The 57,671-nt window shown below is 57.2% G+C and carries 47 protein-coding genes and 1 pseudogene (1 of these 48 running past the window's edge); 15 read left to right on the top strand and 33 right to left on the bottom strand.

All coding sequences use genetic code 11. The features are described from left to right. The 4 genes from GSQ94_RS05340 to GSQ94_RS05325 form a co-directional block, all read right to left on the bottom strand. Window positions 1-145, bottom strand: partial view of a PilZ domain-containing protein gene (locus GSQ94_RS05340; protein ID WP_158942266.1) — the start only. Its footprint begins 233 nt before the window's first position; 145 of the gene's 378 nt are visible here — the first part of the coding sequence; its start codon is at window positions 143-145; its stop codon lies off the left edge, out of view. A gap of 467 nt (window positions 146-612) precedes the next feature. Further along, complete coding sequence (frr, locus tag GSQ94_RS05335) at window positions 613-1,197, bottom strand: ribosome recycling factor (protein WP_158942265.1); 585 nt, start codon at window positions 1,195-1,197, stop codon at window positions 613-615. A gap of 134 nt (window positions 1,198-1,331) precedes the next feature. Next, window positions 1,332-2,867 carry an FAD-dependent oxidoreductase gene (locus GSQ94_RS05330; protein WP_174240883.1) on the bottom strand — a complete coding sequence of 512 codons (1,536 nt, stop codon included), beginning with the start codon at window positions 2,865-2,867 and terminating at the stop codon, window positions 1,332-1,334. Window positions 2,868-2,957: 90 nt separating this feature from the next. Continuing rightward, on the bottom strand, window positions 2,958-3,578 hold the full coding sequence (locus GSQ94_RS05325) for a TetR/AcrR family transcriptional regulator (RefSeq protein ID WP_158942263.1): 621 nt from the start codon (window positions 3,576-3,578) through the stop codon (window positions 2,958-2,960). 113 nt (window positions 3,579-3,691) lie between these two features. On the opposite strand from GSQ94_RS05325, the gene GSQ94_RS05320 reads away from it, so the two are divergent. Then, window positions 3,692-4,573: an NmrA family NAD(P)-binding protein gene (locus tag GSQ94_RS05320; RefSeq protein ID WP_158942262.1), complete on the top strand. Its 882-nt coding sequence runs from the start codon at window positions 3,692-3,694 to the stop codon at window positions 4,571-4,573. A gap of 60 nt (window positions 4,574-4,633) precedes the next feature. After that, on the top strand, window positions 4,634-5,044 hold the full coding sequence (locus GSQ94_RS05315; RefSeq protein ID WP_216843016.1) for a hypothetical protein: 411 nt from the start codon (window positions 4,634-4,636) through the stop codon (window positions 5,042-5,044). 99 nt (window positions 5,045-5,143) lie between these two features. Here the strand turns inward: GSQ94_RS05315 and GSQ94_RS05310 are convergent, their stop codons facing one another. The 4 genes from GSQ94_RS05310 to GSQ94_RS05295 form a co-directional block, all read right to left on the bottom strand. Then, window positions 5,144-5,419: a hypothetical protein gene (locus GSQ94_RS05310; protein ID WP_158942261.1), complete on the bottom strand. Its 276-nt coding sequence runs from the start codon at window positions 5,417-5,419 to the stop codon at window positions 5,144-5,146. 57 nt (window positions 5,420-5,476) lie between these two features. Beyond that, complete coding sequence (locus GSQ94_RS05305) at window positions 5,477-6,655, bottom strand: pyridoxal phosphate-dependent aminotransferase (protein WP_158942260.1); 1,179 nt, start codon at window positions 6,653-6,655, stop codon at window positions 5,477-5,479. Between the two features lie 150 nt (window positions 6,656-6,805). Beyond that, window positions 6,806-9,208, bottom strand: a complete 2,403-nt coding sequence (locus GSQ94_RS05300) for a glycoside hydrolase family 31 protein (RefSeq protein ID WP_158942525.1) — start codon at window positions 9,206-9,208, stop codon at window positions 6,806-6,808. A 163-nt stretch (window positions 9,209-9,371) separates the two neighbouring features. Beyond that, window positions 9,372-9,554, bottom strand: coding sequence for a hypothetical protein (locus tag GSQ94_RS05295; RefSeq protein WP_158942259.1), 183 nt, complete (start codon window positions 9,552-9,554; stop codon window positions 9,372-9,374). Between the two features lie 455 nt (window positions 9,555-10,009). Here GSQ94_RS05295 and GSQ94_RS05290 point away from each other — a divergent pair, with 455 nt between their 5' ends. After that, entirely contained in the window at window positions 10,010-11,695 is a 1,686-nt protein-coding gene (locus GSQ94_RS05290; protein WP_158942258.1) for a hypothetical protein, read from the top strand. Beyond that, window positions 11,692-12,180, top strand: a complete 489-nt coding sequence (locus GSQ94_RS05285) for a protein-disulfide reductase DsbD domain-containing protein (protein WP_158942257.1) — start codon at window positions 11,692-11,694, stop codon at window positions 12,178-12,180. The genes GSQ94_RS05290 and GSQ94_RS05285 overlap by 4 nt, the downstream gene beginning before the upstream one ends. 60 nt (window positions 12,181-12,240) lie before the next feature. Here the strand turns inward: GSQ94_RS05285 and GSQ94_RS05280 are convergent, their stop codons facing one another. The 12 genes and pseudogenes from GSQ94_RS05280 to GSQ94_RS05230 form a co-directional block, all read right to left on the bottom strand. Further along, window positions 12,241-13,392, bottom strand: a complete 1,152-nt coding sequence (locus GSQ94_RS05280; protein ID WP_158942256.1) for a tetratricopeptide repeat protein — start codon at window positions 13,390-13,392, stop codon at window positions 12,241-12,243. Window positions 13,393-13,571: 179 nt separating this feature from the next. Then, the gene (locus GSQ94_RS21290) at window positions 13,572-14,033 is read right to left on the bottom strand and encodes a UTRA domain-containing protein (RefSeq protein WP_254063680.1); all 462 of its coding nucleotides are present in this window, start codon (window positions 14,031-14,033) and stop codon (window positions 13,572-13,574) included. A 69-nt stretch (window positions 14,034-14,102) separates the two neighbouring features. Then, window positions 14,103-14,384: pseudogene (locus tag GSQ94_RS21285) on the bottom strand (GntR family transcriptional regulator); the annotation flags it as partial. Window positions 14,385-14,431: 47 nt separating this feature from the next. Further along, complete coding sequence (locus GSQ94_RS05270; protein ID WP_254063664.1) at window positions 14,432-18,031, bottom strand: carboxypeptidase regulatory-like domain-containing protein; 3,600 nt, start codon at window positions 18,029-18,031, stop codon at window positions 14,432-14,434. Between the two features lie 150 nt (window positions 18,032-18,181). Then, window positions 18,182-20,704, bottom strand: coding sequence for a glycosyl hydrolase family 18 protein (locus GSQ94_RS05265; RefSeq protein WP_158942254.1), 2,523 nt, complete (start codon window positions 20,702-20,704; stop codon window positions 18,182-18,184). A 497-nt stretch (window positions 20,705-21,201) separates the two neighbouring features. After that, a complete protein-coding gene (locus GSQ94_RS05260; protein ID WP_158942253.1) occupies window positions 21,202-22,269 on the bottom strand; it encodes an ROK family protein in 1,068 nt (355 codons plus the stop codon). 224 nt (window positions 22,270-22,493) lie between these two features. Continuing rightward, window positions 22,494-23,468, bottom strand: coding sequence for an alpha/beta fold hydrolase (locus GSQ94_RS05255; protein ID WP_158942252.1), 975 nt, complete (start codon window positions 23,466-23,468; stop codon window positions 22,494-22,496). A gap of 14 nt (window positions 23,469-23,482) precedes the next feature. Then, window positions 23,483-24,415, bottom strand: a complete 933-nt coding sequence (locus GSQ94_RS05250; protein ID WP_158942251.1) for a carbohydrate kinase family protein — start codon at window positions 24,413-24,415, stop codon at window positions 23,483-23,485. Then, entirely contained in the window at window positions 24,412-25,773 is a 1,362-nt protein-coding gene (locus GSQ94_RS05245) for an APC family permease (protein ID WP_158942250.1), read from the bottom strand. Before GSQ94_RS05245 ends, GSQ94_RS05250 begins: the two co-directional genes overlap by 4 nt. A gap of 181 nt (window positions 25,774-25,954) precedes the next feature. Beyond that, window positions 25,955-27,217 carry a tagaturonate epimerase family protein gene (locus GSQ94_RS05240; protein ID WP_158942249.1) on the bottom strand — a complete coding sequence of 421 codons (1,263 nt, stop codon included), beginning with the start codon at window positions 27,215-27,217 and terminating at the stop codon, window positions 25,955-25,957. Between the two features lie 301 nt (window positions 27,218-27,518). Next, window positions 27,519-28,727, bottom strand: a complete 1,209-nt coding sequence (locus GSQ94_RS05235; RefSeq protein WP_158942248.1) for a hypothetical protein — start codon at window positions 28,725-28,727, stop codon at window positions 27,519-27,521. Then, window positions 28,702-30,117, bottom strand: a complete 1,416-nt coding sequence (locus tag GSQ94_RS05230) for an MBOAT family protein (RefSeq protein ID WP_158942247.1) — start codon at window positions 30,115-30,117, stop codon at window positions 28,702-28,704. The genes GSQ94_RS05235 and GSQ94_RS05230 overlap by 26 nt, the downstream gene beginning before the upstream one ends. 466 nt (window positions 30,118-30,583) lie before the next feature. On the opposite strand from GSQ94_RS05230, the gene GSQ94_RS05225 reads away from it, so the two are divergent. From GSQ94_RS05225 to GSQ94_RS05215, 3 genes are all read left to right on the top strand, one after another. Beyond that, on the top strand, window positions 30,584-33,586 hold the full coding sequence (locus GSQ94_RS05225) for a two-component regulator propeller domain-containing protein (RefSeq protein ID WP_158942246.1): 3,003 nt from the start codon (window positions 30,584-30,586) through the stop codon (window positions 33,584-33,586). After that, the gene (locus tag GSQ94_RS05220) at window positions 33,567-34,208 is read left to right on the top strand and encodes a response regulator transcription factor (RefSeq protein WP_254063663.1); all 642 of its coding nucleotides are present in this window, start codon (window positions 33,567-33,569) and stop codon (window positions 34,206-34,208) included. The genes GSQ94_RS05225 and GSQ94_RS05220 overlap by 20 nt, the downstream gene beginning before the upstream one ends. 296 nt (window positions 34,209-34,504) lie before the next feature. Beyond that, the gene (locus GSQ94_RS05215; protein ID WP_158942245.1) at window positions 34,505-36,562 is read left to right on the top strand and encodes a protease pro-enzyme activation domain-containing protein; all 2,058 of its coding nucleotides are present in this window, start codon (window positions 34,505-34,507) and stop codon (window positions 36,560-36,562) included. Window positions 36,563-36,686: 124 nt separating this feature from the next. On the opposite strand, the gene GSQ94_RS05210 is transcribed toward GSQ94_RS05215, so the two are convergent. The 3 genes from GSQ94_RS05210 to lipA all read right to left on the bottom strand — a co-directional run bounded on the left by GSQ94_RS05210 (window position 36,687) and on the right by lipA (window position 40,027). Further along, window positions 36,687-37,247: a TetR/AcrR family transcriptional regulator gene (locus GSQ94_RS05210; protein ID WP_158942244.1), complete on the bottom strand. Its 561-nt coding sequence runs from the start codon at window positions 37,245-37,247 to the stop codon at window positions 36,687-36,689. A 158-nt stretch (window positions 37,248-37,405) separates the two neighbouring features. Beyond that, window positions 37,406-38,542 (bottom strand): alkene reductase, encoded by a 1,137-nt coding sequence (locus tag GSQ94_RS05205; protein ID WP_158942243.1) that lies wholly within the window; start codon window positions 38,540-38,542, stop codon window positions 37,406-37,408. Between the two features lie 501 nt (window positions 38,543-39,043). Continuing rightward, window positions 39,044-40,027 (bottom strand): lipoyl synthase, encoded by a 984-nt coding sequence (lipA, locus tag GSQ94_RS05200; RefSeq protein ID WP_158942242.1) that lies wholly within the window; start codon window positions 40,025-40,027, stop codon window positions 39,044-39,046. A 228-nt stretch (window positions 40,028-40,255) separates the two neighbouring features. Between lipA and GSQ94_RS05195 the strand changes: the two genes are divergently transcribed. Next, the gene (locus tag GSQ94_RS05195; protein WP_158942241.1) at window positions 40,256-41,365 is read left to right on the top strand and encodes a hypothetical protein; all 1,110 of its coding nucleotides are present in this window, start codon (window positions 40,256-40,258) and stop codon (window positions 41,363-41,365) included. A 471-nt stretch (window positions 41,366-41,836) separates the two neighbouring features. Here GSQ94_RS05195 and GSQ94_RS05190 read toward each other — a convergent pair whose 3' ends face one another. From GSQ94_RS05190 to dacB, 5 genes are all read right to left on the bottom strand, one after another. Then, entirely contained in the window at window positions 41,837-42,703 is an 867-nt protein-coding gene (locus GSQ94_RS05190; protein WP_158942240.1) for a TIM barrel protein, read from the bottom strand. Between the two features lie 286 nt (window positions 42,704-42,989). Then, window positions 42,990-43,466 carry a DUF4442 domain-containing protein gene (locus tag GSQ94_RS05185; protein ID WP_158942239.1) on the bottom strand — a complete coding sequence of 159 codons (477 nt, stop codon included), beginning with the start codon at window positions 43,464-43,466 and terminating at the stop codon, window positions 42,990-42,992. After that, window positions 43,463-43,840 carry a hypothetical protein gene (locus tag GSQ94_RS05180; RefSeq protein WP_158942238.1) on the bottom strand — a complete coding sequence of 126 codons (378 nt, stop codon included), beginning with the start codon at window positions 43,838-43,840 and terminating at the stop codon, window positions 43,463-43,465. Before GSQ94_RS05180 ends, GSQ94_RS05185 begins: the two co-directional genes overlap by 4 nt. Then, window positions 43,837-44,181, bottom strand: coding sequence for a cytochrome c (locus GSQ94_RS05175; RefSeq protein WP_158942237.1), 345 nt, complete (start codon window positions 44,179-44,181; stop codon window positions 43,837-43,839). The genes GSQ94_RS05180 and GSQ94_RS05175 overlap by 4 nt, the downstream gene beginning before the upstream one ends. 28 nt (window positions 44,182-44,209) lie before the next feature. Further along, window positions 44,210-45,745: a D-alanyl-D-alanine carboxypeptidase/D-alanyl-D-alanine-endopeptidase gene (gene dacB / locus GSQ94_RS05170; protein WP_254063662.1), complete on the bottom strand. Its 1,536-nt coding sequence runs from the start codon at window positions 45,743-45,745 to the stop codon at window positions 44,210-44,212. Window positions 45,746-46,029: 284 nt separating this feature from the next. Between dacB and folP the strand changes: the two genes are divergently transcribed. Beyond that, complete coding sequence (gene folP / locus GSQ94_RS05165) at window positions 46,030-46,959, top strand: dihydropteroate synthase (protein ID WP_254063661.1); 930 nt, start codon at window positions 46,030-46,032, stop codon at window positions 46,957-46,959. A gap of 126 nt (window positions 46,960-47,085) precedes the next feature. Here folP and GSQ94_RS05160 read toward each other — a convergent pair whose 3' ends face one another. Further along, a complete protein-coding gene (locus tag GSQ94_RS05160) occupies window positions 47,086-47,769 on the bottom strand; it encodes a YukJ family protein (RefSeq protein WP_158942235.1) in 684 nt (227 codons plus the stop codon). Between the two features lie 154 nt (window positions 47,770-47,923). Between GSQ94_RS05160 and rmuC the strand changes: the two genes are divergently transcribed. The 4 genes from rmuC (at window position 47,924) to GSQ94_RS05140 (ending at window position 52,869) form a co-directional block, all read left to right on the top strand. Further along, complete coding sequence (gene rmuC / locus GSQ94_RS05155) at window positions 47,924-49,429, top strand: DNA recombination protein RmuC (protein ID WP_158942234.1); 1,506 nt, start codon at window positions 47,924-47,926, stop codon at window positions 49,427-49,429. Between the two features lie 144 nt (window positions 49,430-49,573). Then, a complete protein-coding gene (locus GSQ94_RS05150; protein ID WP_158942233.1) occupies window positions 49,574-49,816 on the top strand; it encodes an acyl carrier protein in 243 nt (80 codons plus the stop codon). A 3-nt stretch (window positions 49,817-49,819) separates the two neighbouring features. Continuing rightward, the gene (gene fabF, locus GSQ94_RS05145; protein WP_158942232.1) at window positions 49,820-51,070 is read left to right on the top strand and encodes a beta-ketoacyl-ACP synthase II; all 1,251 of its coding nucleotides are present in this window, start codon (window positions 49,820-49,822) and stop codon (window positions 51,068-51,070) included. A 269-nt stretch (window positions 51,071-51,339) separates the two neighbouring features. Then, window positions 51,340-52,869, top strand: coding sequence for a sialate O-acetylesterase (locus GSQ94_RS05140; protein ID WP_158942231.1), 1,530 nt, complete (start codon window positions 51,340-51,342; stop codon window positions 52,867-52,869). Window positions 52,870-52,983: 114 nt separating this feature from the next. Here GSQ94_RS05140 and GSQ94_RS05135 read toward each other — a convergent pair whose 3' ends face one another. Together GSQ94_RS05135 and GSQ94_RS05130 are read right to left on the bottom strand one after the other, a co-directional pair. Then, the gene (locus tag GSQ94_RS05135; RefSeq protein WP_158942230.1) at window positions 52,984-53,727 is read right to left on the bottom strand and encodes a YIP1 family protein; all 744 of its coding nucleotides are present in this window, start codon (window positions 53,725-53,727) and stop codon (window positions 52,984-52,986) included. 138 nt (window positions 53,728-53,865) lie between these two features. Next, window positions 53,866-54,243, bottom strand: a complete 378-nt coding sequence (locus GSQ94_RS05130) for a VOC family protein (RefSeq protein WP_158942229.1) — start codon at window positions 54,241-54,243, stop codon at window positions 53,866-53,868. Between the two features lie 92 nt (window positions 54,244-54,335). On the opposite strand from GSQ94_RS05130, the gene GSQ94_RS05125 reads away from it, so the two are divergent. After that, window positions 54,336-55,115 carry a helix-turn-helix domain-containing protein gene (locus GSQ94_RS05125; protein WP_158942228.1) on the top strand — a complete coding sequence of 260 codons (780 nt, stop codon included), beginning with the start codon at window positions 54,336-54,338 and terminating at the stop codon, window positions 55,113-55,115. 22 nt (window positions 55,116-55,137) lie between these two features. Here the strand turns inward: GSQ94_RS05125 and GSQ94_RS05120 are convergent, their stop codons facing one another. Next, window positions 55,138-55,776 carry a nuclear transport factor 2 family protein gene (locus GSQ94_RS05120; protein WP_158942227.1) on the bottom strand — a complete coding sequence of 213 codons (639 nt, stop codon included), beginning with the start codon at window positions 55,774-55,776 and terminating at the stop codon, window positions 55,138-55,140. Window positions 55,777-56,020: 244 nt separating this feature from the next. After that, window positions 56,021-56,854, bottom strand: a complete 834-nt coding sequence (locus GSQ94_RS05115; protein WP_158942226.1) for an ATP-binding protein — start codon at window positions 56,852-56,854, stop codon at window positions 56,021-56,023. A gap of 302 nt (window positions 56,855-57,156) precedes the next feature. Between GSQ94_RS05115 and GSQ94_RS05110 the strand changes: the two genes are divergently transcribed. Beyond that, a partial coding sequence (locus tag GSQ94_RS05110; protein WP_174240887.1) for a cupin domain-containing protein occupies window positions 57,157-57,671 on the top strand: 515 nt, incomplete at its 3' end.

Below are 57,671 nucleotides of genomic sequence, written 5' to 3'. Positions count from 1 at the left end.
GCACCCGCCCGCGAAACAGCATGGTTCCATCCTTCACCATCACCTCAGCCCACGCATCCACGGCATAGCGCCTGTGCTCCCGCCTCTCGACGACCCCCTCCAGAGCAGCACTTCGCCGGTCCTCATGATCCTCAAACTCATCCATTCTTCGCCTCCCGCAAAGAAGATGTCGCACCTCGTGCTTAGCGAAGGCGCCTGCTCCCATCATCGGCACAAGGGGAGAAAGAATAAGGACTAGTCTGTAAATCGACCTAAATATATCCTGGGCAATCCAGTCCGCTATCCACATCCGTATAATCTGCACAGTTTGAACCCGTTTCCAAGCCGAGTCCACGGGAGGCATTCATGCAGTGCACCAAATGCCATAACGGCACCAAGATGCGGCGAGCAAAGCGTTCGGCCTCCTCGAGGAGCACCTCTACTCTTTTTTCGGCTACTTTCCCTGGATCTGCTCCGGGTGCAAACAGCGAATCCTTCTCAAGAATCGCGGCGACCGCAGAAGCGTCTCTCGCGAAGACGAATCAGGCCCTGTTCCCACCAACCCAAACAGAAACGGCCTCCACCGTGTCCGGTAAAGGCCATTCCGTCTCTGGATCAATAACCAGCAAATGATCAGACCGTCATGATCTCCTTCTCTTTCGCCTTGAACAGATCCTCGACGCGCTTGATCTCCACATCCGTCAGTTGCTGAACCTCTTCGTTCGCGCGCTTTTCATCATCGGCTGAGATCAGCTTGTCCTTCGCCGCCTTCTTGATCTGCTCGTTCCCATCCCGCCGAATATTGCGGATCGCGGTTTTGTGATCCTCCAGCGTCTTGTTCAGCTGCTTCACCACATCCTTGCGCCGCTCTTCGGTCATCGGAGGCACCGGCACGCGAATCACCTTTCCATCGGTCATCGGGTTCAGTCCCGTTCCCGACGTCCTTATCGCCTTCTCGATCGCAGACACCATCCCCACGTCGTAAGGCTGCACCAGGATCAGCGTAGGTTCAGGCGTCGACACCTGCCCCATCTGCGCCACCGGCGTATCTGTGCCGTAGTAATCCACCTTGATCTGGTCGAGCATATGCACATTCGCCCGCCCCGTTCGCGCAGAAAGCAGATGTCCACGGAAGTCCTCCACCGTGCTCTCCATCTTCGCCTTCAGCTGCTGATGCGTGCCCTTCAACGCCTCAATCCCTGCCATTGCCGATGCCATACGTTCTCCTCTACTGCTGCAATCGATATTTTACAGAGACGCACCCCACCACGCGAGGCGAGCCGCCAAAAACCAGTTCCCCGCCCAAGAACATCCGAAAGGAAAGCTTGAGGGGACTACTTGCCGCGAAGCGTCTACTTCGCCGAAACTTGACCAAGGTAGTCTTGAAGATCGGCGAAATCGATCTCCGGACCTATCCAACCAACATACCCATCAGAACGCACTAAAAGACAATCTCCCGGTCCGCCCCCATAGCTCTCGGCTACATGGCCAAAGGCGTCCACAAAGATCTTGCTAGCTGACGCCGCATCTTTGATCGACGGAGAGGCAAGAACATCAACACGCTTTACATCAACAAGTTCACCCTCAATCGCTCTGGCACTCTTCCCTGGAAACAGCCGCATCAGAGTGAACTGCGGCCCCCGAAACACATCGAACAGCCTTATCGGCTTGCCTTCCAAGTCCAGACCGGGAGCGTCCGGAGCGCGGTCTCCGGCTGCAATCTTCAGATTCACGTCGCCCGACCGCTTGCTCAATGACATCTCTTTATAGGTGATTCCGAGCTGAAGCGTCACCGCATCGCGCCGTAGTTTCTCCTCTCCATTTCCTGTGATCTGCCGATGTAGTTTTGTGCTGAGCCCGAGCACACTCGCAGCGACTGGCAACCGCTCTTCTTCATAGGTATCCAGGAGAGCGTCTGGCGCTCCCCGCAGCACACTCTCCAACTTCCAGCCCAGGTTGTACGCATCCTGTATCCCGGTGTTCATGCCTTGGCCCCCGGCAGGCGAATGGACATGGGCTGCATCGCCAGCCAAAAACACGCGGCCGATGCGAAACCGCGCAGCCATCCTTACGTTTGCTCGATAGAGCGAAAGCCATGGCGCATCGATCAGTTCAATATCCATCCCGCCAGCTCGTTCGTTCACAATCCGCTGAAACAGCTCCAACGAAGGCTCATGCTCCTCGCCCTTTGGTATCTGTGCCTGAAACTGAAACATGTCCGTCGAGGGGAGCGGACAAAGCGCAAGCAATCCGTCCGGGTGATTCGGCCACGAATGCCAAGCTTCTCGGTCAAGGCCGCGTAACCGAACGTCGCCTACGTACATACGCTCGTCAGTCCATGTCTCTCCTTCAAAAGGAACCTCCAGCAACTTGCGGACAAAACTGCGCCCCCCATCTGCGGCAACCAGGTACTGACAATGTATTGTCTCCTCGCCACCCTCTCTCCGAACTTTTGCCGCGACGCCGCTCTCGTCCTGCTCCAGCCCAACAAGCTCCGTCGAAAGCTCTACCTTTCCGCCCTGCTTCTCGAGCAGAGCGCGAAGCCTCTCCTCCACACGCCACTGCCGAATAATCAGCGGACTCGCATACGGTGTGCTCGGAGTCGGGTTCCGCCCCTCATGAATATCCCTCTCCCCCAGCACCTTCGATCCGTCATATCCCCGAAAGGGAATATGAAACTTTCCCAGTCTCAGAATCTCATCGATAATGCCGAAGTCATCCAGCACCTCGAGGCTCCGCGGCTGCAGTCCCTTTCCCTTCGAACCGATGAAGTACGCTGGTGCTAGATCAATGATCTTGAACGCAACTCGGCGGCGAGCAAGGTCGCATGCCAATGCCAACCCTGTCGGTCCAGCTCCCACAATCAGAACTTCGACACTCTGGCTCATAAACATTGCAGATATCGTATCGAAATCTACTCAAATTGAAACCTGTCATCGCAAAAGGCTCGCAATCTCTATGGGTCGATCTCGACATCCCTATCGCCCAGCCCGGACTGCCTTCTTCGAGGGCTTCTTGCCCAGGCTTAACTGAACCCGAATCATTGCATGTGCATTCTTCAGAATGGTTCTTGCCGTCGCCTCGTCAGACGCGATATTAGACAGCATGACGGCACCCGCCATGGCACTCACCAATCCGCTCGCGGTAGTCTGAGCCTCGTCCCTTCCAAGATGCGTCAGATGATCGGCAACAAGCTTCACCAGTTGCTGATAGCCAGCAGTGGAAACTGCGCGCACCTTCGCCTCGCAACGACTTAGTTCAGCTCCAATCATCGCCAGGGGGCAGAGATAGTTATTGCCTTCGCGCTGCGATTGATTCAAATACACCGAGACGATCGTCTCCAGCGCTTCAGCAGAGGATTTACCGTCCGTCTGCGTCTCGAACATCGCAAGCAGCCTCTGCCACGCCTCACTATTAGCCTCAAGGATCAACTGCTCCTTAGATTCGAAGTGTCGATAGAATCCACCCGGTGTCAGACCTGCGGTCGCCATAATGTCCCGCATCCCCACCGCTTCCACGCCCTTCCTCAAAAACATTCCCGCAGCAGTCGAGACGATTCGTTCCCTTGTCTCTGCCGCTTCGCTTCGAGACCTTCGCATATCACTCCCTCTCGAAAAAAACCTGCACCTTTTAGATGACATACGTTCTCTAAAGGTTCAGAGGGAGTGAAAGAGTCTCCCTTCAGCAGCCTAACCGCTGCAAAGGAGAAGTGATGAGCGAATCGAAGATACTAGTGACCGGCGCGACCGGCGATACCGGCAAAGCATCAGTAAAATTCCTCCGTGAACAAGGCCACGCTGTTCGCGCAATGGTTCGCACCCACGACGATCGTTCTGAAGCACTCCAGAAGCAGGGCGCAGAGATCGTCCTCGGCGATCTTCGCAACTTCGAGTCCGTCCGCGCCGCTCTCGAAGGCATCCAAAGCGCTTACTTTGTCTTTCCCATCGAGCCCGGCATTCTCGAAGGGACCGCCTACTTCGCTCAAGCTGCAAAAGAAGCTGGCGTACAGGCCATCGTCAACATGTCCCAGGCGTCAGCACGCCGCGAAGCCAAAAGTCACGCAGCTCAAAATCACTGGATCGCCGAGAGGATCTTCGACTGGTCCGGCGTTCCCATAGTTCATGTGCGTCCAACCCTCTTTTCAGAATGGGTTCTCTACTGGCGCGGTTTCATCAAAGCTGCAGGCATCCTGCCGCTGCCATTCCACACGGGCCGCGTCGCACTTGTCGCCGCCGAGGATCAGGGTCGCGTCATCGCCAATATCCTCGTCGCGCCCGCAGAGCACATCGGCAAAACCTATCCGCTCGTCGGAGCGAAGGAGTTCACCTTTCCCGAGATCGCCGAAGAGATCGGTCGCGCCATCGGAAAGCCGGTTCGCTATCAACTCACCGACGTCCCCACCCTCGCGAAACTCGCAAAGGAAAACGGCATACCCCTCGGAGATTTCTTTTGGCAACACCTAAGCGAGATCGCGGTCGACTTCGAGAACAACGTCTTCGCTGGCACCAACGACCTCGTCCAGAAAATTGGCGGCCAACCATCCATCAGCTTGGCTGACTTTATTGCGAAACATCGCGACCAATTCGCCGACTGATTCAACGACTGGCACCGCACCCATCACATCACTTGATCTATTCCCCACCAGGAGAACATCATGAAATCGCTCGTCCGCCTCATCGCCCTCCTCTGCATGCTCGCCCCGTTCGCCGCCAAGTCGCAGACGCCGGCATCCTCTCCCCTGCCGCCAACCCCGACCAACAGAATCCTCGCCATCGGCAGGTTCAACGCACCACCCACCCCGGAACAGTTCAAGTTGCTCTCCTCGAGAGAGGTGCCCGACACCCTGCGTCTCTATCTCGCAGGCAAGATCGATCAGTGGTACTCCATTCAAAACGACAACGGAGTCGTCTTCATCCTCAACGCTTCTTCGGTCGAAGAGGCTCACACCATGCTCGAAGCCTTACCTCTGGGGCAAGCCAAGCTGATGACCTTCCAACTCATTCCACTAGGTCCAATCAGCCCCTTGGCTCTTCTTCTTCCCAGATCAGACAAAGCAGCTGAGTGATCTAAGCCGCCCTGCAAATCGTCCGGGCTAACGCATCGAGGTGCAGCCATCTCCTTCGCATAGGAGATGGCTGCACCTCGCCTCCACGAAAGCCCGGAGCTACTCCTCGGCCACTTCGTCGCCAGTCTCCATCGGTCCCAAACCCAACCCGCGATTAGGTTTCTTCTTCTTCGCCGGATATACCTTCGCCGCGACCGGCGGGGCAAGTGCATCCTTCACCAGCACCTCAATCCCACGCCAGTACTTCACATCCCCCGGCAACGCACTGGGTACGGCCTGCCGCATCCGGCAGTACCACAGCGACCACTCCAGCTCTTTCGAGTTCTTATTCTTGATCGCGGCTTCAATCCGCGTCACTTCAGAGAAAGACGGCATACCTCTTCATCTTATAGACAGCCTCGGGAGAATAGACAGCCCCGCGAACAAGCTGCCCTAACGCAGCTCCCGCAGCCTCCTGCAAGCCTCCGCCAGGTCTTTATCCTTCTTCGCAAAGCAAAATCTCAACAGATCCTCACCCTTCCCAGGGCGAAAGAAAGCTGACCCCGCCACCGAAGCCACTCCCGTCTTCGCCAGCAGAGCCCTTGCCTTCTCCGCTGCCGTGGCTCCCTGCAACCTCGCGGCCGAGGCCAGAACGTAATACGCGCCATCCGGTACATGCGGCGACATCCCCGCCGTCCGCAATGCATCCACAATCATCGTGCGCTTCACCTCATGCTCGAGGGCCAGCCCACTATAGAACTCCTCGCCCAGCTGCTCCACCCCATCCGCCACGCCCTGTTGCATTGGAGCAGGCGCACACACGTACGTCAGATCGTGAAAGTACCCAATCGATCCCAGCCATCGCGCATCCGCGATCAGATACCCGACCCTCCATCCCGTCACCGAAAACGTCTTTGAAAACCCCGACATCAGAATCGTTCGCTCTCGCATTCCGGGAATCGCCGCCGGGCTCATATGGGTCGCGCCGCCATAGATAAAGTGTTCATAGATCTCATCCGTAAACACGAATAGATCGAACTCCTCCGCGATCTTCGCCAACCCCTCGAGCTCCCTCCGTGTAAACACCTTCCCTGCCGGATTCGACGGCGTGTTGATCACCATTCCCCGCGTCTTCGGCGTAATCGACGCTCTCACCGCCGCAAGATCCAGCCCCCAGTCAGGGGCAGACAACGCAACCGCAACCGCCGCCACCCGCAGCGAGCTCAACGTATTCACGTGATACCCATAGAACGGTTCAAACACCAGCACCTCATCCCCTGGATTCAGCAGCGCCATCGCTGCCGCCTGAAATGCCCCGGTCACGCCGCTGGTCACCAGCACCTCGCGCTCAGGATCCACCGTAATCCCTAGCGTCCTCTCCACCTTTCCCGCAATCGCCTTCCGCAGCCGGGCAATACCATCCAGCCGGGTGTAGATATTAAATCCGTCACGAATCGCGCGAATCGCGCCCTCCGCCACTACCTCCGGCACCTCGGTATCGCACACGCCTTGTGCCAGATTCACTCCGCCCATCGCATCGCACGCCACGCTCATCGCACGAATCTCCGACTGCACCAGCCGTGGCGCAAGCTCACTCAACCCCAACCTGGAAGAAATCTCAGCCTGTCCCATACGCGATCCCCCAAAGCAAGCAATCAAAACCAACGTGCATTTATCTTAGTCCCGACCAACGAGAGGACCACAACTCACCATCCCAGCATGGCAAGTTAAAAAGGCGTGCAACCGCCCGCCCGCGCGTAGCGAGCCAGTCCGGCAGGACAACTACCGCCCCGCCCCAATCACCTCCACGAGTCCATCCTCCGACACCACATCTGCCTTCGCCCCCGACCGCGTCAGCTTCTTCGCCCCATCCGACCAGTGCAGCCGCGTCACCTCCGACTGCCCCTTCTCATAGTTGTAGGTCGTCCCATCATCGCGATACAGCTCAAACTCCCCGTCAGCACCCGGATAAACTTTCACCTTCGCAATCCTCTGCTTTTCGTTCGTACTCTCCACCGCCTCACCCAGCGGAAGAATCGATCCAGCCTTCACGAACAGTGGAATCACATCGATCGGCGCAGCCACCGTCACCATCTGTCCGCCATGCAGCCGCTCATTGGTCCAGTAGTTATACCAATCCGTTCCCGCAGGCAGATAAACCTCTCGCGAAGTCACTCCCTGCTCAGTCACTGGAGCCACCAGCAATGCAGGCCCAAACATATACTCATCGCCAAGATTCGCCACCTTGGGGTCCGCACCAAAGTCCATAAACAAACCACGCATAAAAGGCGCGCCCGTCTCATGCGACTCATGCCCCAGCGAATAGATATAGGGCATCAATTCGTACCGCAGTCGCAGGTACTTCTCAAGGATCGGCTCGGCCTGCCTCCCATAAGACCAGACCTCGTTCTGCGGCCTGCTTCCATGGCTGCGAAAGTTCGGCTGAAACGCCCCATACTCGAACCAGCGCACATACAGCTCCGGATAGTCATCGTACCCACCCACATTCGCACGCGCGTCCGTTGGATCAATTAGTACCGGCCTATCCGCCTTATGTTCAGCCGGCAGATACTGCCACCCGCCAATATCTGTACTCCAGTAAGGCATCCCCGACGCAACAAAATTGATCCCCGTCGGAACCTGCCGCTTCAACGTATCCCAGTTCGCACTGATGTCCGAAGACCAGAAGATCGTGCCGTTATGCTGCGCTCCGAGATAAGAGTCACGCGCCAGAATCAGAGCCCGAGTACTCAAGTCCTTGCGAAATCCGTCATAGAACGCCGCCGTATGAAACAACGGAAACACGTTGAAGTACTGCGTCCCCGGCCCGATATGCCAGTAGCTTCCATTCGGCGGCAGGTCCGGCTCCGTCTCATCCGCCCAGAACGAGTCAAACCCCTTCGCAATATAGTTCTGCTTCACAATCCCCCAGAACCACTTTGCAGCCTCCGGGTTCGTCGAATCGATATCCGATCCCGCGCGATCGTACGGCAGCCCATTCGTAGGCGTCCCATCCGCCAGCGCCTCGAACCACCCGTTCTTCAACACCGTCGCATAGTAGCGGTCCTCCGGCACAAACCGCGGCCACACGCTGATCATCGTGTGGAAGTTCATCGCGTGCAGTTCCTTGTTCATCGCAGCCGGGTCCGGCCACCTCGCCGGGTCCATATCCATCTGACCCATCTTCGTATAGTGGAACCAGTCGATCACCAGGTCATCGATCGGCAGATGCCGCTCGCGATAGCCCTTCGCCACCGCCATCAGCTCCTCCTGGCTTGTGTACCTCTGCTTACACTGGATATACCCATACGCCGACTTCGGCAGCATCGGCACATCTCCCGTCAGCAGCCGATACCCCTCGTAGATCTCGTCGTACGTCTTCCCCGCGATCACAAAAAAAGAAACTCTCTGCCCCACATCCGAAGTCCATCGCGTCACATCATTGAATCCAAATGCCACCGTCGTAGCCGAAGGGTTATCCCAAACAATCCCATACCCTTTATTTGTAACCACGAATGGAACACAGACGCTCTGCCCCGCCGGAGCGTTGTAGTCATGCGCGCACCGCACCGCATGCCCGCGCCGGTCCAGAAACCCCTCCTGGTTCTGCCCCAGCCCGTAGTAGTGCTCATCTTTCGGCGAACGGAACGTAGCCCCCACCTGGAAGAAGGGCGCATCCGTCGCACGCCGGTCATACAGAATATCCGCGTTACCATCTTTATGGTTCGGCACCGACATCTGCCATCCCTGCATCTCCAGCAACGAAACCCCCTCCGGCGTCTTGATGGAGATTCCCACGCCGGGCGTCGATCCATTGAAGAACTTCGCAATATCCGCCTCAGTCCGCGCCACACCTGCCACCGGCTTCGGCCCGCGCCCGCCTGGCCCGGCAACCGTCACCACCATCCGCGACGATCGCAGCACATCCCCAGCTTCACCCGACTCGGCAACCCACCCCGCGCCCGCCGTCTTGGCCGAGATCCCATAACCCGGCCCAGCCAGCGCATCCTCTCGCCGCAGACTCAAACTCACCCGAACCACATTCGCCGCATAAGGCTCCACCAACACTGTAGCCTCACCTCTGCTGACCGAGACCTGCTGTCCGCTCGCCGTCCCCACCATGGCCAGCCCAACCGCCAGTGTCCCCATCCCACGCCTTGTAAACGTTCTCCGCAGCAAATCCATCACTTCCATAAAAAGGTCCTCGTCCAGGCGCACTCTAAGTCTCCATGCCCCAGCCACGCTGATCCTACCCTGAGATCAGAGATTATAAAATCTCTTCAAAGGTATCCCCGCAAAACAGCGCGCCTTCCGACACTACGCCTGGAAATCAGCTTCAAGCGCACCGTTACCTTCCCAACAATCGAGGCAGCATATCTCCATATCCCCAGATCGCAGTGCCAACGACACCGGTGGCGTAGCCAAAGTAAGTGATCAGCTGATAAAAGCGCGGCGGGTTCAGGGTGATCTCAATCTCTTTCTGCACCGTAGCCAGGCCCTGCTCGAGGGCAGTCGCGAGTTTTCGCTGCAAGAAACCAGCCAGCCTGAAAGTGGCTAACGCGCCCACCAAACACATCACAGATCCCGACCGTGAAAACCAATCCGTTCCTGTCTTCCTCGAAAGATAGTAGGAAAAAGCTGCGAACATCCACGAGCCCACTAGGACGGTGCCGATCCACACACAGATCGATCGAGTTCTTTGTACAACGATCGAGCCGTGATCTCTTTGCTGTTCATAATGGCCCCCGGCTAAAGTTTAAGGGTCCCCCGGCACCCATTCGGAGAGCCAGCCATCCCATGCCGCCACCAAACTTTTTCCCGCCTCTCTCGTATAAATAGAGAGAGCTCAGTTAACCCATCAAAATTTAAAGGACCGAAATGCCTTTGATACTCGCAGTTGGGAACGGAATCAAAAGGGCAGCGTCTTCCGCAGCCTTGTTCGCTATCATAACCACGCTCTGCCACGCACAAGACGCCGCTCTAAAGATGCAGCTCCCAGCAGACCAGCGAGCCTTCGCCGCCGCCCGTGCCACCGTCGATCCCGAGCAGCGCCTCGTCGCCATGCAAAAATTCCTCGAGGCTTATCCCAAAAGCTCAAGCGCCAGCCGCGCACAAGGCGACATCTTTGACACGCTCCTCAAGTACTTCCCGCAGCGCACCGCCGAGATCGACACCCAGGCCCGTCTCCTTATAAAGAACGCGGGCAAAGGCCTCTCCAGGCTTAACTACGAAACCTACGTCGCCGATAGCCTTGCAGAGGCTAACGAAGTCGGCGTCGACCTTCCCCGCGCCGAAAAGCTAGCTAAAGATGCCGTGAACAAATACACCGAGGCCAGCTTCGATAAAGGCTACTTGGCCGCTGCGAAACAATATAAGCAGCCCGCGCCCACCTCAGCCGCTCTCCATTCCAGCTTTGCATCCGATCGTGCCAGCGCTCTGGCCGCTCTCGCCAAGGTTGAAATGGACGAGCACAATCCCCCATCCGCAACCGCGCTGCTCACCGAAGCCTACAGCCTCAACCCCAACGTCGACGAAGTAAACCTCCTTCGAGGTGAACTTGCCCTCGATCAGCACAAGGACGCCGAGGCTCTCGAAGACTTCGAACGCGCCCAGCTCACTGGCGAATTGAAGTCCCCATGGCGCGAAAGAATGATGGAACTTTATCGCAACGCTCACAACGGCAGCGATCAAGGCTTTCTGAGTGAGATGGACGCGCAGTACGCGCGCATCTTCCCCGAACCCTTCAGCCCGCAGCCGCACAAACCTGCAGACACAAAACGTACCGCACTGCTCGAGCTCTTCACCGGCTCCGCCTGCGAGCCCTGTGTCGCCGCCGACCTCGCTGTCGATACTCTTCTCAAAACCTATCCCCGCAGCGAGCTCATCGTGCTCGCCTACGATCAGCACATCCCCGAACCCGATCCGCTCGCCAATCCCGATTCAGTCGCCCGCGCCAAATCCTACGGCGTCCATTTCACCCCGACATCGATGCTCAACGGCAAACCTCTTTGGGAGGGCGGCGGATCTCGCAGCTCCGCAGAGAAAACTTACGACGAAGCGATCAAAAAGATCGATGCCACCGCCGCCCAGCCAAGCGGAGTGCAGATCCTCCTCACCGCACATCGCGGCGCTGGCGACATAATCCATGCCAACGCCACCGTCTCGATCGGCAATCCGGAGCAGCTGAAACAAGCCCTCGCGCCCGATCCACCGGACCAGTCCGTCAGCAACAAAACACCGGTCGCTGCTCCAGCGCAACCGGGACCAACAGCGCAGCCCGTCCCCACCGAGCCGCATCTTGTAACCAACTTCGCTCTTGTCGAAGACGAAGTTCGCTACAGCGGCGAAAATGGAATCCGCTTCCACCGCATGGTAGTCCGCGCTCTCTCTCAACCTGCACCCGAACCCATCGGATCCAGCAAGACTCTCGACGCCACCTTCGATCCCGCCACCATCAGCACCGAGCTCAAGAGCTATCTCGACAGTTTCGAGCAGAAGAACGACCGCTTCGGCAAAATACAGTTCCTCTCCAAAGACACCACACTCGAGCCCAGCCATCTCGCCGTCGCCGCCTGGGTCGAAGACACCACTACCCACCGCGTCCTGCAGTCAGCCTTCGTTCCTCTCTCCACGCAATCGCAGACGGAAACAACTACGGGATCCTCAAAATGAGATTGCTCACAGCAACCTGCATCCTGGGAGCAACTCTAACAGCCCTGAGTCCATCTTTTGCACGCGCGGCAAAACCTCCCGTCCGGTGGCAGATCAAAAATCCACCCGCGAAAGCTCTGAAGCCCGGAGCGAAATTCAACCTTGCACTCAACGGCCAGATCGACGCAGGCTGGCATCTCTACGCCTTGGAAGAGCCCACAGGTGGCCCCGTCGCGACCGTCATCGGACTTACCGAAGGCGACTCCGCTGACCTACTCCGAGTCGACGAAGCCAAGCCGAAGCTGCTTCTCGATCCACTCTTCAACCTCCAAACCGGCTTTTTCGAGACCACCGCTGACTTCGTCCTCCACCTGCAGCTCGCGAACGATGCCCCCAGCGGAGCGACCACCCTCCACGTCCTGGTCCGCTATCAATCCTGCAACGACCGCGTCTGCCTGCCACCCCATACCGACACCGTCGAGCTCCCCATGACCATTACAAAATAGCCGCACCTCCAGCCGCTTTCTCTGCCAGTTGCATCTAGCATCTTCAAGTTCAGCATCAAGTCATTTCGGCTTTTCCTGACTACCCGACATGACCGTAATAAGTGCGTCGTGGGATTCTCTGTTTTGGGTCTTGGCTTTGTCGAACTCCGCTTTTGCCTCACTCACCTTCCCCTCCGATCGGTACAGACGGCCTAGCAACATATGTGCGTTGATATCGTTCGGCGAGAGGACGGCGGCCTCTTTGAACTCGAGCAATGCATCTTCTTTGCGATCAGCTCCGAGATAAACAATGCCTAGATCGAGACGCGCCATGGAGTTTTTAGGATCGATCTCGACTACCCTCTCCAGTAAGGGTCTGGCGTCTTCGTTTTTGTTCAACTTAATATCCGAATCGGCGAGGTAGAGCATTGCCTGAGAATAGTCAGGCGTATTCGCTAACTCGGCTTGAAACTCCTGCGAGGCTTCCTGAAACTGGAGCTGCGTCCATAACAGGTAGCCCAGACCGAAATGTACATTCGGTTCCTTCGGATTGGCTTGAACTGCAGCGCGAAACTCTCGCGTCGCTCCGTTCGTATCTTTCATCTCGTCTAACGCTTCACCCACGAGCATGTCGGCCTCAGCCGATTCGGCGTTCTGTGCAATCATCCGGTGATAGACATCGAGAACACAGGGATACTGCTTCGACAACAAACAGCTATGCGCAAGACTCAGCAGCAATGGAAGATTCTGTGGGTCGTGATCTGCCGCCTGCTTTAGATAAGGAACCGCAGCTTGGTATTCCGCGAGACCGTAGTGAGACATTCCAACAAGAACATTCAGGCGCTGGCTCTCAGGCGAGGATGGCGACTGCGACTTGAGCATCGGAGTGAAGACCTGAATAGCTTCTTTGTATTGACCGTCCTTGAAGAGCGCCAATCCAAAATTTAGGCGGAGGCCGGGCATATCAGGTTGGAGCGCCATGGCCTTGCGATAGAAGATGATCGCCTGCGGGAGATCCCCCTGGCGCGCTTCGAGGAGACCCAATCGGGCCAGAGGCATCGGATCTGTCGGATGAGCCTTGGACGAAGCGATCAGAGTAGCTTCGGTTTCGGATCCGCTGTCGTGCTGGGCAGGCTGTGACGACGTGACTGACTTAGGAACTTCCTGCGAACACAAAGGGAGACTCACGCTGGCGACTGCCAGTGTCAGGCAGATTGACAGTCTATAGCTCAAAATACCTCCCCTCACACCGGTTCGATTCTCTCCTGCCGAAACAGAACGCGCAACAGCCTCGTTCTTGCAGAGAGATCGACTAAAGAGGGTACTTTCACGGTGCAGTTTCTCCCCCAGTCTCAGGCTTGCCTGCGTAGTTGCCTGGGAGGCAGGCTAACCTTCTTTATAGATCGTCGCACCTAGCCGATAGCCATTGCCGGGATATACACAAGCGCTCGATATCGGTCCGCTCGATATCGAGAGACAGCGGCCTCTACAGGCACACGATCTTCAGTAATGGCCTTTCGAGCAACGGAGACGACACCCGTCTTCGTAGGAATCTCCAGCAACCTGGACTCTTCGCTCGTCGCCGGCAGAACTTCGATTGCCTCAGCCGCCCATGCCACATGAACTCCAAACTGTTTTCTGAGAGTTTGGTAAAGCGACTCCTCAGAAAAGTTGACCTGTTCGATACCAGGAAAACGGCATAGCGAGAGGTAGGTTTTTTCAATAGCCATAGGAATGCCATCGGCCAACCGCAGCCGGCGAAGCCTCATCACTGGGGTACCTGCCTGGACTTCAAGACTCTCAGCTAGCTCGACATCAGCATCAAGGACAGTCTGCTCCAATAAACGTGAAGCCGGCACCATACCGCGTTGCATGGTCTCTTCGGTAAAGCCACGCAGCTGTGTCTGAGATCTTTCGCGTTTTGGTTTAGTAACGAAAGTCCCGCGCCCTCTTAAACTGCAGGCGTAACCGCTTGCTTTCAGTGCATGGAGAGCCCCGCGCGCAGTGATCCGGCTGACGTGATACATACGCGCCAGCTCCCATTCAGAGGTTAGAAGATCTCCCTCCCGTAACTCTCCCGAATGAATCTTCTCCACCAGGGCGCTTTGAATCTGAAAGTAGAGCGGAACAAATCCGTCTCTGTTGAGAGGCCGCTCAAACGAAGTGATTTGAGACGGCCGCTCAGAGACGCGCGCCCTGTTTTCTGCTCGGTCAAGTGGGATCATCGTAACCATCAAGACGCGGGTTTCGTTTCGCTAATTTGGGCAGAGCGTTAGAAATACATCTTTCCGCTGAACTGCATCGTGCGTGGTATGTGAGCGGTCAGGGCTTGTCCAAAGGTGCCGCTTGCAAGATTTGTGTCGATTCCCCCGGCTGCAGCTCCGCCGGGTCCGAAGAAGTTTGTGTGATTGAACAGATTGAAAGCCTCTGCCCGGAGTTGAAGGTGCGCTCTCTCGCTGAACCGGAAGGTCTTCAACAGACCCAGGTCAATTCGCTCGGTACCGGGGCTGAGGAAATTACCAACTCCGCTACTGCCGAAGTGACCCTGTGCCGTTGCGAACGAGCTTGTAGTGAACCATTGTGTTTGAGTCTTGGTGAGGTGAACAGCAGAGATCTGGTCAGGCCGCGGCACGACATCTGCATTCGGGCTGACCATTCCCAGACCACCAGGATACGTTCCCGCTGCACTTCCAACGGCGCATAAGGGATTAGTAGGGTCGGCGGGAACGGTAGTGGTCGGTTGCGCGCAGGCGAATGGATCGGAGGGCTGAGACGTGGTCAGCGAAAGGCCAGAGTTGAAGGTTGTAATACCTGAGAGCTCCCAGCCTCCAAGAACATGTCCGGTCAAGCCGCTCTGCTCGCGGAAGAAGGGTGCCTTGTAGACGAAGTTCGCGATGAATATCTGGGGCTCATTCAGCGTAGAAGGGCCGTAGTCCAACTTCGGGTTGTAGGCATACGTGTTGGCGGTGCCACGATCGTTGGCTTGGTCGGAGAGGTTCTTCGACCACGTGTAAGCGATACCTAGCGTCAGGTCGCGCGTCGTCCGAATATTAAGCGAGGCCTGCAGCGAATTGTAGTTGGAAGTGAAGATCGGCAGCCTGGTATGGAAGTCCGAATAACCAAGATAAGGCCGAATGTTGTTGAGAGGAGAGATGGGGTTGTCTTCGCGGGTAGAGAGCGTTGGCTGGTTCAAATCCAGCTCGCCCAACAGGTGCCGGGACACGGAGCCGACGTAGGCTATCTCAAACATCATCGTCGATGACAGTTGCTGCTGTACCGAGAGATTGTAGGAAGCATACGACGGAACCTTGAAATCCGGGCTGCCGGTAGTCGTCAGAGCGTTTGGTCCCAGGGCGGGAGGAGCAGCAGAGCCGGCCCCTATCGGATTGTCAAACGAGGCGTTTACTATCGTCGTGGTCTGCACCAGAGGTGGATCGCCGAATGCATTCTGTTCCCAGATGCCGTTAAGCGTGCGGTCGAAAAATACTCCGAAGCCGCCGCGCAGAACGGTCTTGCCATCTCCGAAAGGACTATAAGCGAAGCCAACGCGAGGTCCGAAGTTCCAGCTGTAGTTCGGATTGACGGTTGAGCCGTAAGGAGAGCAGGAGACCTGCGCAGAGATTGCCTGGGCGGCCGTACAGGCGCTTCCCTTCGGAAAGATCAAGCCATTGGCGTAGGTCGACGGCTGAAAGGCCTGCCCGGCCACAAAGTTTCCATCGCCGTCCAGCGCGGGGGCTAAAGTTGACTTATAGAGCAGCGGATCAAAGTTGACCAGGGTATTCTTCGCATCGGACGGCGAAGGAAATCTTGTCCAGCGAAGGCCAAGGTTCAGAGTCAGCCTGTGATTGAGCTTCCAGTCATCCTGGACATACGCTTCCGTGTTCCAGAAGCGCAGATCGGGAACGATGTCACGGCTGGCCTGCGTGTATTGGTTAACATTCCCAAGCAGGAAATCTCCCCATGTATTGAAGGTGAAGCTCGGATTGCCTTCAGAAGCGTCCTCGGTCTTCAAAAGCTGTTGAGCGGTCACGCCTGCGCGCAGCGTGTGGTTTCCCAGCGTTACTGAAAAGTTGTCAAAGATATTGCGATCGAGGTTTCTCTCAAAATACGGTGCGCTCCCCTGTGAAACGACGGTGGCCGATCCATCCAGGATGCTCACGCTTGGAATACGGCCGTACGGGTCTGGATTGGCAAGATTGTTCGTCAGCGCGGACAGGACGGAAGGAGAGTTCGCTGGACCAGAGAGCGCTCCCCTAATCGTTCCCTGCGAATACGCAAACTCTACCTCGTTCACCATCTTCGGAGAGATCGTCCAGGTCAGATTAGCGACCACGTTCTTGCCGGGAGCATTAATGCCCACGTTTACCACTCCTGGATAGTTGGCTCCGCCCCAAAGCCCAGTAGGCAGATTGCTTGGAGCATCATCCTGCATGCCGCGTGCGAAGAAATGCAGCTTGTCGTTGAAGTAATGATCAACGCGAACCAGATCCTGACGGAAGTTGTTCAGCGTTGAAAAAGAACTTACAAGATTTCCATTGGTAAAGCCGGTGGAAGGATTTACAGACGTTGAGTTGGCTTGAAACTTGCTCAAAATCTGGGTGACGTACACCTGCGCATTCTTGCTTATGCAGTTGGGATTGTTAATATCGATAGTGCCGACACCACCCGTTCCAGTGCCACCAGTCGTAGACGCAATAAACGGGGTGTAGCCGCTAACGCATCCCGCAGGTGCATTCAACGCGGTCGGCGAGAAGAACGTGCCATTCAATTCAGCTGCGGTTGGAGCGGGCACGTTGTTCGTTGGAGCCGGCTCCGTGATCTTGCGCCACTCTTCAGACCAGAAGAAAAAAGTCTTCGTTCTGCCCGGGTTATAGACATGGGGAATGAAGATAGGCCCACCCACAGTAAAGCCGAAGTTGTTGTAGTGATCCGGCGCACGGGGAATATCCTGCAGGTTATTGAAGTAGTTGTTTGCGTTGGTGTTGGCTGTGCGTACAAACTCGTAGGCTGACCCATGGATGGAGCTGGTGCCGGATCGTGTTGCTACCAGAATCTGTCCGCCACCGCTACGTCCGAAGCTCGCGTCGTAGGAACTCCTCTCTAAAGTGAGCTCCTGAATCGCATCGACGCTCGGAATGTTCAGAAGTGTGGCGTTGGAGCCGCTATCGTTGATATCAGCACCGTCAACCGACCAGTTATTCGCGGTGGTTCGCGCGCCATTGACCGAGACAGAAGAGGTGCTGTTAATACCGCCAAACCCGGGCTGATCGCCGAGGAGGTTCACGACTCCTGGCTGCAGCGTCACTAACTGTTGAAAGTTGCGATTGACCAGCTCCAGCTCTCGCAGTTGTGTTCCAGAGATGGTCCCGGCCTGCGAGCTGGTTTCAGTATCGAGAGCGACCGGATTATCTTCAACGGTCACAGTCTGGTTTTGCCCCCCAACCTTTAGTTGGGCATTCACCGTTCGCTTTTGCGCGACATTCAGCACTACGTCTCGATCAGAAAATTTTTCGAAGCTAGGGTCCGATACCGTAATGGTATAAGTACCGGCGAGAAGGTTGGTGGCAGTATAGTTTCCCGACTCATTTGACTGAACGACGCGCGTGGCACCGCTAACTCCGTTGAGAGTGATCGTAATAGTGGCATGCGGAATCACAGCGCCGCTTGGATCTGTAACTGTACCGGTAAAGGTTCCGGCCAGCTCTTGCGCTCCTGCTAAAGAAGGGAAGCTGAGTAGAAACAGCATCAAAAGAAGAGAGGAGGCGACTCTCATCAAACTGTGCGCCTTTACCTTGGTAGTCGCCGGAACGAACGCAGCCTTTGAAACGGCTTTTACTTTTGTCTGACAATCCGAAGAATTTGTCTGTCTCATGGAGCCTCTCCCTTAGTGTTGCGCTTCTGCACTGCGGTTCACCATTTCTTGTAATTAGTTACAGTGGGGATTCTGATAACAAATCTGGATGCTGGGAGGCGTCCCAGCCCTTCAACTTGGCTGGAACGCCCCGTCAGTTAGTGAGATTCTCTACGGATTGAGGCCTGATGCAAGCGATTTTACGATGGTTCCATTTGCATCGTCGTCTTTTACAGCCCACACATACCCGCCGCCAAGTCCATGCGCCTTGATGTAAGTTGCCTTCGCCGCTATGGAAGTAGCGTCGTCGTAACTGAAGACTGTCTGTGTGGTTGGGTTGAACGCCGAAGTGGCGATCCTGGTGGAGTCATAGCAAGCGGTGTACCCGTTGCTTAGGAGGTTCTTGATCGTCCCATAGCTGGCTAGTCCGTTCGTCAGCAACGTGTCACATCCTGCAGCCGGCGAGCTTTGGTTGTTACCTGAAGAACATAGACCAACTCCATTCGCATTCGGAACTGGAGAGACCGCTGTCGCGTTCTGGTACTCACCGCAGTTCGTACTGTTGAGTCCTCCGGTCCACCCCGCACCATACGCGGGGAAGCCCATGGTGTACTTGTAAGCTGGCACACCTTTCGCGAGGTAGTAGTTCACTGTTGCATCGATCGTATTACCGGTTCCATTGAGGGGATCGGTAGCATCATCGTAGATAGGAGACGCATCGTTGGTTGCCAGCTCCCAATCTCCCGCGTAGTTGTAGCCATCGATGGTGACGTAATCCGATTGGGCGAATGTGCCTGGGATGTCGATCGTATCGAAGCCTCCTGGGTTATTGGCGTCCGATGGGCCCGCAGGCGCGTCAAAGCTCAATTGATACGTCTTACCCGTGGTTGCAGTGAGAGCGGTCAATTGCCTACGAAACTCTGTCAACAAGGCAGTGAAGTTAGTTGTGTCGGTAGGTGTCGGGAACTCCCAGTCGATATTAATGCCATCGAAGAGACCCGGAGCTGTGATACCTGAAGCGATATTGCCTTGGATGAAGATGTTGATGCAGGAGCTGGCGAGCGCTGTGCGTCCCGCTGCCGTACTGGCAGCACTTGTAAAGGCCGACACTGCAGCAGCATTTGCACCACCGATCGAGATGATCGCCTTCAGGTTGGGATGAGCTGCTTTTAGCTGCTGGATTGCACCGAAGTTTCCATAGACACCCCCGGCCCCGCTATACGGTCCAGTGACCTGAGGCACGCCCAACTTCTGATAGTCGGCATAGGAATCCGCGATGACGCACGCCGCGGTAGCAGAGGTTGGCGCTGTCAGGCCGCTGAATGCATAGAAGAGGTGAGTGAGATTACCGGCAACGCCATTGGTCTGCATGTTCGCAATGTTGTAGCCCGCGTAATAGACGCTCCACTCTTCGAACCACCCGCCAACCATCAACGTGCTTTGCGCCGTTGTCGTCACATTCACCGAGGTTCCGGGAGATGCCCCGGCATAATCGGTAGCAACCACGGTGAAGGTGTAGGTGGTGGTTGGAGCCAGCCCGCTTTCGACATCGGATGGAGTAGTGGAAGTGAGTGTGGATGGCCCTCCCGATATCGAGTAGCTGATCGTGCAGCCGGAAGGAGCAGTGACTGCCGTCCAACTCAGATTTGCAGTGGAGCCAGTCGCACCAGAGGCCGTCAATCCCATTGGGGCGCTGGGCTTCGTCGTACATGAGCTCGCAGACGTCTTCACGCTGAGAGGGGAGCTCGCTGCCGAGGTGCCGGCAGCGTCTGTCGCCTCTATCGTGAAGCTGTAAGTTGTCGAAGGAGAAAGGCCGGTCACAACGTCGGATGGCGTGGTCGGCGTTGCAATGGAGCTTCCACCCTGCAGTACTTTGTAGCTGACGCTACATCCGGCTGGAGTCGAATCCGCTGTCCATGCCAGATTTGTGCCGGAGCTAGTTGTACCAGAGGCCACCAGGCCCGCTGGGACACTGGGGATTGTGGAGCACGTCGAACACGCTCCCGTTGCAGTCCACGGCAGTCCGCTGCCCGTGCCACCACTGTTGGTTGCCGGACTCTGGTTCTGCGTCCAGAAGTTGGCGACATAGTTTTCTCCAGCAAGGCTGGCGGTCATTCCTCCCGTGTAGGCAGTAGCAGCACTCCACGGCGTACTGCATGTGCCCCTGCTACCACCGCCGGAGCTCGCCAGCGTCTTTACGGAAACCGGAGAACTTGCCGCAGAAGTACCAGCGGCGTCGGTCGCTTCCACGGTAAAGCTGTAGGTGGTTGAAGCAGCGAGACCGCTGACAGCATCGGAGGTCACACTCGGTGTCGCAATGGCTGTCGCGCCCTGCAATACTTTGTAACTGACGGTACACCCCGTAGGCGTAGTCACCGCCGACCAGCTCAGGCTTGTACTGGAGCTAGTTGTGCCGGAGGCCGCCAGGCCGGTTGGAGTCGTGGGTATCGTCGTACAAGAACTGCCGCTTCCGACCTGCTGCCAGAGAGCTGGCGCTGAGATGGGGTCCCAACCTACTTCAGAGACGTTGGCTTGGAGCGCTTTGTATTCGACACCTTCATACATCACCAGCGAGCCGACGGAGTAAGACACGCCGACCGCCCAATTGGGAACAGTCTGGGCGGACGCCCTGGTGGGAAGCAAGGACACGATCAGGCTTAGAAGCAGTAGTAGAGGGAGGACAGTGCGTTTCATTGAATCTCCTTGGACTCGACGGCCAGCTTCCGCCCGTCAGCGGTTGAGATGGAAAAACTCGGTTCTTTACCCCAAATTGCCTTGGGGCTAAAAGCTCAATTAGCGAACCGGGGACAATGTTTGAACGACTCGAATCCAGAAATCGCGACGGTCAAAACCTCTATTGCGACAGGAGAACGGTCGGCCCCAAAACTCTGCCTACAACGTGGGGCCGTAAAACCTCAATCTATTTCCTCTGAAAGATACTTAGGAACCTATCGTTAATATGTAAAGTCGTCAACAGAAAACATTCAATCTGCGCTAGCTGGCGAATTCGATTCGCCATGGCTCGCATGACCAACCATCTCAGCTCCAGAGCCGCCACACTTCAACGGTTACGCCCGCACAACAACCAGCTACGGCAACCTCAGGCTAAGGATAGGTTTAGATCCTGCAAACACATCGACAGAGAATGGAACTCGTCCTCTGCGGGAATAATCGCGATCTCTATGCAGAGGTCAGTTGCCCAGGAGGGTCTGTTCTGAATTCTTCATGGAAACTGCTATGCCGCCCCATACCACCGCCGAATCTCCAAGGCTGCTTGGCAGCACGCTGGTCACTGCGACTTCACTCTCTTGCAGCAGCTCAACCGTTGGCTGCAGTAATGCCGCGTGAGCGCCTAGATCTCCTCCAAGCACGAAGAGGTTTGGATTCAGGATGAGCGAGAGATTTAGCACTACATCCTTGAGCAAGCGAGCACGCTGTAAAACAATCTTCTGCGCTGCTGCGTTGCCTTCAAGGGCCAGGTCAAGAACTTTGGTCGCCTTCCGCAGTTTGATAGTTTGGCCGGACTTATTGCTGACTGCATTCCAACTTCTCAAGATGCCGGGACCGCCTAACACCTGCTCGAGGGCGCCGAATTCGTAGATCGATGGCTGCATGCTGGAGATGTTTGGGATACGAAGATAACCGATCTCTCCAGCCGACCAGCTTGCACCATGTACTATCTGCCCGTTGAGAAAGATACCCGCGCCAACGCCTGATCCGATTCCAATAAAGACGAAGCTGTCCTCTGCTTGAGCAACGCCGCGAAAGTGTTCCCCAATCGCGGCAAGATTGGTATCGTTTTCGACGAAGAGCTCACACGCGAAATGCTGCTTCAGCAGATCTCGGAGAGAAACATCCCTCCACGTGTTGGAATGACTGACAGACACCACAATCCCGTCTCTTACATTCGTGATTCCGGCCACGCCGACTGTCATCGCAACTAACTTCTTGGCCGGAAGATTACGTCTTTGCATCATCGCTTTCAGCGAGTTTCGCAACGCTTCGATGACAGCCTCAGGGCTCCGTACTCCCTTGGGCAACGTTTCGTTCTGCTCCTCAAGAAGAGTTCCATTCAGGTCGGTCAGTAAAATGCGAAGTGCGTCGGCGGTGATGTCGACACCAGCAAGAAAACCATAGTTAGCGTTGAAGCGCAGGTTCTCAGGCGGACGCCCTCCACCTGATACTCCCTCTCCGATCCACTGGATGAGGCCAAGGTCGTCGAGATCTGAAACGACATTTGCAACCGTAGGAGCACTCATTCCGGTCTCACGAACGAGATCGGCGCGCGAGCAGCTTCCTAGCTTCTTCAGCGACCTTAAAATCGTGCGCGCATTTGTCCGGCGCATGAGCGCTGGACTGCCTATCAATACTCCATTTTTGCTCATCCCTACGCCTCGAATGCTGTTAGCCGGTTCACATCTTCTGCATGGTTAGTCCGTCATTAACTGGCGCTCATCCCAGAGAAAATCCGCACAGTGTCATATTACGATTCGTTCCCCGCATCACAAGCAGCTTTCTCGCGAGCGAATGCGCTGCGCAACACCTCCACTTGTTCCCTCAAAAGACGCTCCGAAATCGCAGCAGAGGGTATACCCGCGAACCCATGTGGAATAGAGGGCACTAAATGGAGTTCCACAGCCACTCCCGATTCGCTAAGACGATTTGCGTAGTCAAGGCCTTCATCTCGCAGCGGATCGAGGCCGGCACAAAGAATGTAGGCCGATGGCAGATTCGAAAGATCCTTCGCTCGCGCTGGCGCCGCGTATGGAGAAACATCCTGCGGGGTCTCACCCAGATACCAGTGCCACATAACCTCTGCCTCAGACCGGGCAAAGTCTGGCGTATCGATAAATTGCATGGCGGAGCCTGTCTCAAGTCGATCATCTAAAGCTGGTATCAGCAGGAGTTGGAAGCAAATCTTCGGCCCAGTACGATCGCGTGCAAGCAGCGCCACGGCAGCCGCGAGGTTCGCGCCCGCACTTGAGCCTCCAACAGCGATGCGATTCCGATCGAGCCGAAGCTCCTGACTATGGTCCCAAAGAAATTCGAGTGCTCGGTAGCAGTCATTCAGTCCAGCAGGGAAAGGATCTTCAGGCGCGAGCCGATAGGCAACGCAGACGACGGTGCACCGCGCATTCACGGCGTACTGCACACATTGCATCTGCTCAGAAAAAACATCCCCACAAAAGAAGCCTCCACCATGGAGGTAAAGCAACACAGGCGATAGACCCTCGGCGCTCTTGCTGCGATAGATTCTTATCGGTATTACGTTCTTCTCTTCGCCGGACGGAAGGATCTCACGATCCTCAATCTCAAGATCAAACCCTGAGAGCCAGGAGGAGTCGGCTTTTTGTCGTGCGGTAACGATAGCGTTCCGCAGGGCCGCTACGTCGTTAAAGCCTTCTCGTGGCTCTTTCACCAAGGATTCGAATGCCGGGTCCATCCACAGATTCAACACTTCAATCTCCAGCTTCAGACAGTAGAGTTTTCCTGTACGACGCCCAGAATCTCTTGCCGCGAAGGCAGCGCGGAGAGAGCGCCACGGGCGCGCGTCGAAAGAGAACCACAGATACACGCTCTTCGCAGCTGCTCTTCAATATCGGCCCCAGAGAGCCACGCATCGATAAATCCAGCATCGAACGCATCGCCCGCTCCCGTAGTATCTACCACCTGAACCTCAGGCGGAGCCATCTGGTAGAAGCGGTGATGCCGCAAAGTGACTGCTCCGCGTGCGCCTAGTTTGATGACCGTATGTTCCAATCCCAAGGCCGCAAATGCACGTAACATCTGCTCTGGTTCCTGCTGTCCCGTAAGTAGTTGTGCTTCGCCTTCGTTCGGAAAAAAAAGATCGACCATGCGGAGTACATCAAGGCTGCTAGGTTTCAGAAACCACTCCTTCCGCCAGCCAGGGTCGATGGAAAGCGTGCACCCGGCGGATTTGAGGTCAGGAAGCAACAGCTTCGCAAGCTCAAGTTCAAGCGGCATGGCAAAGTGAATATGATTAGACCCGGATAAAGCTTTGATCGTTTCAGGCAAAGCAACGTACTTTTCAAGCGCTCTATTCGCTCCGGCGTAACTCAGAAAGCTGCGATCCGCTCTCGTCGACATACTCACAGTCAGTGCATTCGGCAACGCCGAGGAGTGCGCATCTTCGGCATAAACTCCAAAGAAACTCAGTCTCGCCCGAAGCCACGCCTCTTCATCTTCGCCAAACACTCCAAAGAGAGAGGTGCGGTGGCCAAGACGTGCCAGCGCACAAGCAGTATTGACCGTACCGCCCCCGGCCTCACGCCGATACTGCTCGGCAAAGACCTCCTCTCCCGGCAACGGGACGTGATCGAAGTCCGTAAAGATGTGGTCGACGTACACTTCGCCTGCTATGGCGATATCCCAGCGTTTCATCATATTGTCTCGAAAGGCCATCTCTGCTCTTGGCGCGATTTATAAAGAAAAGCTGCCACGCCTGCCAGCGTGATCGCAAAAGCGAACAGTATATTTTTTGCTCCGCTGGAGATAAGAATCAGGAGCCATCCAATAAAGGCAAGGACAGCCGGCAACGGGTAAAGCGGCATGAGAAATCTATTGGAACCCTTACTCGTCGAACGCCTGCGCAGTAGCATCACAGCGACACACTGCGCTAGGAACTGAACCATGGTCTGGATCACAATGACCAGACTGATGAGCGTATCTAAACTCAGCAGGCAGGCGCACGCAGAGAGAAAGCCAAGAATAAGAAGCGAAATGTGAGGTATGCCCTTTGTCGGATGCACCCGTGCAAAGACACTGAAGAACTCTCCCTGGCTTGCCGCTGCGAAAGGAATACGCGAAAAGCCAAGCAGAATCGCAAACACGGAAGCGAACGAAGCGACCAGAATGAGAACGTCCGCCATTCTCGCACTCTGAACGCTGTAAACCGTCTGCATGTAATCCGCCACAATCGCGGTGGAGTGCATACTCTGTTGAACTGGCAGGACGCCCAGAATGGCAAGATTCATCGCGATGTAAAGAACAGCAACCACGAGAATGGACAGGATGATCGAGTAAGGAATCGTCCGTTCTGGACGCTTCAACTCGCCACCGATCAGGCAGACGTTGTAGTAGCCAGCGTAGTCATAGACAGCTATTACGGTGGCGGCGCCGACACCCTTCCAAAAAGCTCCTTCTCTGAACGGGAACCCGCCGTCGATCTGTCCCCGCAGTGCAGCAGGAATGTGCTCCGCTCCGCCGACAATGATCCATAGAATCGTTCCGACCACTAATATCCAGAGACCAATGGATATCGCGCCGATCGTCGTAATCTTGCGATAAAGCAGCACAACATTGACCAGGCAGACTGCCATCGCCAGCACAGAGAGCCCAGCATTATTGATAACTGGCCATAGGTAATGAAGGTATTGCGAAAAGCCCACTGCGCCCGACGCGATAAGAAACGGAGCAGTAAGCACGGAGGACCACAGAACAAGAAAGCTCGCGGCCTTCCCATAAGTCTCGGCGCCAAAAGCCTCGCGCAAATAGAAGTAGGGGCCGCCGGAATAAGGCATCGCGGACCCTAACTCTGCCCACACCAGCCCGTCACATAAAGAGATCACCGCGCCTAAAATCCAGGCGAGCAAAATATGAGAGCCATGCACCGCAAGAAGCACAAGCGGGATGCTCAGGAACGGCCCGACACCGATCATGTTAAGCATGTTGGAGGTACATGCTCCAGCTATGCCCATCCGGCGACTCGAGTCTTCCTCTGCACCTGCTAGATTGGCCTGCATGAGAGGCTCCGGATGTCCATGACGATGAGCACGAGTATAGGGTGGGGCGAAGTTCTTTGTCAATAATCGTTAATAAGATATCCGCCGGGTTGAAGAATAGCTGCCCGCACTCTCACCGCTAGCTGAAAATCATCGCCACACCAAGCGATTGTGCCTTGAGTAAAAGCTAAGGAGAATCCCTCTATAGCCCGAGAAACACAGGCCTGATGTGCCTCTCATAGAGGTTCTCCGTCACATTACGCCCCACCACCTCTTCATTCGCCTCAAGCGCATCCAGGTAACGTCGTCCCATCTTCGCCGCCACCTTAAAACCTACATGCAGCAGCTGCCGAAAGCTGGGATTGTAGGCGCTATTGCTCTGGTCGTGCCGCAACGCCGACGTGTACTGCTCACTCGTCCAACCCTGCACCTCCGTCGGCGCAGGCAGCCGATTAAGATCAATATCGATCACCGTCGCATAGGGAGCACACAGTTCTTCTCGATGACCGTAAGCCTCGACGTACACCTCCTTGGCGATCTCCAACCCTGCTCCCCCGGCCTCTGCCAGACCAATCAACTCCTCCAGCCACGTGGTGCCAGCAGTCTTCAGATGAACGCCCGCTCCCGATCGCTTAAGCGCGTCATGAATCGGCTTGTAGATCGAAAACTTGTCCGAACCCGAGTGCACGCTGAGCTTCAGATTCTCCGGCAGACCATACCTCTTGATCGCAAAGGCGATCGTAGCAAGGTCTTCGCTAAACTCTTTCGCAAACTGCGGCACATCGCCGACATAGTCGACGCCCTTGTTGAATCGGCCGGTGAACTTCGGAGCAATCGTCTGAATCGGAATCTGTTCATCCGCAATCGCAGCAAGAATAATCAGCAGCTCAACCGGCGTCTGTGGCGAATCCGTCTCGTCCATCGAGATCTCGACCACAAAGCGTCCAGTGCCCTTCTCCTGTGCCAGAAAACGATACGTCTCGCCCCCCTGCTTCACCGCGGCCAGAAACTTATTCGCCACCCGTTCCACAAACGCTGTATCTGTCTTGAATGGCTGCTCGATCCCGGGAATCGCCAGATCGCTCGCGAGCTCCGGATGACGTGCCACAAACTCGGCGACCACCTTGGAAGGGGCTGGTTGACCGATCGCCTCCGCCACGTCCAGTGTGAAGAAGTCGCAGGAATCGAGAAATCGCGGAACTGTCTTCACATTGATGTGATCCGCATCCAGCAGATAGGGCTTGCTCCAGCCAAGCTTCTTGACCGCTGCATCGGCGGCGACGCGCGTCTGACTCGGCTCCGAGCCGATGATCGTATGTTCCCGGTTAGACTTGTTCCACACCGGGATCACTTCAGCTCCCGCCTTCGCAGCCAGCATGCATGCCCTGAGCTGGGCCTCGGCTTGGTGAGCAAAACGGTCTCCCACGCCAATCGACAATCTGGGAAGCTTCAATCCTTCTGTCATCTTGATACCCTTCTGCTCGCCGAGTGGTCAGTCCAATCGCGAAACTGTTTTAGGATACTAGGTTTCAAGAAGCCGTCCATAGACCAGGCCAAAAAGTTGCAAAGCCATGACCATGCCAGGTTCGCGGGTCGCTCTCGCTCACCTCTGGCTGGCGAAGTGCTGGTATGGCGCAAGATCAGAAGGTGAACCGGATGCGAGGTCTAGGCGCGGTCAGACTGTCCGGTGTAACCGCCGTGCAGTCTGGGGTGCTTTGTTTGGAGTGGGGAGTGATGCGCTGGTCTGTCCTCTGACGCTATGCAAACTACTCCGCTCTGGCTACGGACGGTGAAACACAGTCTTTGGTAGAGAGTGCTGTTGGCGCGTCGGGTTTCAAGTGCAGCATGGGTGTGAGCTGAGCCACGCTGCGGATGTACGCGTCGGTAAAGACGGTTGCACAGGCGTGGGTAAGATGAGAACCCTCGGGAAGGATGAGGTTCTGCGAGGCGGGAAGATCGTCAGTGTGAATGCCATTGGTGTGCGTGTAGGCGAGAAGGGCGTCCCATGCCCTGGCTCTGGGTACGTGCTTGTCTTCTATCGCGCGCATATCGGGGCCAGAAGGAGGGCGTACAAAAACTACGTCGCCGCCGCGAGCACGGATCTTGTCGACAGCGGTTTTGGTTCGGGCGAGTATCGCGTTGATACTTTTGTCGTCAATCGGAAATGGCGGAAAGAGCTGGTGCCAGACGGAGCGGGCATGGTCAGCAAGCCGTTGATCGTGTTCGAGCCTGCGCCAGATCCAGGCTTGCCCGTCCGTACCCGATTCCCCTACCTTCCAGACATCATGGTAGGGCCCTCTCACTCCGGGCCTCCAATCAGGATCGAGGTGAAAGATCAGCGTGCTGAGTTGATAGTCTTCGTCAAGCATCGCCAGCCCAGGAGAGATCACACGTTGGATCTGGTAGGAGGCACGTTTAGAGGGCGACTCCCAGTGGCTCAGCTCAAGTGCTTCCTTCGGCCGAGCGACTGAGTGCTTTGTGTCGAAGAACGCTGTTTCGGCCATTCCAACGATAGCCAGGCCTTTGAAGTGAGAATCATCGGCGATGTCCTCAAGGATGGGTAACCCACTGCTGCCCACAATCGCCAGTTGTATCGGGCGAACTCCCGTGAGTTGCGCGACGCGATCCAGGTCAGTGTCGTAAAGGATGCGCGAGTCACCAAGGATAAGCACAGGCACGTCACGCTTATCCACCTGGTGTCGCAGTCGAGCCCAGCTATCGTACGTGCCGTCGCTCTCATCACCAGGGACGAGCTTAAGGCTGCGCATCTTCCACTCCCAGGCGGACGTGAGCAGAATCACCAGCACCAGCACGACAAGCGACATCGTCCGCCATGGCTGGTCGGGAATATCGCGTTCTGGAACCGGCTGCGCGACACCCGGACGATCAGCTGCCGTGAGCCGCAGGCCTGACGGCAGCGCCTGATGGCTCGTTTCGACGGTAGTTTCTTCAGAACTGGAAATAAATGAAGCCATTGCTCTCTCCGTGTTGAATTACCACTGCGAAGGCCATGATCGTCCATAGCGCGGTGAGTGCCGTGGGGTGTGTGCGCGAGATCGCTGCTTCAAGCGTCTGGCTGCGCATGAAGCAGTGAGCGAGCACAAGGCCGGCGATGATGACTACGGTGGTGATGATGTAAATCGCGGCCAGCACAGGTTCGGCGTGCGCATTTCTACCGAACATGCCGCGGAGGATGACGATGGCCTGCTGAAAGGTCTTCGATCGAAAGAAGACCCATGCGATGTTTACGAGGACGAAGGTCAACAGCCCGAGCGCGGCAGAAGCGATGCGCCCAGGACGATATCCAGAGAACTGCTTCCGCAGCAATCTTTCGACTGAGAGATACAGGCCATGCAGTCCACCCCACGCCACAAAGGTCCAACTCGCACCGTGCCACAGACCGCCAATCAGCATCGTCGCCAGCAGGGAGAAGTAGGTTCGCGCATCTCCGTGGCGATTGCCGCCGAGCGGAATATAGAGATAGTCACGCAGCCAAGCAGAAAGGGTGATGTGCCACCTGCGCCAGAAGTCGGTAAACCCAATCGCCGCATACGGGAAGCGGAAGTTGTCGGAGAGCGCAAACCCTAGACAAAGCGCAGCTCCGATCGCCGTGATCGAGTAGCCCGCGAAGTCGCAGAAGATCTGCCCGCTGAACGCCAGCGTCCCCACCCACGAATCGATAAACCCGGGAACAACTCTGCCGTTATAGACCTGATCTACCACCGGGCCGAGAAAGCCATCGGCCAGCACGGCCTTCTCAAAGAGTCCAAGCGTCATCAACGCTAAACCGAAACGAAGCTGATTCCCGGTTGCTTGATGAGGCACTTCAAACTGGGGAACCAGTTCGGTGGGCCGCATAATGGGCCCGGCCACCAGGTGGGGGAAGAACGTAACAAAGAGGGCGTAGTCGAGGAAGCTGCGCGCTGGCACTGCACGGCGCAGATAGATATCCAGCGTATACGACATGGTCGCGAAGGTATAAAACGAGATGCCAATGGGCAGAACAATGCTCGACTGCGGCGGGCTGTAGTGGAAGCCGGCCAGCCCTGCAAGATGAGCAAAGTTCTCGACGAGGAAGTGCCCATACTTGAAATAACTAAGCAGGCCAAGGCTCACGATGATCGACGTCAGCATCCACGCGCGGCGCTTCCACTCCTTGTCCGCCTCAACGAGCCCGCGAGCCGCAAACCAGTCCACCACTGTCGACAGCCAGAGCAGGATGACAAAAGGAGGATTCCACGCCGCATAGAAAATGTAGCTGGCGATCAGAAGATTGACCTTCTTCACCCTCCACGGGAACGGCATGGAGTGCAGGATCAGGACGATGGCGAAAAAGACTACGAACACGAGGGAATTAAAGATCATGCCCACACCCCTCGATCGCAGCCAGCCCCGCCTCACAAGGCGGCCTTCGTAATCCATCCCGCTCAACCGAGGCCCAGCGATACAGCCACACAGAGTCCATCATGCACACACTCCCATGGTGCAGGCTCACGTCCGCCATCGGTCTAAAACCGCTGTTGCTGTTTAAACAAAGCGACGCATCATGCACATTCGCTTTGCTCGGTCGATCGATGAAGGATTTGGCCCGCGTAATTTATTCGAACTACATGTATTGATGTATGGTTCGCTATCTGGCCCGTGTGCAGTCAAATAACCAATTTGATCCTGAGGGATCCAACAAGTGGCTCCTGGAAAAGGGTAGGTTTCAAAGTGGTTCCTGAAGTGTACATCAACTCCAGCGAACTCCGGCCGGTTCAACTAATCAATCTGATCGGGCCTCTGGAAGGGCTTGATAGAAGCTGTAAAAAAATGCTGTAGGGTTTAAGACTTGAGGTGGACACGAAAAGTCGGTCTTGCATCCTTCGCGCTCTCATTGGGCCTGAGTGCTCAAGGCTCACAGACAACCGGCGTCCCGCCCTCCCTGCGCGACGAGGTCCTCTCTACCTGGACTACCGACCAGGGCCTACCTCAAAACTTCATCACTGCCCTCGCGCAGACACCCGATGGTTTTCTATGGGTCGGAACGCTCAACGGTCTGGTGCGATTTGATGGATTGCACTTCAGGGGCTTTGAGAAAGACGGCCCGCCAGAGCTGCAGGAAAAGATACTAAAGCTCGAGCGAGATAACGAGGGTGGTATCTGGATCGCCACCATCACCGCGCTCTTTCACTACACGCATCACCAATTCCGCGCAATTGCTCTTCCTGGCGGATCCCATGCTCTCATCCAGATCGTTGCCCGCTCCGCCGACGGAGGCGTCTGGATCGTCTCCGAAAACAAGCTCATGCGAACCCGCGGCGATGCAATTCAGTCTGAGTCTCTGCCGGCCGGCGCCCGGACGCTGCGCGATATCTTCGAAACCAGAAACGGAACGCTCTGGATCACCGATACTGAACACGTTCTCGCAGTGAAGCCTGACCACTCCGTCGTCCGATACAACCAGCCCGGCATCCAGCTCTTCTATGGAGATGACACAGGCCACCTCTATGCCGGTGACGGACACAAGCTGTTTCGCCTTGAAGGCAACAGCTTCAGCCCCGTGCCACACCCTGGCCTTGGTAACTTCGTTGACGTGATGGTCGATCATCGAGGCGCGCTCTGGATGGCAAGTGGAGGCCTGCACGGGCTCAGTCGCAAGGTCGGTCCCCGGACTGAGGTCCTCACAACTGCGGACGGACTAGCCAGTGACGACGTGCGTGTCATCCTCGAAGGTAGCGATCAGGACGTATGGGTCGGCACCATCGGCGGACTCCAGCGATTTCATCATGGGATATTCACCAGCTATCGCGTCAGCCACGATCTCACCGGCGGCCGCAGCCAGACTGATGCAGTCTTCGAGCAGAAAAACGGAGCCGTGTGGGCTGGCACGTTGGAGGGCGGAGTCGCCGAATTTAAAGAGGGACACAGAACACTCTACGGACGGGCGCAGGGGCTTCCAACCGGTCAGGTCCGAGGGTTTGCAGAACACGGTGCCACCCCTGCAATCGCAATCGCCGACTACGGCATCTTTGAGCGCCATGGAGTTAAGTTCACCAGGATACCTTTCATCCCTCATGGATACGTCAACACTCCGGTTACCACCTCAGATGGCAGTCTCTGGTTCAGCGTTCTCCATCACGGACTGTTTCGACTGAAGGATCGAAAGCTGTCGAGCATCGATGTGGGCCAGCCGCAAACAGGCGAGTCCATCCGCTATCTCGCGACCGATAGGCTCGGACAGATATGGGCTGGAACGGATACGCAGCTTGATCGCTGGACGGGAGACCACTTTGAGCCTGTGGTCCACACGCCGCATCCCATTCTCAGCGTAGCGTGGCCTGAGCACGGACTGGCGGTAGCCACGATGCGCGGCCTGATGCTGTGGCCCGTCGATGGTCCCGAACGTAACGTCTCTGGTCAGGGAAAGATCCTCACGCAAGCCGAGGGGCTGCCAGGCAGCTTTATCCTGGACGTCGTTGCCGACGCAGACCAGAACCTCTGGGTCGTCACTCCGCGAGGCATTGCATGTCTCAGCCGCGAACAGTGGATGGCATTCGCCGCAGGGAAGCTCGATCATGTCATACCTGAGATCTTCGATGAAGCCGATGGTCTCACCAGCAACGATGTCCTTCCCCTCAACCAGGTGACCGCAACAAACTCCCGCGATGGGCGCATCTGGTTTGCGACTGTTGGCGGAATCGCCGTCGTCAACCCGCATCCCCCGGATCCACTCGCGCAGGCCGTACTCGATTACATACAAGTCGATGATCATCGCCTCTCCTCGAACGAGCCCACGATCTCTCCTGGTCTTCATCGCATCACCTTCGCTTACACGGCGCCTTCCAACACCGCGCCCGAACAGATTCGATTTCGTTATCGCCTCGCCGGATGGGACCGCCAGTGGATCGACGCTGGTACAGAACGTGTGGTCTCCTACACTGGCCTTCCGCCCGGCCGCTATACCTTTCAGGTCGTCGCCACAAATCGCGAAGGCGTATCGAACGGTGTAGCCGCCATCGCCGCCCTGCAGCTCCAACCATTCTTCTGGCAGACAAGATGGTTTCTCGCATTCGTCATTCTTGCCGTTGTCGGCATCGCAGTGGAGCTCACGCGGCGAAGAACGAAGTTCCGTGCAGAGCGCCTCAGCCTTCGCTTTCAGGAGCGAGCCGCCGAACGCGAGCGCATCGCCTACCAGATCCACGACACCGTCATCCAGGACATGATCGGAGTCGCCTTCCAGCTTGAGCTGCTCGGCTTTCAACTGTCCGATCATCCGGAGACAGCGACGGACTCCCTCACCGCTCTCGCCGATCGTGTACGTGGCAGCATCACCCGCAACCGCAACATGGTCTCGAGCCTTCATTCGACTGCAGTCGTCGAGTACAGCCTCATCGAAGTTTTACGCCACGCGGAGGCAGAGTTCCGCCTCAGTGATCTGCCCGAATTCGACTTGAGCAGTGCAGGCGAGCCTCGCACCATCGACCCTCTCGTGCGCGACGAGGTCTATCGAATCTGCCGTGAAGCCTTGTCCAACGCCTTCCGTCATGCGTATGCGAAACATGTTACCGTGAAGATCCAGTTTTTCCCTGACTCCTTCGAGGTCGTTGTCGTAGACGATGGTCAAGGCATCGACGAAGTCACTCTCCGCCAAGGCAGGGAAGGACACTTCGGACTGCGAGGCATGCAGGCTCACGCAAAACGAATCGGAGCGTCTCTCACCATCGACAGTCATCCGGGAAAAGGAACGAAGGTTACACTGCACGTAAAGACCCTCAAGCCGGTCTGGACACGGTGGCGTCGAGAACGGAAGCTGGAGGAGGAAAGTTTTGCTCGTGACCAAACAGCTCGCTGAAGTTGCAAAACCAATCGAAGTCCTGATCGTTGATGACCATCCCATGGTGCGCGAAGGATTAGCGGGTGTACTCGCACGTCATCACATGAAGATCGTTGGCCTCGCTGCCAATGGCCGTCAGGCGATTGAGATGTATCTCGCGCTCCGGCCCGACGTCATGTTGCTTGATCTCCGTCTCCCCGACCAAAGCGGCTTCGACGTTGTACGAACAGTATTGAAGGCCCATCCGGAAGGCCGCATCATCATCCTTAGCTCTGCGCAGGGAGACGCATCCATCTACACCGCGATCAGCCTGGGAGTGCGCGGTTATCTCCTCAAGGGCATCGACGGCGCATCGCTCGCCGATCAGGTCCGTCACGTAGTCGCTGGCGGCAAATCTCTCTCCCCGGAGACCGCCGAAAAACTGACTCAATACATCACCTCAGGCAAGTTGAGCGACAGAGAGATTGAAGTCTTAGGCCTCATCTCTCAGGGAAAAAGCAACAAGGAGATCGCCGACCTGCTCTTTGTGACCGATAACACCGTCAAGATGCACGTCAAAAAAATCTTGCTCAAGCTTCACGCTAACGATCGAACCCAGGCAGTAGTGATTGCAATTCAGCGGGGGCTGCTCGACGCATAAACCGCCGCGGCGCAGATACCCTTTTGGGTAGTTCCAAAACTATCCTTTGCATTTCTCCGCACATCCGAAACAAGCGCTACTCTTTCATCAGATTTTATCCAACAACCAAACTGTTTTGTGCTCAACCCTGGGCACAGACCTAGCCGCACCGGAATCTCCGGTACGCCGACGCGCACCCATATCTCGGCCCTCCCGCCCCCAACCCGCGGACATATCGAGACCGACCCCTCTGAGTCACGCGGTCTCCCACTACCCTCAACTCATTCAACCTCGTTCCACCAGGAGAAATGATGAACATGCAGAGAAAGACCGCTAAAGCATCGACAGCTGTACTCGCAGTACTCTCAGCATTTGGGCTATGTTCCAGTCAGGCAGAAGCTGGGCCGGGCACAAACGTAGCCAAGGGTTTGCAACTCGCCACGGATCAGGGAAGGGTGGACTCGAACAAAGAACAGACCCTCACCGTGATGCTTAAGCTCCATAATCAGGCCGCCTTCGATAAGGCCGTCGACGCGCTTTACGATCCCGAGTCAGCCAGCTATCACAAGTGGTTTACCGATGCGGACTTCGCGCGATACGCCCCAACAGCCACTGAGTTGAAGGCTGTGACCGAGGAGTTGGAGAAGCAGGGCCTCAGCGTAATCTCGACAGATCCTCAGAACTTCTCGGTTCGCGTGCATGGCAACACCACTGTCGTCGAGAAAGCATTCCAGACTGAGCTCCACAACTTTACCTATCAGAAGCGAACCTTTCAGGCCCACGTTCGCGAAGCGCAGTTGACTGGCGCAGCAGGCGAGCTTGTGGATTCGGTTGCCGGGCTCGATCGTCACGCGGTACATCCCCAGATCTCGTTTGTGAAAGATCCAAAGACCGGCAAGGCGTTGTATGGGAAAAAAGTGACGGCTCAGGATACAGCGGCAACGTTGTTCAACATTACCGGAACCCCACTGAGCACAGCGACTCTGTACAGCTTGAGAGCACTGGGTACAACATTGCCGGTGGCCACCTACTACGGCACGGTCTACAACCAGGGCTCGCCGCGGCAGGCTGTCTCTTACACTCCAGCTCAACTCCAGTCGCACTACGGTCTGACGCCTCTGGCCAAGGAGGGATACGACGGGACGGGACAGACGATCGCACTCGTCGAGGCATACGGATATGACGCTGCGGAGACAGATGCCAACCTCGCGGCCAAGACCTTTGGCCTTCCAGCATTGACGTCGAAGAACTACGAGGTTCTCTATCCCGAAGGTAAGCCGCTGGACCCCGGCGCAGCCGACCTGACAGGCTGGACTTATGAGATTGCGCTCGACATTCAAGCAGCTCATGGTATAGCTCCAGGGGCCAAGATTGCTGTAGTCGCCTCTTCGGGCCAGGACAACGAAGACTTCATCGCATCGCTGCAGTACATCATCAGCCACAAGCTGGCCAATACTGTCTCGAACAGTTGGGAGACCGACGATGAAATCATCTCGGGCTCGGCTGAAGAGAATGCTTTCAACAGCATCCTCAAGCGCGGCACCGCTGCAGGAATCTCCTTCCAATTCTCGACGGGTGACAGCGGAGACCTTGGTCTAGGTTCGCCGGCTGGCGCAGTCGGGATTCCGTCCAACTCGCCTTATGCTACGGCTGTGGGCGGCACCAGCATCCTGAACGACCTGAACGGCACCGGACAGATCGTAACCGGATGGGGAACAGTGATCAACGTTCTCGACGATGTGTTCATCGCCGATCCGCCTTCACCCGGGTTCGTCGGCGGCGCAGGCGGCGGAGAGAGCGAATTCTACGCGAAACCGTCCTGGCAAAAAGCTCTCAAGGGGAGCGGCCGTCAGGTTCCCGATGTCTCGGCGCTTGCAGATCCTTACACCGGATTTCCGATTGTCGTGACGATTGAGGGCAGCCAACTGGCGATTCCAGGCTACGGCGGAACCAGTCTCGCAAGTCCGATCTTCTCGGCGATCTGGGCGATTGCCGATCAGTACAACGGTAGTCCTCTCGGCTTCGCGGCTCCCGCGATTGCAAAGTTGAAGACGGGCCAGATCACAGACGTTGTAGGTACGTCGGACCTGCAGACCGGCAATCCTGCCGGAACGATCTTCGATCAGAATGGAGCAACGTTCTACTCCGCTCTGGATCTTTTTGCAGGCGCGTCGCTCGGACAGACACAGACGCAGTTTACAAGCGCGCTGTGGCCCCAGAACTTCAACGATCTCTTCTCCATCGCATTCGGCGTCGATAGTTCGTTGACCGTGACACCAGGCTGGGACAACGTGACCGGATTCGGCGAGCCGAACGGCCTGCCGTTCATCCAGGGAGTCACTGGTAAAACGAAGGGAGCTGCAGTGGCGAAGTAACTCTTCTACCAGATAAAAAAGAGTGCGCAGGGTGCAATGACCCGGCGCACTCTTTTTTCTGCTTGCCTCTACAAATCGAATGACTCCGAAGCAGCATATCTGGACAAGCTACCTGAGCCTGTTCCTACTTCGAAGCGGCCAGGAATTCCATAAATTGATCGATCTTGCGCTTAGAGACCGCAACCGACACCTGAGCGTTCTGTTCAACGCACAGCCCTGCAAAAAAAGTGAAGATCATCTCCGTAAGAGATCCAGCGTTTCCAACACCTGGCAGCCCGGCCTTTAGATTGATCGTAATCAGGCGCTTGAGCTTCGTGTCGTTCTCTTCGACGATCTCTCTCGCTTCAGGCGGAAGAATCGCAACATCTCGCAGCGAATTAATCGAGAAGCAGCCTCGTCTACCGTTGTAGCACGTATGCCCGATCTCCAGAAACCGCCTCACATTATCTAGCCCCTTCGGCTCGGACGAGAGGATGTCGTCTCCCCCTCGCGTCTGCAGGTAGTACCGCAGACTCTCGAGAAAGATCTCTTCCTTGTTCTCGAACTCCGTGTAGAGCCCTGACTTGTTGACGCCGGTTGCCTCTTCAAGATCGTGAAGGCGAGTGTCGGAGAACCCCTTCTCCCAGAAGACCGATATCGCCTTCGTCAACACCTCTTCACGTGTGAAGCCCTTGGGTCTGCCCATGACTATTCGATGTCGGACGAAGTTGCGTGACTCAAATCCTGCGTGCCACCTGCCATCATAACTTCAACTCAGACCCGATCACCACACGAAGAACTGGGTCGAATCTCGGTGCACTCTAAAGCGACGGCACAAGTCTGATCCCCGTGCCGCCGCCTGCATCATTTCGCAGTGAGTTCTGTATCGTAAGCGGGATAATCCGTGTACCCGCGCGCGTCGAAGCTATAGAACGTATCCCGGTCGTACTCCGCAAGGGGAAGCCCTTCTTGGATGCGCCTTGGCAGATCCGGATTCGAGACGAAGTGGCGGCCAAAAGCGACTGCGGCTGCAATCTTCTTCTCCACAACTTCCTCTGCACCGTCAGGCTCAAAGCCACCGGCAGCGATGATCGGTCCCTTGAAGATCTTGCCCAGGCTTTCAGCAGCGATCGGTGCCTGCCCCTCGTGGATGACGACGTTGCCCTTCACGCGAGGCTCAATGATGTGCAGATACGCGAGCCCGAATCTGTTCAGTTGCTCCGCAACATAGCCAAACAGCGCCTCAGGATTGCTGTCCGCCATGTCGTTCCACGTGCCCCCAGGGCCGATGCGGACTCCCACGCGATCCGAAGGCCACACTGACGTCAGGGCTTCGACGATTTCAAGAAGAAGCCGCGATCGGTTTTCGATGGACCCGCCATACTCGTCCGTGCGCTTATTGCTGTTGTCTTGAAGAAACTGATCGATCAAATAGCCATTCGCTGCGTGAAGTTCAATACCATCGAAGCCAGCCTGCTTAGCATGCTCGGCGGCCTTGCGATAGTCCTCCACAATGCGCGGAATCTCAGGAATCGTTAGTGCGCGATGCGGCGACGGTGTCACCCAACCGCCAGTCGTCGAGGTCAGGTGATCAGTGTTCTCCCAATAGGAAGGATTGACCGAGGCTGACACCGGCGCCTCTCCGCCCGTAAGAGAGACATGGGACGAACGGCCCGTATGCCAGAGCTGAGCTACAATCTTGCCACCCTTCGCATGAACAGCGCTGACGATCTTCCTCCAGCCCTGCACCTGCTCCTGCGAATAGAGTCCCGGCGCTCCCAGCCAGCCGCGGCTCGTAATCGAAATGTTAGTAGCTTCCGCAATAATCAATCCTCCATCAGAGGCTCGCTGCCCGTAATACTCCGCCATCAGATCGCCCGGTACAGAGTTGGGCTGAATGGACCGTGACCGCGTCAACGGCGCCATCACGACACGATGTTTCAGTTTGATCGCCCCGAATTCTACCGGGGTAAAGAGTGCTAAGCGGTTCTTCGTCGTCATTTGTTTCACTCCTCACAATCTATTAATTGCTGGTGCTCTAACTCCGCGATGCTCCAGCGAAAACCGCCATGACGTCATGTTTGACAGCGGCTATATTGACCATCAGGTCCAGTCTCACGGCTAATGCATTCATCTCATTCGCACTCCGCAATACCATTCCTGCAACTCCTCATCTTGAGGCATATCCATGCTGCACAACTTGGATGACAGTAATGAACCGTTGGGTTCAAAAAACTTACTGTTAGCTGTGGCAACCTCTGGCCGCTAAGAGGAAGAGGTCAAGTGAGCGGAGAGCCACCGCAGGAAACAAAGAGGTCGACAGGAAAAAGAGGCGTTCGACTTCGACGCGCGCACGTCGAAACCCAGCGATCTGAACATGCAATTCGATCACGAAACGGTCCCGTGTGAACTGAGAGGCATGCATCTCCGCACTCTCACCTGCTCCCCGCGTCGAACCGAAGCGACAACGAAAAGACCGTGCCGCACCCACCTTCCGGCGCATTACAGATGAGCGCCGCTTTTCACAGCCAGCCCAGTGCTCTCCGCCTGCTCCTGCGCATGGTAGCTGCTCCGCACCAGCGGCCCGCTCTCCACATGCTTGAAGCCCATCCCCACGGCCTCATGCTTCAGAAATGCGAACTCCTCAGGCGTGTAGTACCGGGCCATCGGCAGGTGATCTCTTGACGGCCGCAGGTACTGTCCAATCGTCAGAATATCCACCCTCCGGTTCGCCAGGTCGCGAAACACCGCCAGCAGCTCGTGCATCTCTTCGCCCATCCCAACAATAATGCCTGTCTTGGTTACAATCTGATCGCCATCCCGGTCCGAGAACATCTCCGCGGCCAGCCCCTTCGCATGCTGCAGAAACCGCAGTGACTTCTCATAACGCCCGCCACTCTTCGCCACCCGATACAGTCGCGGCACCGTCTCGATATTGTGATTCAGAATCTCCGGCCGCGCCGCCACCACCATTCGCAGCGCCTCTTCGTTCCCCTGAAAATCCGGCGTCAGCACCTCCACCCTGCACCCCGGAGCCTGCATCCGAATCTCTTCAATCACGCTCACAAACGCCCGCGCCGCGCCCACATTATCGTCATCGCGGTTCACGCTCGTAATCACCGCATGCGCCAGTCCAAGCTGCGCGACCGCATAAGCCACGCGCCTCGGCTCATCGAAATCAATCGGCTCGGGCTTCCCCTTCGGCACCGCGCAAAAACCGCATCGCCGCGTGCAAAGATTCCCCAGCATCATGAACGTAGCCGACTTCTGATTCCAGCACTCCCCGATATTCGGGCACTGCGCGCTCTCGCACACCGTATGCAGGTTCAGCTCCCGCGCCATCTTTTTCAGGTTATGAAAAGTCTCGCCCATTGGAGCCTTCGCCTTCAGCCACGCCGGCTTCGCCGTAGGCTTCTTCGGGGTCAGATCGATCTGAACCAGATCTGCGCTCGGCTGAGACACGAATTGGGCCACTGGAGGAGTCATCCTCTTCTATTGTATCCAACCGCCCCCGCAACGGAAGCCCAACTCCCACCTCTCCGATTCCTCATCTCCCAGTGCACAACCGGATTCGACGTTGCACCAAAGTTGTAGCAGGTAATCAGAGAAAGCTATCGGATGGGTTACAGATCAAGACTATCCTCCCTGAATAGCGACTCTTGAGACCGAATGCGGTCCAACGCTGCACGACTGAGAAAGGCAGAGGATCAACTCATGGCTCGCACAACGACTGAATCACTCTCTGGAATACTTGCCATTGCCATGGCACTCACCGTAACTGCGCGTGCTCTGGCACAGGAAAATGGAGCCGCCTCTTCAACCCCACAGGCCGTTCTCTCAGCTCAAACCACGGACGCCGCCCAGCCCACATCGCAGCCCGCAGATATCGCCGCAACCGATCATTCGATCTTAGATCCAAAGGCCGCACCCTCCTCTCCCGCCTTGCAACCTGCGTCCCTCGCAAAGGGGAAAAAAGGAAAGCAGGAGTACACCGGCCCCACGACTCTGGTCGAGTTGCCCCCAGCCCCGATGCTCGACGAAGAAGGCAACCAGCGCCAGGATCCGGACGGCAAACTCATGTTCAACCCGCCCATCAAGCAGCAGCGCGACAAGTTCGGCCACCCCTTCTTCGACGAGCACGGCAAACCCGTCATGCAGACCAAAGACAACCTTGGCTACGACGAGAACGGAAAGAAGCTCCACCCCTCCAAAGAGAAGCCGCCAAAGACCGTCTCCGTCTCCATCACCCGCGGAACACTTACCATCGATGGCATGACCGGCAAAGCCGCGCTGAACTATGAGATCAAAGATCTGAAGTACGTCTACTTCTACATCCCCGGTATCGGCATCACTGTCGTCTCCAACGCCTCCTTTCCCGGCGCAGTCGAACAGAAGAAGGCCTTCGACGACAAGACACTTACCGTTACAGTCGGCGAGCATATCGTGCAGTTGACCTCGGACCAGCGCCTCTTGAGCAAGGTGCCGGAGTCGGCCTTCGTCCGAGTAGACAAGAGCTTCTCCGTGCCAACGAAATTCCCCGTGATGGGCTACGGACCCATCCGGGTAGCTCCCTACGCCTGGCCGGGCTCAAAGCAGAACGAAGACTTGAAGGGCGCCGTCGAAGCTCCGCCCCTGCCCGTCGATCTACGTCCGGAGCCACTTATGCAGGCATGCCCCACAGGACAGATGAGAATGCCAGGCGCAACCGTATTGCCTGGACAGGCAGCCGCACCACGTCCCTGTGTCCCTATCGCAGCCACGCAGCCAACCGCTACCACAGGCCCAGGGCAGGTGGCGATGGGACGCCAGCAGTCAAGCAAGTAAACAGCGGACAATCCAAAGCCCTCTTCTCTCGCGCAGCGACGACACCACAGCCGCAGGTGCCGCAATTCGTGCAGAGTCGTTTTCGCTTCTTTGTTTGTCATTCCCGAAGGCAATCTGCTTTTGCAGTTTCTTCACCATCAGGCAAATCGCCATAACTGTCATTCCGCACTGCAGCTAGGAATCTGCAGTTGCAATTATTTTTGTTTTATCCCTTCGATAATCCATAAATCCGTCATCTCGACCGAAGCAGCTCACGGCCTCATCGTGAGTTGAGCAGCAGAGAGACCCCCCGTATTTTGCCGTTGCACTTGTAGTTGTAGTTGCTTACTCTTTTGTTGTCATTCAGTACCGCAGCGAGGGAATCTGCGGTTGCAGTCTCCGCACCATCAGGCAAATTGCTATAGCACTTGAGCAATCGTCCGACCCTCGCTGTACTCACAAGACCTTCGCAAGCAGCCACACGCTACGCAGCTAAGCCATAGCCCGCACTGCCTCTTCCCGCGCCCGCCGCAGTGTCTCCACCACATCGCCCGTCGGATAAAACTCCATCGCGATCACACCCTTGTAGTGCAGCTCCCCCAGCTTCTTGTAGATATTGCCGTAGTTGATCTCGCCAGTCCCCGGCTCATGCCGCCCCGGAACGTCCGCCACGTGGATCAGTCCAACCTCATCAAGGTTCTTCTCCAGCTTCTCCATCAGATTCCCCAGCCCGCGCTGCTCGTGATAAAGGTCGTACAGCACCTTCACCTGCGGACTCCCCACCGCCCGCACAATCTCAAACGCCTCCGTCACCCCATCCAGGTAGATCGGCGGATTCTCCAATCTATCAATCGGTTCAATCACCCCGACTATCCCCGCCGCACCCAGAACCTCCGCCGCTCGCTTCAACGTTGCAATCGAGGCGTCCCTCTGCACTCCCGCTGCGGTGCCTTCCACCCGCTTGCCTGACAGCAAAATAATCTGCCCGCACCCCAGTCGCTGCGCCTTCGGAACAAAGCTCTTCAACTCCGCAACAAACGCATCCCCGCCCGCAGGATTGGCAAACCCAGCCGCCACCCCCGACGTCGCATCTACCGTGATCTTCAGCTCCTGCATACGGGCCAGAATGCGCCGCCAGTCCTCCTCGGACCACTTCAGAAACTCTCCCACCAGCTCCACATGCCGATAGCCCGCCTCCGACACCCGCTGCAGGTTCTCCTCGAAGCTGCCCCGCTTGTTCAGCGCCCACATCATCACCGAAAACTGCGGCCCCTGCTCCGCCTGCATCCCGCGCAGCGCAACCGACGGCGCCGCCAGCATCGCTCCCGCAGCCAATCCAAAATCTCTTCGTGTCAACATGCCCACCATGCTAATCCAACGCAATGGATGTAGAGTCGCTTTCGCTTCTTTTTTTGTCATTCCCGAAGAGAATCTGAGTCTGCAGTTTTACCCACCAAGCAAGCTACCATGGTCCAACCGAAATAAATCGTGATCCCGTGGCGTATCTTTGCCCCTCTCAAAACACGCGGCGAAACACCACGCCCAGCCACGCGAGCCACCACCTCTTCACCATCAAAACACCACGCGCAAACAGACGTTTTACTCAGAAACCCCTTCAAAAACATCAGCAAATCCGCAAAAAACCTTACCCCACACCAGCCCGTAATTTTTTTCGCTCCTCATGCGCGATCTTCGTCGCACAGTAGATCACCCGCTCCACCTCCGCCACCACCCCGCCGTCATCGTCCTTCACCTCCACCACAAACCGCACATCCGTCCGCCCCTCACGATCCACCGTCTCCCGAATCTCCCCCAGACGCTCCGCCGTCAAACGAAACTCCGCGCGAACCCGCCCCAATCCAGGCTTTTTGTACTTTATCGAAGCCGCTTTATCCCAGACCACATACTTCGGCCCCAGATTGGTAGCCAGCATAATCATGTAAAACGGATCCGTCAGCGCAAACAGCGATCCGCCAAACTGCACTCCCACATAGTTGCGATTCCACGGCCGCAGCGGCATCGCCACATCGATCGCCCGCAGATCCTTATCCAGCCGCGTCACCTTGATCCCCGTCCCAAACAGCGGCGGCCACCACCCGATATGCCGAAGCCACCAGCTCATCGCAGCCGATCCCGTACTTCCGTCCGCACCAGGTAAAGAAAGAAACACAAAGCTAACCCTGCCATCACTAACAATCCCGAGTTATGAGTTACCCGCGACATGAAGATGTAGCCAAGAGACAGCATTAGCGTGCCTCCCAGGACCAATGCCCAGCCCCATCTTTTAAGACGCAACAATCCAAAGACGCCCACCACAATCATCGTGCATACAGGTAAAACGCCATAACGCGCACCTGGCCCAGGAAACTGTCCATTCAACACTCCAACAACTCCAACTAGCGATACGACCAGCATAAACAGGCAGATTCCCGCCACGCCGGGCAGCATCCCCTGCGCCCGCGCCTCCAGCTTCTTCACCTCTGCGTTCTCGCTCATAGAGTATGCAGATACGCCAACAGGTCATCCGTATCCTGCTGATCCAGCGTATTCCCCAGCGCCGGCATGAGATTGTGTCCATGCACAATCGTCGCCGTTACGCGTTCCTCGTTCGCCGGAGCGCCGCTCGGCAGGTACGGCTTCTTGAACACCCCAAGCAGCGCCGGCCCATGCAGCGCATTGTTCTTGCGGTCGTAGTGGCACTGCGCACAGTGCACCTGATACACCGCATGCCCATGCATCTGCTGCGCATTCAAATCCGCCAACGGAGTAGGCGGCGCCACCGACTTGCATCCCACCAGCAATCCCACCAGAAGCAGAAATGAAAAGACCCGAATCATCCTCTCATTCTCTCATCCGCCACCGAAATCAGTTCGCCGTAGCGACCGCCTCCACGATCCTGTCCATCGCCTCGCGGTCCGCATGCGTCTGCGGCAGATGATTCCCCACCATCACCGAAAAGATCACCGTCCGTCCGCTCGCGCACTCCACATACCCGCTCAAAGCCCGCGCCTCTCCCAGCGTCCCCGTCTTCGCAAACACCTTGCCCTTCAGCGGGCCCTTCGCAAACCGCCCCTCCAACGATCCATCCACTCCACCCACCGGCAGGCTGCTCTTCCACTCCGCAAACCACGGCTGTCCGCTCGCATACTGCAATAGCCGCGCAGTCGCACGAGGAGTCACCAGGTCATGCCCACTCAACCCCGACCCATCGAAGAACACAAAATCATCCTTATCAATCCCCGCACTCACCAGAAACTGCCGCACCACCAGCGCCCCCTGCGCAATCGTCCCATCTCTTCCACGCGCCGCTCCCAACTGTCGAAGCATTAGCTCCGCGTGCAGATTCTGGCTCACCTTATTCGTCACCACCACATCTTCCGAGAGTGGTACCGAAGCATGCGTTGCAAGCGTCCTCTCTTCACCAGTAACCGCGACGCCGAACTCCGCATCATCCGGCGGCTCAATCCTTTGCTGCGGCGACCCTGCTTTCGCACCAGCATCCGCCACAACGCCCGACTCGCGACTGAAGCTCTCCGTATCCATCAGCACCCGATGCCTCGCCTTCGCAATGCCACCCACTCGAATCCCCCGAGCCTCCAACATTCCCTTCAACGCGATCGCCGCATACTCTGCAGGATCCTGGATCGCAATCTCCTCCACATCCGGCATCCCATGCAACTCAATCGCTCCATAGATCCGCAGCACCTTCGATCCAGGCGCCCGCGTCATCTGCACTGTGCTGCCGCTCTTCGCCGCTCCCGTCGTCACAGCAACATCCAGCGTGTAATAAGGCACCATCGGTTCGATCGCCACACTTGCAGGCGCACCCACCAACTCTCCCGGCGTCACCGTCACCTTGATCTGGTTATCGGTAATCGACAGCGCCGACACCGGCGCGCCATATCCCCAAACCGCATCGTCAATCGCCCAATCCTGCCCATAAGGCTCCCAAGGAAACACCGTGTCATCTCCAATCACATCACCCTCAACGCTCTTCAGCCCCGTCGCTACAATCTGATCGGCCATCTCCTCCAGATATCGTAGCGGCGGGGGTCCCGACTCAGCCAACTCGGGCTTCTGCCCAGGCACTGGCGCAACATACGGCAACATACGGCCCGACAGATTTGCATCCCCACTCCCCACCAGCACCAGATGCCCGGTCAACCTGCCGCCATCGCCAAAGACTCCGCGCCCCAACACCTTCGTCTGATACGTAGTCTTCGCTCCCAGCAAAGCCATCGCCGCCGCGGTCGTAAACAACTTCGCATTGCTCGCCGGCTGAAAGAGCTGCCCCTCGTTCAACGAATAAATCGGCGTCCCATCGATCCCCACCACTGCAATACCCCAGTGGTCCCGTGCTACCGCAGGCTCACTCAGCACCTTCGCAATCGTCTGCGTCAAATCCGCGTTCTTCGTCTGCGCGCAAAGCAGTTGCGCGCACATCACCAGACAAACCGCGCCCCATCTCGAAAGCCTCACCATCCGCGCAGTCTAGCATTTGGAAACGGTGTGTCCTGCGCGGAGGGCAGTCCAGGCACGATGAGCAGCATCGCTCCTCCCGATGGTCGGAATCATCTTCCCTCCGACCAACGGGAGGGAGGGCCACGCGAAGCTTTAAAAACGCGTGCAAACGCCCGCTCCACGCGCAGTGAGCCCGTCCGGCAGGACACAGCTAAAATCGACTCATGCCCTTCGCCCACCGCACGCATCACGACTGGCGCCTCCGCACCCGCACCCTCGCGCTGGGCGAGCGAACCATCATCATGGGCGTCCTCAACATCACGCCCGACTCCTTCTCCGACGCCGGCCTCTTCTACTCCCCCCAGCACGCTCCCGAGCGAGCCATCGCGCAAGCCCTCAAGATGCTCCAGGAGGGCGCCGACATCCTCGACCTCGGCGGCGAATCGACTCGTCCCAACGCCACCCCGCTCAGTCCCGACGAAGAGCAGTCCCGCATCCTCCCCGTCATAGAATCCATCCTCAAAGAAAGACCCACCACCCTCCTCTCCATCGACACCTTCCACGCCACCACCGCCCACCGCGCCATCGAAGCCGGGGCCGAGATCATCAACGACGTCAGCGGTCACCTCTGGGATCCCGATATGTCCAAAACCTGCGCCCAATCCGGCTGTGGAGCCATCCTCATGCACACACGCGGCCGCCCGCAGGACTGGCCAAACCTCCCGCCACTCGCACCCGAAGCAGTCCTTCCCCTCGTCCTCAAAGAATTAACCGAGCGACTCGAAGCCGCCATCGCCGCAGGTATTCCTCGCGACAAGATCGTCCTCGACCCCGGCTTTGGCTTCGGCAAACGCCTCGACGAAAACTACCCTCTCCTCGCGCACCTCGACCAGCTCCAGCAGTTCAACCTGCCGATCCTCGCAGGCACCTCCCGCAAGGGCTTCCTCGCTCACACCCTCGCTCAAAACCCGTCTCTGGCTATCCTTCTCGAAGGCGCGCCACCATCCATGGAAGACCGTCTGCACGCCACCATCGCCGCCAACGTAGCCGCAGTCCTCGCGGGAGCGCACCTCCTCCGCACCCACGATGTCCGCGCAGCCGTCGAAGCCGCCGCCATCGCCGATCGAATCTTAGAGGCTCACCAAAAAGCATAGGCCCTTCCAAAACCGACCAACGGGAGGACCACGCGAAGCAATCATAAGTCACGAAGTGACCGCCCCACGCGCAGTGGGCCCGTCCGGCAGGACATAAGCATCTGTCCCGCCGGCAGACGAGTGTCTCTAAACCGGATTCCCCGCCGAATCCGTACTCCAGCTCTCCGTCTGGAACGCAATAAACACTGCAGTCCAGGTCCCAGCCGAAGGCAGATGAATAAACAGCGCCCCATCCTGCCACACGCCGTTATCCCCGCTGAAGCCACCACCTTTACCACCCACGGGATTCCCCTGGTTCATATGAATATCGTGAATCCCATCCACCTTCCCCGAGTCGGCAAAAGAGCTTCCGAACGCATAGATCACGCCGTCCTTATCGGCGACCGTCATATTTAGCAGCGTCACCACGGCGTTCTCGAGCGCCTTCGCCCGCGCCCGCTGCACCATCTGCTCCTCTGCACTGCCCTTCGCGTTCGCCTTCGACTGAGGCAGCAGAGTCATCTGCGCCTTCGTAATCATCGGCTGGCCGTTCACCGTACTCCGCACGAAATCGAGTGCCAGCCCACCCGGCACGCTCTTCAGCGGAGTCATCCCCATCGGCAGCGCGGTCAGAGCAGCTAAATCCGGCGGCGTAAACTCCTCAACGATGTCATACAGAACCTCAGACCCATCCACCGATTGAATATTCACAGCAACCGTAAACGGCCCACCCGGTGCCTGCATCGTGATCTGATAATGTGTACTCGATCCGGTTACAACCTTCCCCGCAGTAGGCTTTCCCGCCAGCACGCTATAGTTCGTAATCGGCATCCCGTTACCTCCACAATCATTTCAACAGAATCCTCGGCGACCTGTTTCGGTTACCCGGATATTCATCAGCAGACTGTCACAATGGGTTTTACCACCCTGGAATTCACATACCAACTCCGAAATCAGATGCTATTCTTAGGCGAAGGAAAGTCGAATGTCCATCGCCCTTCTCATCCTCAATCTCGTCACTCTCCTCGCCGTCGTAATCCTCCTGCTCCGAAAACAGCAGCCCCCAACGCCAGACGCGCGTCTCACCCAACTGCCCGACCAGTTGACCCGCCTTGACGCTCGCAATGAAGCGCTAGATCGTCACCTCCGAAGCGAAGTCGCCCAGTTACGCACAGACGCCGCCGACGAAGGCCGCCGTACCCGCGAGGCAGCAGCGGCAGACTTCACCAGCCTGCGCACCGAGATCACCGCAACCATCGCAAAACTCAGCGGACTTCAGCAAACTGAACTCAACTCCTTTCGAAGCGATAACAAGACCTCCGACGAAACACTTCGCACCGTGGTTCAGCGCGATCTGGAAGCCATCGCGCAGCGCCTGACCTACTTCATCAGTGAGGTGACCCGCAACCAGACTGAGGCCCGCGAAGCCCTGCACAGCCGCCTCAACGAGCTCTCCGGCGAAGCCAACGACCAGCAGGAAAAACTCCGCTTCACCGTCGAGGAGCGCCTGGAAAAGCTCAACACCACCAACGCCGCAAAACTCGAAGAGATGCGCGTCACCGTCGATGAAAAACTCCACGCCACCCTGCAAACCCGGCTGACCGAATCCTTCGGCCAGGTCACCACGCATCTCGGCGAAGTCCAGAAGGGCCTGGGCGAGATGAAGGAGCTCGCCACCGGTGTTGGAGACCTGAAGAGGGTTCTATCGAACGTCAAATCCCGTGGCGTGGTGGGCGAATTCCAACTCGGCCAGCAGCTCGAGCAGATGTTCTCTCCCGAGCAATACATCAAAAATGCCCGCATCAAAGCGGGAACCCTTGAATCCGTCGAATATGCCCTCAAGTTCCCCTCCGGCGACGGCCAGACAGGGCCCGACAGCTACACCCTCCTCGCCATCGACGCCAAATTCCCCAAAGAAGATTGGGAGCGCCTCGAACACGCTTATGAAGCTGGAACAGTCGACGAGATTGCCACAGCTGGCAGAGCCTTTGAGCGTGGCATCCGCGCCGAAGGCAAGCGCATCTGCGACAAGTACATTGACCCACCCACCACCATGCCCCACGCCATCATGTTCCTGCCGACGGAGAACCTCTACGCAGAAGTCGTCCGCCGTCCAGGTCTCCAATCCGAGATCCAGGCCAGTTGCCGTGTCACCATCGCCGGACCCTCCACCTTCATGGCTATCCTTACCAGCTTCCAGATGGGCTTTCACACGCTCGCCATTCAAAAGAAAGGCGACGAGGTCTGGCGCGTCCTCTCCAGCGCTAAAAAAGAGTTCGAGACCTATGGCGGACTCATGCAGAAGGTCGAAGACCAGGTCGGCACCGTTCAGAACACCATTCAAAAACTCGGCGTCCGCACCCGGGCGATCAACAAAGCTCTTAAGAACGTCTCCTCGATCGACCCCGGAACCCCCATATCCAACCTCATCGGCTTTGAAGACATTGCCAGTGTTGCCCCGCTGCTCGCCGCCTCCAGCGACGAAGACTGAAAATCTCCCCGCTCCGGGCCGCCACCGACTCGCCCCTTTGCTTTACACTCACTGAGGCGCTCAGTATGCTTGAGATTGGCCGTGTCGACCTCACAGCGACAAAACATTCAGGCTTCAGATTCCAGACGTAAACAGGAGAACGAAATGGCAGTAGTAGACGAGAAGGTAAAGCAGATTATTGTCGAGCAGCTTCAGGTGGATGAAGCAGAAGTCACACCGGGCGCAAGCTTCCAGGAAGATCTCGGCGCAGACTCCCTCGACGTCGTCGAGCTCGTCATGCAGTTCGAAGAAGCATTCGACATCCAGATCCCCGATGAGGATGCCGAGAAGATCAAGACCGTCAAAGACGCCGTCGACTATATCGAAAAGAACCAGAAGGCCAAGTAAACAATGGAGCATCGTCGCGTAGTTGTCACCGGCCTCGGCCTTGTCTGCGGGGTCGGCAAAACCGCCCCTGAGGTTTGGGAAGGTCTCATGGCCGGGCGTAGCGGTATGGCCGAGATCAAAGCATTCGATCTTACCGGTCATCCAGTCCGCTTCGCTGCGGAGGTTAAGGACTTCGATCCTCTCCTCTTTGTCGAAAAGAAAGAATCCCGAAAAATGGGCCGCTTCATCCACTTCGCTCTGGCCGCTGCAGCCGAAGCGATGGCCCACTCCGGTCTCAAAGTCACCGAAGAAAACCACGATATGGTCGGCGTCCACATCGGCTCCGGCATCGGCGGGTTCGACGTCATCGAGCGCGAGCACCAGAATCTGCTCAGCGGCGGCCCACGCAAGGTTTCTCCCTTCTTCATCCCCGGCTCCATCATTAATCTCGCTGCCGGCCACGTCTCCATCAAGTACGGGGCACGCGGACCCAACGAAGCCACCGCAACCGCCTGTACCACCTCGGCACACTCCATCGGCGACGCCTTCCGCATCATCCAGCGCGGAGATGCCGATGCCATGATCGCCGGCGGCACAGAAGCCTCCATCACCCCGTTGGGCGTAGCCGGATTCGCAGCCATGCGAGCCCTCTCTACCCGCAATGACGATCCCCAGCACGCCAGCCGCCCCTTCGACAAGGATCGCGACGGCTTCGTCGTAGGCGAAGGCGCAGGCATCCTCATCCTCGAAGAGCTCGAGTTCGCCAAGGCTCGCGGTGCCAACATCCTCGCCGAAGTCCTCGGCTACGGGCTCTCCGCCGACGCCTTCCACATGACCGGCATGGCTCCCGAAGGTGAAGGCTGCTACCGCTCCATGAAGCACGCCCTCAAAGTCGCAGGCCTCTCGCCCGACCAGATCGACTACGTCAACGCCCACGCGACCTCAACCCCGCTTGGCGACGCTCTCGAATCCAAGGCCATCGAGAACCTCTTCGGCGAGCGCGCCACCAACCACAAGCTCCTGGTCAGCTCCACCAAATCCATGACCGGCCATCTCCTCGGCGGCGCAGGCGGCCTCGAGGCCGGCATCACCATCCTTGCCATGCAGCACCAGATCGCGCCTCCCACCATGAACATCGTCGAGCTCGATCCCCAGTGCCGCCTCAACTACGTTCCAAACAAGCCCCAGCCCGCGAAGATCGACTACGCTCTCTCAAACTCCTTCGGCTTCGGCGGCACCAACGGCTCCCTCGTCTTCAAGCGCTGGACCGAATAGATCCGCATCCATCCAAACCCTTGAGGCCTGGCGAAAACCGGGCCTCTTCGCTTTATTCCTCCACGAGAAATTCGTCATCTCGACCGAAGCGCTTCACAGCCTCATCGTGAAGCGCGCAGTGGAGAGGCCCCCGCATTTCGCATCCAAAGCCACACCCAAAAGCATTCTCAGCCACTCGCTTTCAATGAGATAAGCGAAACCTTCCCGCCCCCAGACTCGTCAACTACCCGACGTCCATCCAAGTTATAAAAGTAGTCGGAGACCCCTGCATGAAGCTTCGCCTCACCCTCTGCCTTCTCGCCGCCACCCTCACCGCTCAAGCCGAAGTCTCCCTCCCAAAACTCTTTTCCAGTCACATGGTCCTCCAGCGCGACATGCCCATCCACCTCTGGGGCAGCGCCACCCCCGGCGAGTCCATCACCGCGACCTTCCACGACCTCACCAACACCGCCACCGCCGACGCCGCCGGCCGCTGGAGCATCTATCTTCCCGCCCAGCCCGCTGGCGGCCCCTACACCCTCACCGTCCACTCCACCAACACCATCACCTACGACGACATCCTCCTCGGCGATCTCTGGTTCGCCTCCGGCCAGTCCAACATGGAGATCACTCTCTCGGGCTTTGGCCCCGACACCCCGATCGAAAACGCAGACAAAGAGATCGCCGCCGCCAACTACCCCGACATCCGCCTCCTGCTGATTGAAAAGGACTCCGCCGCCTATCCTCGCGAAGACGTCCGCTCCACCACCGGCTGGTCTGCCTGCACCCCCGCCTCCGCAAAAGGCTTCTCTGCCGTAGCCTACTTTTTCGCTCGCGACCTCCAGAAAGCCCTCGCCGACAAGCACCAGCACGTCCCCATCGGCCTCATCGACTCCACCTGGGGAGGCACGCCCGCCGAAGCCTGGACCAGCATGGACGCCCTCGGCACCAACGCCTCTCTCATGCCCGTCTTCAGAGCCCAGGCAGAAAAATCGGATCGCGAAGCCACCGAGATCCGCCTCGATGCCATCGATAAGCAGCTCCGTGCCGAAGGCAAGCCCCTCACTCCCAATCGCGACTGGCATCCCAACCCTGACTCCTGGCGCCCCGCCGCCATCTACAACGCCATGATCGCCCCCTTCACTCCACTCCCCATCAAAGGCGTCATCTGGTATCAGGGCGAAACCAACTCCGCTCTCAACACCGTCGGCCTCTACGACAAGCTCTTCCCCGCCCTCATCGAGGACTGGCGCCACCACTGGGCGCAGGGCAGCTTCCCCTTCCTCTACGCCCAGATCTCCGCCTTCGCCAGCACACCAAAGGAAAACTGGGGCGAGCTCCGCGACGCCCAGCGCAAGACCCTCGCCCTCGTCAACACCGGCATGGCTGTCACCATCGACGTCGGCAACGAGCACAACGTCCACCCCGCCAACAAGCAGGCAGTAGGCGAGCGCCTCTCCCTCCTCGCCCGCCGCATCGCCTACAACGAAGACATCGTCGACTCAGGCCCGCTCTTCCGTCTCGCCTACCCCGACAAGGGCGCCATGCATCTCTGGTTCGACAACGCCTCCAGCCTCCACGCAAAAAATGGAGCACTCGAAGGCTTCGAAGTCGCCGGCCCCGACCGCGTCTTCCTCCGCGCCAACGCCAGCATCGATCACGAGCCGGGCGGCGACACCGTCACCGCCGCCAGCCCCTCCGTCCCCAACCCGCAGTACGTCCGTTATGCGTGGCCCAACTTCCCCCAGGCCAACCTCTACAACGGCGCCAACCTGCCCGCCTCCACCTTCTCGTCTCTGGAGCCGCACACGCAGCCCTGACAGTAATGAAGTAAATCTTCCGCCGACCAAAGGGAGGCCATTGGCGAAGCCGGTATACACCCCACGAAGTGGGCGCTGCCCGCGCAGGGCGTACTTACCGACAAACCTAGGCACCTAGCTGCTGATCGCAGCCGAAGCGACGCTCAGAACTAACACCAGCACCCACCACCCCACCACCACGGCCGCTGCCTTCCCGCGGCTCACCTTCGCCACGATCGAGGTCCCAATCACCAGCAGAATCAGATTCCAAATCCCGATCACATCTATAAAGCTCAACGCACTCTTCAGCCACGGCGCAGCGTCCGGCATAAAGTAAGCAGGATTGGTCCCCACCGCGTTCTTAAGATTGAAGCTCTCAGCATTTCCGCCAAACACAACCGTCACAATCGTCAACAGCCCACTCAACAGCCGAGGCAGCGACGCATACATCCACACGGCGAACATCTGAGCAAACGTGGTCTTCGCCCCCAGGCCAAAGTTGAAGCTCGCCCAGTTCACCAGCGCCCCCACCGCCGAGATCAGCAGGATAATCACCGGCGTCGCATACGAGACGTACTTGTACCCGGCAGACATACCCTTCATCCTCGCCGCCCGCTGATCCGCCGGCAGGCTCTGCATCTGCTCCTCCTGCTTCGGGCTATCCAGAATCACATTCTCCACCACCCGCCCGAACCCAACCTGCCTGTCGATCGTGAACGTCACCCCGATCGACACCACCACAGCCAGCAGAAAGGGCAGCCACCAGCTCGTGCTCCGCAGAATATCCGTAAACGTCTTCGAAGGAGCCAGGAACGTGTCCACCACCCGCTCTACCTGGCTCAACCCCGGCTGCCCATCCACCACCACCGCATCACTCATCGACTCTCCCCGCGCCGCTCTTCTGCGTCAATCCCAACCGCCGGGATGGCATTCAGGCGCTGCAGGATTGTAGCCTGTCCCCTTACCGCGCCCAATAAAAATCTTCCGCGTCCTCGCCGCTTCCATGCACGCCAAATCTCACTCCGGGTGTTCAGAGAGCGAGAGAGCATTTCCATCCGGATCGAGAAACCACGCGATCTTGCTTCCGCCCGGCGCGGTCCACACCCCAAGCTCGCTCTGAACCAGCGGAGGGTACCGCATGAAAGTGACCCCCCTACCAGTCAACGCCTGCACCTCGCTCTCAATCTCCTTCACACGCCAACCCAGAATCGTATAACGAGCAGGGGTGAACTCCTTCAACTTGGCAATTCGAATAAAAGTCTCCTTCGATCGGACTACCAGCGCGAAGGCATCGTCGCTCACAAACTGCAAACCCAGTACGCCCTCATAAAAGGTGCGTGCCCTTCCCGCGTCCACCGTTGGTATAAAGCCCATCACTTCGCCTTCAGAGATCATGGATTCTCCCTCGTTTCTCAGTTCGTATTGTCGTCAGACTAGCTGATCATAAGGACCTCACGACCGAAACGTCTGCGATACTCTGACAACAAATGTCGAAAAAGCGTCAGATCGCCATCTTTGACCCACGCCGCGCTGCAGACGCAGATATCTCTTCGCTGTCCTACGCCTACGGAAGCGGCCATACTATTCCGCAGCACTTCCACGAAGTGGACCAGATCCTCTACGGCATCTCCGGTGTCATGGCCGTAACCACCGCAGAAGGATTGTGGATCGTTCCTCAACATCGAGCCGTCTGGATTCCCGCAGGAACAGCTCACTCCATTGAGATCTGGGGCCCATTAGTCATGAAGACGCTCTATCTCAAGCCCAGGCTGATAAAACAGCTTGGGCGCAGGTGCTGCCTCACCAACGTCTCCCCGCTGCTCAAGGAGTTACTGCTCGAAACATGCAACATCGGCCACCTCTATCGAAAGACTCCAACCCATGCACGTCTCATCGGAGTCATCAAAGATCAGCTCGAACGATCTCATCTTGTCCCGTTACAGATGCCGATGCCCTCCGATGCGCGAGCCATCCGGGTCGCAAAGCTCTCTCTCGCAGATCCGAGCGAGAGAAGACCGCTCAAGGATCTCTGCAGAGAATCCGGTGCCAGCAAGCGAACCATTGAACGCCTGTTCCTCGAAGAGGCCGGTGTGACCTTTGGTCGATGGCGTCAGCAAGCTACTCTGGTACGCGCCATCCAGTTACTAGCCGAAGGCGACAAGGTGACGAATGTGGCCTTGGAGATCGGCTACAACAGCCCAAGCGCATTCATCGCAATGTTCAAAAAGCTTATGGGCACCACTCCCACCCAATATCTAGCAAGCTAGCGGGTCTACAGGCGAATCGCCCTTACGGAACGGAGGGGCGAGTATCGGACCAGTCGATGACCAGCTTTCTCTCCACGAAGTACCAACGGTTTTCCTGACGAAGGAACTGATCGTAGTACCGGATCCCGAGGGTCTGGCACTTGCGTTGCCCGCTCTGCTCCTGGAATTGATGAACCAGGCAATACGTCTCACCGATCGCGCGATCGCCTTGGAGTGCGACCTCACTCTGCCCATTCAGGTGCAGGGTGACCGTGAACGTATTGAGGACTGCCAGGGCACTGCGGATTGCAGCTCTGCCCGTTATCGTCGAGTGTGGCTTGTGGGTGTTGGGATCCCCCTCGTAGTTCAGGATCGACCCGTCCGGGACAAACAGGTTCGACTGCTGTTCCGCTAGTCTCCTGTCGGCACAGTGCGACCACGCATCCACCAGTCTACGCAGTGCCAGCCGATCAGCCGCCTCGCCCTTCAACGTCGTAGCAAGAATGGACGTGTCATAGAGGCTCTCGAAAGAGAGAGGAGACACGGCTGCGGAGTGCGGCTGCGCTGCGGTCTCTTGACCCCGGGCGTCCGTGGCGCACAGTCCCATCGTCAGAGCCGAACTAGCCGTTGTTACCGCGGTAGCAAGAAAGCTGCGCCGATCGGTCTTGATCTCACCTTGCATAGGTCGCCTCCGTCACAGAACACCCCGCAGTCGCCGCAGCCCTCGCCTTTTGTTTGTCGTTCCCGAAGGGAATCTGCATTCTCAGTCTATAAACCATCAGATGCAACGCCACAGTCGGCGTACAGTCGCCCTCGCTTTTTGCTGTCATTTCGAAGAATATGGCGGGAATCTCTCTCCGTGCCGGACTGTCAAGCCTCGAAACAAGCTTATGGGCACCACTCCCACCCACCTCGCCCGCTAGCGGCTAGTCCAGATACTTGATGAGGATCACTTCGTTTCCCAGTTCGTTGTAGATCAGTTCGTCGACGGTCCCGGCGGCGAGCAAAAGGCCATACCCTCCAGCGCGCATGCCTTCCTGGTTACGCTGCACAATGTGAGCCGTCGGATCGTCGAGGGAGTTGGAATGGACTGCATGCGTAATGGCTTCCTTGCGAAACCCCGCGCCGGGATCGCGTACCCGAAAGGTCATGGTGCGGGCGGTGCGTATCGCGTTCACCTCTACCACCTGATCGGGATTGAATGCGGCGCCGTGCTCCATCGCGTTGATGAGGATCTCGCGAAGCGCCAGCATAATCTCCTGGCGTGCGGTCTCGGGCAGCTGCGCGGCAAACTGCCTGGCAAAGGACATGAGGCGATCAGCAGTCGCGAGACGGCAGTTGACTCGGACAGCGATCCATCCGGGGCGTGCCGAAAGGACTTCAATGTCCTCGTTCGACTGGTCGCCGGTAGCTGCATTGCGCGCGACGCACGCAATCTCGTCCACGTCGAACGGAGGAGTAAAGCATCCGAAGACGCGCGCGCGAAGTGCGGCGATAATCTCGTTCGGTGTGCTCTGAGGAGCGAGAACGATGCACTTGAGATTAGGCCGAATCATGCGCATCTCCTGAAGCAGTGCAAGGGCCTCTTCGATGGAGCTATCGGCGCTGGTGACGATGACACTGAAGGCGCGGGAGCGAAGTCGGTGAAGGGCGTCGATATGCCCGGCGGCGTACTCGAGCTGCAGGTCGGCAGCGGTCAGGAGTTCACCAATCTCCTGGCTGACAGACGTTTGACTGTCGATGATGAGAACTTTGCTCACGGCGCCTCTCAAGCCAACGGCTTGATTCTAGATCATAGAGAGGCGAAGACCGCTACAGCGAAATTTGCTCATGCCCTATGCCCCATAGCTAAAGGAACCAGTCCTCAAGCATCACAACTCTCAACAATAGCCAATGCGCTCATCGACAAGGAGCAACGGCCAGTACGCAACTGAGAAGCTATGAGATTGATCGACACAAGCCGACTCGTCGGTACTAATCCACACGAAAAGAATTCTGTTGTGCCTGGCACTGGAAATTATTTAAGCCGACTACACTAGGGCAGAATCTCAATTTCTAATACATGACTGATTCCTCTCGAACAGCGCAAGACTTTGGGATGTCGACAGCACGAAACGACGTGCTTTCAGAGGTGCTTACATTAATTCGCCTTCGCGGCGAACTCGTGTATACCGCATTCCTCGGTAAGCCGTGGGGCCTCCAATTCCAACCAGGAGCAGCCCACTTTCACTTCGTCAAGACGGGAGAGGCATGGGTGACACCAGCCGGTGGAGAGCCGACAAAAGTCTCTAAAGGAGATTTGGTGTTGTTGCCGTTGGGAAGGGGCCACGTTATCACGGATGGCCTACACTCACCTTTTGAAAAGATTGAAACTGTCGCTGCGGAACATTTCAATCGCGACGAGCTTGTACTCCGCTACGGCAGCGGCGATCCCATCACTCAAATCATCGGAGGCTTTTTCAATTTTGAAGGCAGCCCGCTCCCCGCGGTGATGTCAGCTCTACCACCCATGATTCATATTCCTCGCGGTGACTCTGGGGCTCCCGCTTGGCTCGAAGCAATATCAAATTTCCTCAT

It is taken from the genome of Granulicella sp. S190 (assembly GCF_009766095.1).
Classification (GTDB): Bacteria; Acidobacteriota; Terriglobia; order Terriglobales; family Acidobacteriaceae; genus Edaphobacter.
This window is presented reverse-complemented; position numbering and strand designations above follow the sequence as displayed.

Excerpts from the sequence above, each read along its gene's own strand:
- GSQ94_RS05235 (WP_158942248.1), bottom strand. The coding sequence starts at position 28,727 with ATGGCTTCATTTATTTCCAGTTCTGAAGAAACTACCGTCGAAACGAGC.
- GSQ94_RS05140 (WP_158942231.1), top strand. The coding sequence starts at position 51,340 with ATGAAGCTTCGCCTCACCCTCTGCCTTCTCGCCGCCACCCTCACCGCT.
- GSQ94_RS05135 (WP_158942230.1), bottom strand. The coding sequence starts at position 53,727 with ATGAGTGATGCGGTGGTGGTGGATGGGCAGCCGGGGTTGAGCCAGGTA.
- GSQ94_RS05120 (WP_158942227.1), bottom strand. The coding sequence starts at position 55,776 with ATGCAAGGTGAGATCAAGACCGATCGGCGCAGCTTTCTTGCTACCGCG.
- GSQ94_RS05210 (WP_158942244.1), bottom strand. The coding sequence starts at position 37,247 with ATGGGCAGACCCAAGGGCTTCACACGTGAAGAGGTGTTGACGAAGGCG.
- GSQ94_RS05305 (WP_158942260.1), bottom strand. The coding sequence starts at position 6,655 with ATGGGACAGGCTGAGATTTCTTCCAGGTTGGGGTTGAGTGAGCTTGCG.
- GSQ94_RS05160 (WP_158942235.1), bottom strand. The coding sequence starts at position 47,769 with ATGCCGATTACGAACTATAGCGTGCTGGCGGGAAAGCCTACTGCGGGG.
- GSQ94_RS05130 (WP_158942229.1), bottom strand. The coding sequence starts at position 54,243 with ATGATCTCTGAAGGCGAAGTGATGGGCTTTATACCAACGGTGGACGCG.
- GSQ94_RS05290 (WP_158942258.1), top strand. The coding sequence starts at position 10,010 with ATGCAGCTCCCAGCAGACCAGCGAGCCTTCGCCGCCGCCCGTGCCACC.
- rmuC (WP_158942234.1), top strand. The coding sequence starts at position 47,924 with ATGTCCATCGCCCTTCTCATCCTCAATCTCGTCACTCTCCTCGCCGTC.
- GSQ94_RS05250 (WP_158942251.1), bottom strand. The coding sequence starts at position 24,415 with ATGATGAAACGCTGGGATATCGCCATAGCAGGCGAAGTGTACGTCGAC.
- GSQ94_RS05285 (WP_158942257.1), top strand. The coding sequence starts at position 11,692 with ATGAGATTGCTCACAGCAACCTGCATCCTGGGAGCAACTCTAACAGCC.
- GSQ94_RS21290 (WP_254063680.1), bottom strand. The coding sequence starts at position 14,033 with ATGCAACGCGGTATGGTGCCGGCTTCACGTTTATTGGAGCAGACTGTC.
- GSQ94_RS05175 (WP_158942237.1), bottom strand. The coding sequence starts at position 44,181 with ATGATTCGGGTCTTTTCATTTCTGCTTCTGGTGGGATTGCTGGTGGGA.
- GSQ94_RS05245 (WP_158942250.1), bottom strand. The coding sequence starts at position 25,773 with ATGCAGGCCAATCTAGCAGGTGCAGAGGAAGACTCGAGTCGCCGGATG.
- GSQ94_RS05150 (WP_158942233.1), top strand. The coding sequence starts at position 49,574 with ATGGCAGTAGTAGACGAGAAGGTAAAGCAGATTATTGTCGAGCAGCTT.
- GSQ94_RS05190 (WP_158942240.1), bottom strand. The coding sequence starts at position 42,703 with ATGTTGACACGAAGAGATTTTGGATTGGCTGCGGGAGCGATGCTGGCG.
- GSQ94_RS05215 (WP_158942245.1), top strand. The coding sequence starts at position 34,505 with ATGCAGAGAAAGACCGCTAAAGCATCGACAGCTGTACTCGCAGTACTC.
- GSQ94_RS05230 (WP_158942247.1), bottom strand. The coding sequence starts at position 30,117 with ATGATCTTTAATTCCCTCGTGTTCGTAGTCTTTTTCGCCATCGTCCTG.
- GSQ94_RS05260 (WP_158942253.1), bottom strand. The coding sequence starts at position 22,269 with ATGAGTGCTCCTACGGTTGCAAATGTCGTTTCAGATCTCGACGACCTT.
- GSQ94_RS05265 (WP_158942254.1), bottom strand. The coding sequence starts at position 20,704 with ATGAAACGCACTGTCCTCCCTCTACTACTGCTTCTAAGCCTGATCGTG.
- GSQ94_RS05320 (WP_158942262.1), top strand. The coding sequence starts at position 3,692 with ATGAGCGAATCGAAGATACTAGTGACCGGCGCGACCGGCGATACCGGC.
- GSQ94_RS05125 (WP_158942228.1), top strand. The coding sequence starts at position 54,336 with ATGTCGAAAAAGCGTCAGATCGCCATCTTTGACCCACGCCGCGCTGCA.
- folP (WP_254063661.1), top strand. The coding sequence starts at position 46,030 with ATGCCCTTCGCCCACCGCACGCATCACGACTGGCGCCTCCGCACCCGC.
- GSQ94_RS05270 (WP_254063664.1), bottom strand. The coding sequence starts at position 18,031 with ATGAGACAGACAAATTCTTCGGATTGTCAGACAAAAGTAAAAGCCGTT.
- GSQ94_RS05300 (WP_158942525.1), bottom strand. The coding sequence starts at position 9,208 with ATGGATTTGCTGCGGAGAACGTTTACAAGGCGTGGGATGGGGACACTG.
- lipA (WP_158942242.1), bottom strand. The coding sequence starts at position 40,027 with ATGACTCCTCCAGTGGCCCAATTCGTGTCTCAGCCGAGCGCAGATCTG.
- GSQ94_RS05240 (WP_158942249.1), bottom strand. The coding sequence starts at position 27,217 with ATGACAGAAGGATTGAAGCTTCCCAGATTGTCGATTGGCGTGGGAGAC.
- fabF (WP_158942232.1), top strand. The coding sequence starts at position 49,820 with ATGGAGCATCGTCGCGTAGTTGTCACCGGCCTCGGCCTTGTCTGCGGG.
- GSQ94_RS05195 (WP_158942241.1), top strand. The coding sequence starts at position 40,256 with ATGGCTCGCACAACGACTGAATCACTCTCTGGAATACTTGCCATTGCC.
- GSQ94_RS05205 (WP_158942243.1), bottom strand. The coding sequence starts at position 38,542 with ATGACGACGAAGAACCGCTTAGCACTCTTTACCCCGGTAGAATTCGGG.
- GSQ94_RS05310 (WP_158942261.1), bottom strand. The coding sequence starts at position 5,419 with ATGCCGTCTTTCTCTGAAGTGACGCGGATTGAAGCCGCGATCAAGAAT.
- GSQ94_RS05185 (WP_158942239.1), bottom strand. The coding sequence starts at position 43,466 with ATGAGCTGGTGGCTTCGGCATATCGGGTGGTGGCCGCCGCTGTTTGGG.
- GSQ94_RS05330 (WP_174240883.1), bottom strand. The coding sequence starts at position 2,867 with ATGAGCCAGAGTGTCGAAGTTCTGATTGTGGGAGCTGGACCGACAGGG.
- GSQ94_RS05180 (WP_158942238.1), bottom strand. The coding sequence starts at position 43,840 with ATGAGCGAGAACGCAGAGGTGAAGAAGCTGGAGGCGCGGGCGCAGGGG.
- frr (WP_158942265.1), bottom strand. The coding sequence starts at position 1,197 with ATGGCATCGGCAATGGCAGGGATTGAGGCGTTGAAGGGCACGCATCAG.
- GSQ94_RS05315 (WP_216843016.1), top strand. The coding sequence starts at position 4,634 with ATGAAATCGCTCGTCCGCCTCATCGCCCTCCTCTGCATGCTCGCCCCG.
- GSQ94_RS05325 (WP_158942263.1), bottom strand. The coding sequence starts at position 3,578 with ATGCGAAGGTCTCGAAGCGAAGCGGCAGAGACAAGGGAACGAATCGTC.